Here is a 56373-nt window from a genome sequence, read left to right on the forward strand (position 1 = left end):
GAGCCAGGCAACGGCGTACGACACAGGACGAAGGAAGGCCGCCCTAACTCGTCAGTCAACGTTTGCCGAGCGCAGCGGAAAACTCCCCCCTGCCCCTCTGGGGTAGGGGGGCTGGGGGGGTGGGGCCAACCGGGTCAAGCCACCACCTACACTTCCAAAATCACCCCCCCCGCAATCAACCCCGCCCCCGTCCCCACCAGCAGCGCCGTCTCCCCTACCCCCAACCGCCCCGCCCGCAGCGCCTGGTGCAACGTAAGCGGCACACTCGCCGCAATCACATTCCCCAGCGTGGGCAACGTCACCTCCACCCGCTCAGCCGGCCACCCATAGCGCCGCAGCAGGTCCAGCCCCGCCTGGCTGGCCTGGTGCGGAATCACCCGGTCAATCCCCGGCAGCCCCGTACTGAGCCCCGGCCGCAGCCGTTCTAGAAACCCCGGCACCACCCGCGAGGCCAGTTTCAGCACCTGCAGCCCCTGCATATCGAACGTGAAGTCGCGGTGCTCTGCGCGGGGGTTCTGCGGCATCAGCAGCGTGCCGCCGCCGCGAATCCGGGTGTGGTCGGCGCCCTCGGGGTAGGTTTCGATCCGTGCGGCGTGCAGGCCCTGGCCGGGGCGCTCGGCGGGGCCCAGCAGCACAGCGGCGGCGCCGTCGCCAATCAGCAGGGTGCTTTCAGGCTGCGCGGGGTTCAGGCCCAGGCTGCCCCCCTCGCTGGACACGATCAGGACGTGGCGCGCCTGCTGCGTATGAATCAGCAGGGCGGCGTGCTGCAGGGCCACCAGAAAGCTCAGGCAGGTGCCGTGCAGGCTGTAGGTGGCGGCCCCGCGCAGGCCCAGTTCGCGGGCGAACAGGGCGGCGCCGTCAGGAATGGGCTGCAACTGGCTGCCGCTGGCATTCAGCAACACGTCCACTTGCTCAGGGGGCAGGCCCGCCTGGGCCAGGGCCTCGCGGGCGGCCTGGGCGCCCAGGCTCAGGGCCGTTTCGCCCTCTGAAAGCCAGCGGCGCTCGCGCACGCCGCTGCGCTTCTGGGCAAGTTCAGCGGGCACGCCGCACAGGGCCGCCACCTCGGCAGTGCTCACCACCCGCGCGGGCAGGGCCTGGGCGGTGGACAGAATGCGGACGCCCAACGGCGGCGCCGGACGGAACAGGGCGCTCATGGGGTGACCTCCGGGGCCAGGGGCCGGGCGCGGCTCACCCGGCGGCGCTTGGTGCCGGGGGCCAGAGGGGGCAGGGGAACGGTGCTCAGCGTCACCTGGGCGGGGTCGGCGCCGCTGCGGCGCAGGGCGGCGCGCACCTCGGCCAGGGCCCGCGTGTCCAGGTCGGGGGTGCAGGGGTTCAGCGCCAGCGTCAGGGCGGCCGCGCCCGTCTGCTCGGCGCGGTAGTCGCGCAGGCCCGGCACGGCCGAGAGCGCGCCGCGCAGAAAGTCGGGCCAGATGGTGACCGGTTCGCCACCGGGCCCCGGCAACTGCAGGGCGTCGTCCTGGCGGCCCACAATCGCCGCCACCCGGCGCGCGGCGCGGCCACAGGGGCAGGGCTCGGGGTGCAGGCGCAGCAGGTCGTCCAGGCGGTGGCACACGAACGGCTGCACCCGGCGGCGCAGGTCGGTGATCACTGGCCGCACCAGCCCGCCGCCCACCGCCTCCAGGTCAAAGTGCACATGCGCTTCGGTGAGGTGCAGCTCGCCGTGCTCGCAGGGCAGGGCCAGCAGCCCCTCGGTGGCCTGATACACCTGCACCACCGGGCCCCAGGCGCGCAGGTGCGCGGCGTCATCGGGGTCCAGCACCTCGGCCACGCTGACCACCCGCTCGGCCTGCACCCCGGCCCCCTGGTCCTGCACGGCGCGCAGCACGGCGGGCGGGCCCACGATCAGGGTGGGGCGGTAGGCGGTCAGCTCGCGGGCCAGGTCGGCCACGGGCCGCAGCAGGTCAAAGAAGCGGAAGTCCAGCCAGCGGCTGCCCACGCTGCGGTACAGCGGGCTGTCGGCGCGCAGGAAAAAGGCCACGCGGTGGCGCTGGGTCAGGCCGCGCCAGCCGCCGGGCAGCAGCGCGCGCAGCACCGTGCCGGCCCAGCGCGCCTGCTCGGCCTCGCCCACCAGGAACACGCCCTGCGTGCCGCTGGTGCCGGTAGACAGACCCACCGTGACCGGGCCGCGCGGGGTGGGCAGCCGGGGCGTGAAATCGCGCGTCTGCTCGGCCCGCCGGGCGGCAGTCAGGGCCTGGGCCAGCGTGACGCCCGCTGTGTTCAGGGTGTCGAAGGTGGCGAGCATCTGGGCCTTGGTCGTAGGCGGCAGTTCGGCCCAGCGCGAGAGCGGCAGCCCCGCCGCCCGGAAGCGCGCCGCCACGGCCGGGCTGTGGGCCGCCACCCAACGCAGGTGCTCGTGGGCCAGCCGCCGCTGGTGGGCCTCCAGCGCCGGGCGCGAGCGGAAGGTCAGCCGCGCGTCGTCCAGCGCCGCGTGCAGGATGGGCAGCGCCTTCACCGCCAGGCCTCCGGGGCGTCGTGGCTCACATGGACCCGGGCGTGGGGACGGGCCTGCAGGAACGCGCGCAGCTGGGCGCCGCTGGCGGCCTCCTGCGTCGGGTCGAAAAACGCCGCGCGGGCCAGCGGGTGGGGTGGGCGGGCCTCGCGAGCGGCGCGCACGCTCCAGGCGGCGTCGGCGGCCAGCACGCTCAGGCCCTGGGCCTCGGGGACCAGCAGGCCCACCATGCCGGGGGCGTGCCCAGGCAGCGGCACCGCCCACACCGAGCTGTCCCCGAAGACGTCGGCCACCTGGGCAAAAGGGGCCAGATCGGGGGGCGCCGCCTGGAACGGCAACCAGCGGGCACGGGCCTCGAAATCGGCGGGCAGGGCCTCGGGCAGAAAGGCCCGGCGCACGGCCTTCAGGCCGCGCAGCGCCCGCAGCGTTTCGTAGGCGGCGCGGTCCAGATGAAACGTGGCGTGCGGAAAGTCGCGCAGCCCCCCCACATGGTCGGCGTGCAGGTGCGACACGATGATGTGCCGTACGTCCTGCGGCGCAAAGCCCATCACCGCCAGCTGGGCGCGGGCGGTGGCCTGGGGGTGCAGACGAACCGGGGTGACCAGGCCGTACAACACGCCCGGCCAGCGCCGCATGGCCCGCACCACGCTCTCGCCGTAGCCGGTATCGAACAGCACCGGGCCGTGGACGGGGTGCAGCAGCAGCGAGAACCCCGCCGGGTACGCCTGCAATCGCCAGGGGGCCCCGCGCTCGGTGAGGGCCGCGAGGTTCAGGCAGTCGCCCGCCTGCAGAGGAATCACCCGCACGGCGCTCACCGCTGCCCCCGGATGTGGGCAAAGACCTCGGCCAGGCCGTCGTCCGGGGCCACCACCGGGGCGTAGCCCAGGCGCTCGCAGGCCCGGGTCAGGTCCAGGGTCATGGGGCGGGTCAGCAGGCGCACGCCGCTGGCGGTCAGCGGGGGTTCGGGCTGGGCGGGGTGCCACCGCGCACCCAGTTCCAGCAGGGAGGCCGCGCCTTCCAGCAAGCGCGCGGGCACCACACGCCCCGGGCGGGGCGCCCCCAGCGCGTCGGCCAGCCGGTCCACGGTGGCCCAGAGCGGGATGGGCTGGCCGTCGGTCACGTTGTAGACACCGGGGGCCGGGCGGGTCAGGGCCAGGCTCACCGCGTGCGCCGCGTTGCGCACCTGGGTCAGCTCGGTCCACACCTCGTCCCGGGTCAGGCGGGGCAGCCGCCCACTCTGCAGGGCGTGGGCCAGCCGGGGCACGAGGCTGGTGTCCCCCACTCCGTACAGCCCGCGCGGGCGCAGGATGGTGGCGTCTGGCAGCGCCGCGCGCACGGCCTCCTCGGCCTCGAATTTGCTGCGGGCATACAGGCTGTCAAAGCGCGGGCCCACGGGCGTGTCCTCGCGCACCGCCTGCGTCTGCCCGGTGGCGTTGTACACGCTGGGCGTGCTGACGTGCACGAGGCGCACCCCAGCGGCGGCGCAGGCGCGGGCCAGTTCGCCGCTGGGGCGGATGTTGTCCGCTTCAAAGTCGGCCCAGCGGCCCCACAGCGTGGCGCGGGCCGCCGCGTGAACCACGGCGTCCACACCGCGCAGGAGCCCGGCCCAGTCGGCCGCGCGCAGGTCGGCGGGCACAAAGGCCACCCCGGCGCGTTCCAGCGCGGCCCCGCGCGCCACGTCCCGGCCCAGGCCGCGCACCTCGTGGCCCTCAGCCCTCAGCTCGCGCGCCACCACGCCGCCCAGAAAGCCCGTTGCGCCGGTCACAAGCACTCGCATCTGGCCTTAGAGTATGGGGCCCGCGTGACCGGGCCGGGCGCAGATCGGAACGCGGTTGAAGGGCGCCTTTGACACCGCAGGCCAGATAAGGGAGCGGGTGGAGCGGCACAATGCCCATATGTGGGGGGCCCTCCCCACCCTCTCCTGGGCCCCATGACGCCCGTTGCCTTTGCCGCCGGCCAGCGTTGGCTGTCTTGCACCCACCCCACGAACCCACCCGCACGGTCCTGATTCTGCGCCACGACGACAGAATCCCTGCTCGAAACGGGCCACATTCCTCAGCGTGCGGCAGACCTCAGCGTGACCCGGCCCAGGGTCAGGTTCACCTCAAAGCCCACCGGCAGGCGCGTCACCTCGCAGTTGCCGAGGCCCTGGGGCGCCCGCACGCCCCGGTAGGCCGGGCCCCCGCAGCTTTCGGCGCTGCCCACCTCCACGAACGGCCGCCCGGGGTCGCTGCTCCAGGCCTGCTGGGCGGCGGCCCGCACCGCCTGGGCATAAGCGCGGGCCGCCTGGGCCTGGGCCGCCCGGCCTTGCCGGGCCTGCCACTCCGCCGCTGCCAGCAGCCCCAGCACGGCCACCAGCGCCAGGGGCCGCCACACGGCGCGCTTCATTCCGGCCGCGTGATGCGGTACTGCCGCTCGCCCTGCACCGTGACCGTGACCGTGACCCGGCCGCCGTCCACCGTCACGGTGCAGTCTTCGGCCCCGCGTGGCAACGGTTCAGCGAGGGCCTGGGTACAGGGCTGGGTGTAGCCCAGCTGCTTTGAGGGCTGGGTCACCAGCACGGCGTCGGCCACCCGCACCGCGTAGTCGCGCACCGCACGCCCCTGCCAGGACAGCGTGGCGACCATCAGGCCAATCAGGGCAAAGAAGCCCACCAGAATGCCCAGAAAGGTCCGCTGGGTGCGGGCGCGCATCTCGGGGGTCACCTCGCGCAGTTCGCCGTGGCCGCCCAGACCGGCTGGGGGGGTGGGCGGCGGCGGAGACGGGGCGGGACGGCGGCGCTTGCTCACAGCGGCCAGCCTAGCGCGCCCGCCCTGGCCAGAAGCCTCACGGTACACTGCACCCCATGAGCAAGGTCATCATCATCGGAGCCGGCGGCGTGGCCAACGTCACCGCCAAAAAGTGTGCCCAGAACGACAGCGTGTTCACCGAGGTGCTGATCGCCACCCGCACGGTGAGCAAGGCCGACAAGATCGTGGCGGAAATCAAGGAGCATTTCCCCCAGAGCAAGACGGTCTTTACTACCGCCACCGTGGACGCCGACAACGTGCCGGAACTGGCCGAGCTGATCCGGGCCTTTGGCCCCAAAATGGTCATCAACCTCGCGCTGCCCTACCAGGACCTCACCATCATGGACGCCTGCCTGGAAACCGGCGTGCACTACCTGGACACTGCCAACTACGAGCCCAAGGACGTGGCGAAGTTCGAATATTCCTGGCAGTGGGCCTACCAGGACCGCTTCAAGGAAAAAGGCCTGATGGCGCTGCTGGGCTGCGGCTTTGACCCCGGCGCCACCCAGGCCTTTACCGCCTACCACGCCAAGCACCACTTCTCCGAAATTCACTACCTGGACATCGTGGACTGCAACAACGGCAACCACGGCAAGGCGTTTGCCACCAACTTCAACCCGGAAATCAACATCCGCGAAATCACCGCCAACGGCCGCTACTGGGAAAACGGGCAGTGGGTAGAGACCCAGCCGCTGGAAATCAGCCAGGACATCTACTACCCCAAAGTCGCCACCCGCAAGAGCTTTGTGCTGTACCACGAGGAACTCGAGTCGCTGGTCAAGCACTTTCCCACCATCAAGCGCGCCCGCTTCTGGATGACCTTTGGCGAGGCGTACATCAAGCATCTGTCCGTGCTTGAGGGCATCGGCATGACGTCCATCGAGCCCATCAACTTCCGGGGCCAGCAGATCGCCCCGATTGAGTTCCTGAAGGCGGTGCTGCCCGCGCCCGAATCGCTGGCGGCGGGCTACAGCGGCCAGACCTGCATTGGCGTGCAGGCCAAGGGCATTGGCAAGGACGGCCAGCCCAAGGTGCATTTCATCTACAACGTCAAGGACCACGCCGAGTGCTACCGCGAGGTGCAGGCCCAGGGCGTGTCGTACACCACTGGCGTGCCCGCCATGATCGGCGCCATGCTGATGCTGCAGGGCGAGTGGATGAGGGAAGGCGTGTGGAACGTGGAGCAGCTGGACCCCGATCCCTTCTTCGACGCCATGAACCAGTGGGGCCTGCCCATTGACGAACTGACCGGCATCGAACTGGTCAAGGACTGAGAGCGGGAACCACATGACCTGAAGGTGAACCCTTCAGGTCATGTGGGGCGAGAGGAGCGAGTGCCCGCGACAGACAGCGGTTGGCGTGGCGTTGACTTGAATCTCAGCACGCGCCAAGGCCGGTCAAAGCCCGCCCCCCCAGGAGATGTCCATGCACTTTCTGCTGTTTTACCGAGATCTGGTGCCCGATTACCTGACCCGGCGCGAGCCGCTGCGCGCCGCCCACCTCGCCCATGCCCGCGCCGCCGAGGCGCGGGGCGAACTGGTGCTGGCCGGCGCCCTGGCCGACCCTGCCGACGGCGCCGTACTGCTGTTTCAGGGCCAGGGGCCAGAAGCGGCGCAGACCTTCGCCCAGACCGATCCCTATGTGGTCAGCGGCCTGGTGGGCCACTGGGAAGTGCGGCGCTGGATGACCGTGGTAGGCCAGGACGCCGCCCACCCGGTGTAAGCAGCGGAAAGGGTAGGTAGCGGGGCCGCTGAAGCGATATCAGCGGCCCCACTCTTCTGGTTATGCCCATGCTCTATGACAACGCCGAGGTTCGCCCCTGCATGCCCGTTCCACCGCTTCACACCCTGCCGCCCCTACGCAGAATGAACTCGTGGATGGACAGCCTTGCGAACAGGTTTAACCGTTCCGCTGGCGTGGCGCAATGCACACGCCCTTTGCCCCTCTCCCTTACCAGAGAACTCGCAAGAGACGTGTGGGTGAAGCGGCCCACCCGACCTTTTCGTCAAGGCCACCCAGCTGAAACCTGCCCCCTCACTGGATAACACCAATTCACTGGGAGACCACGGCAGCGCTCCCTTCTCCACTCGCCAGGGCCCGGAATTCAGCCAGCCGGGGATGCTCGGGGTAGGCCTGGGCAAACTGGGCCACAAGATGTCCCATGTTCGCGCCCAGGCGCTCGCGGCGGTACACCGTCAGCAGGGCAGGGACCATGCCCTCCAGGGCGGCGTCCACCTGCGCCTGCACGCCCCGGCTCCAGTCCGAATCTACGCCTGGCAGAAACGCGCCGCGCAGGCCCCCAAAGGCCCGCACCGGGTCCAGGCTGGCCGCGCCGCGCAGCACCTCGGCCACGTCCAGCAGCCAGTGATAGGCAGGGCCCAGCCGGTAGCGCTTGGCGTGGTGCGCGCCCTCGCTGACGATGCTCTGCGGCCCCAGCGCCTGACGGCAGCGGTAAATGTCCTGCTTGACGGCGCTGCTGGCGGCGGCGGGCGCCCGGTCCGGGTAGAGGTGCAGCTGCAGGGTGGCCCGGTCCAGGGGTCCACACAGGCCCAGACAGGCCAGCAGCGCCGCCGGGGCCCGCACCGGCTGACCGGCGAAGCACACCTGCGCGCCGCCCAGGGTCTGCACCTGCACGGTGGGCGGCGGCGCTGGGGGCTGCGCGTGGGTGCGGGCGGCGTCCAGATAAGCGCGCAGGGCGGCAGACGGGGGCTGGTCCGCCAGGGCCGCCGCCACCTCGTCCACCACGGCGCGCACCGGCAGCAGCAGGGGACTGCGCAGCGCCGCGTCCAGGGCCTGCCGAGCAAGGTCCGGCGCGTCTGGAGTGCCGGCCGCCACACGGCACAGCGTCGCCAGCGTCTGCGCTTCACCCAGGGTCTGTCCCCGGGCCCGAAAGGCGGCCAGCGCCGCTTGCAGCGCCTCGGTGGCGGCTGGCCCCTCGCCCAGGTCGGCCAGCAGGGCGCCGCGCTGCCACAGGGCTTCGGCGCCTGGGGGCAACAGGGCCAGCGCCCTCAGGGCCCGGCTCCACTGCCCGGCGCGGCGGTCCAGGGCCACGCGGCGCAGGCCTACCCAGCGCGCCCAGCGGCTTTCGGGCGGGGTGAGGGGGCCCAGGGTGGCGGCCACCCGGTCCACAAACACCTGCTCGGCGGCGTGGTCGCCCGTCCAGGCGGCCACATCGGCGCGCACGGCCCACACGAACCGCTGCGCCTGCACCTGCTCGGTGCTCAGCAGCTGGCTGGCGCGGTCCAGGTGGCCCTGCGCCTCGGTCAGGCGACCCGCCACCGCCTGGGTCCAGCCCAGGGTGGCCAGGGCCGTGGCCCGTTCGGCGGGGTCGGGATATTCGGGCAGCACGCTCAGGGCGATCTGCAGCGCCCCCTCGGCACGGGCCAACTGGCCCTGGCGCGCGCAGGCCCAGGCCATCGTGACCAGCGGTCCGGCGGCGCGGCGCTCCAGGCCCAGGGCCAGCAGGTCGCGGGCGGCGGCCTCGGCCCGCTCGGCGGCGCGGGCCCACCAGCCCTCTTCCAGGTCCAGCGTGGCCAGCACCTGCTGCGCCTCGGCCGCCCAGTCTGAGCTGAGGCCCGCACGGTGCCCCTCCAGGTGCGCGCGGGCCTGGGCCCAGCGCCCCACTTCCAGCAAAACCGCTCCGTAACCGACGGTGGCGCGCATCTCGCCGGCCAGATGGGGCCGCAGCAGGTGAAGTTCGGCTTCGGGATACGCCCCCAGCGCCAGTTCCGCCGTGCCCAGCACCGCCAGTTCAGCCGGCGAGAGGTCCAGGCGACCCCGCAGTTCGGTGAGCACCAGACCAAACCGACCCCCCTCCAGTGCCCCCAATCCCCTTACCGCCGCCATAACCTGACCATAACCGATGGGCGGCTATGCTGCCCCCAGCGTTGTCCTGCTGCGTTCTCCTGTCGGCCCTGGCCCACTTCCCTTTTTCCCCCAGAGACGTGATTCATGACCCCACGGCCTGCCCCCCGCGTTTTCCCACCCGCCACCCAGCTGTACCACGAAGCCGTGGTTCAGGCCCGCGCCGGGCACCTGGCCCAGGCGTGCGCGCTGCTGGCCCGCGCCTACACCCTGACCCCGCCCCAGGCCCTCAGCCCCGGCGAGGGGTTGGCGTTGCTGCCGCTGCAGGATGATCTGGTGTTTCTGGGCCAGTTCCTGCCCTGCCTGCGCCCCACCCTGGCCCTGGTGCAGACGGTGGGCCGCTGCACGCCGCCGACCGCGATTACCCACGCCAGTTAAGGCTCAGACCTCCGCGTCGGCAAACGGGCCTCATATTGCGAAGGCAGCCGCCCTGCGACGAGGACGGCTGCCTTCCTACCCTTCAGGCTCAGAGGTCTTGCAGCGCCCGCAAGCCGTCGGCCAGGGGGCGCTGCCCGTCGACCACGACGCGCCAGACCTCGACCACGTCAGCCAGGGCAGGGTCATTGTGGTTGCCAGTGGGCAGGACCCCGAAGTCTTTCCAGGCGCGCCGCGCGGTGGTCAGGTGGTCCGGGCCGCCGCGCGCCAGGGCCACCAGCATGGGCAACAGGGGCAGCACCGGCCCCCAGATTTTCACCCCGTTCTCCTCGCGGCCCAGCCGGGCAATCTGGTAGGCCACGTTGCCGCCGACACTGAGGCCAATGGTGGGGACCCGCAGCCCCAGGCGGGTGAGATGAGCGACCAGCGGCGCCGGAACAGCCTGTCCGCGCCAGGAGGCCCGGTTGGAAACCCGCAGGATCAGGTCAAGTGCGGGGAGAAATTCCAACACGGGCTGAGGCATCAGCGCGGCGTACACAGCCGCCTGGGGATGCCAGCGCCCCACCAAGGCCGCCAGCCCTTCAGGATCTGCGTAGGGAATGGTCCGCGCGTCCTCAAAGACCGCTCGAAAGCGCTGCTCTGCTTCGTGCAGCGGCAACCGGAGCTTGTCCAGAGGGGTCATGGCCAGTTCCAGATCGAGGGCAGCCAAGAGGGCGCGGTTAAAAAGGTCTTCGGCTTGTGCCTGGGTGCCGCCTGCCAATTCTTGAACCGCAACCCCGTATTCGCCGAGCAGCAGCCGGGCGCGGCCGCGCACCCAGCGGCCAAAGAGCTGATCGCTGTCAAAGATGTCACGCAGGACGGACTGTTCTGAAATCGCAAGCACTTCCCGGAGCACCTGCTCGCGCTGCGCCAAGGCTTTGCCTGCGGGCGGCAGACTTTCGGCGGCGGCAAAGAGGTGCCCGGCCTCAAGTTGCCACACCTGCTGCGCTGGGCCGTCACGTCTGATTTGTTCGTCAGCAGCCAACCGGCCATAGAGGGCCTGAACCCATTGAGTGTGGGCCCAAAGCAAGGCGTTATCAGGCTGAGCGTTAAGGGCGGGGCGCAGGCTCTCTAAGGCCGAATCGAAGGCACCAAGATTCATCAAGCCATTCGCCAGGTTAATCGCCGACATCCTGACCTGCATTGGACTTACTCAGGAGTTGCACCTTGTATAGCGGAGTGAATAGCCGTGCTGGTGGAGAAATTCCTTGTTTTTGAGGAAGGTTCGGAGCAGGCGGTTCAAATACACGCTCGGCATCACCGTCATCAGGGCCAGAGCCGCACACGCTTCCAGGGTCATGCCACTCTCCCGGTGCAGGATGGCCAGCGTCCAGGCGAGGCACACCAGCAGCACCCAGCGGTCCAGGCCGATGGCAGTTCGCAACGCGAACTGCGCTAGACCGAACTGATGCTTGCCCGCCTTGAAAAACGATTCCTCGCTCCACCGCGCCTTCCCTTCGGCCACGACCTCATCGCCTTCCAGCAACTCGGAGGAAACCGCATGGAACACTCGGTCGCCACGGTCGACACGTCCGAGAACCAGCGTGTCATGCGGCCAGTTCCTTAGCTCGACATCACCTCCATGCGGACCATCAGCCACGGTCACCTCGCCAGGATGCAGTGTCCTGCGGGTCGAGCGCACACCGACCACGAACTCAAACCCCAGCTGCCTGACTTCATCCAGGAAAACAGCGGCTTCGAAGCCGCTGTCCGCCAGGACACGCACCCGAAACCGATGTTTGATCGAATCGGGCACGGTCCGGAGCAGTTCTCGGACCAGCGTGACCGGAGTCGCCGTCCCTTTGCCCTTGTATACGCGATACCCAACGGGGAACTTGACCGCACCGTATTCGGCGAACAATACGACCAGATGGATACCGTGAACGTCGTTGTAGACGCGAACGAAGGGCAGCGTGCTGCCCTTCTTTTCGATGCTGGTCAGGTCGACACTCAGCCGGAGGAGGGGCCGGTGTTTGCGGCGAGCAGACAGGAGCAAGGTATCCCACTGGGCACTTTGCAGCACCGCCCAGCCCTGCGCCGTGTCCCAGGTGTACTCGTTCAAGAGGCGGCTGAGCGCACTCTTGCTGACCAGTTCTGCACGGTGGAGTGCCGTTTTGGTGGCCGTGTCGAGAAACAGAGCGAGCGCAGCCCCGAGGCTGCGCTACTGGTAGCAGGTGGTGGGGATGGCCAGAAATGCATCTGCCAGAATGCGAACGCGCTCCCCCGGAATCTGTGACGTAGACACTCCCAGAGTCTCCCGGCTGGGAGCGCTCTCCTGCTGTTATGCAGGTGCAACTCCTGAGTTGACACCATGACGGCCCAGAGCACCCCACACCTCATTTCATATTTTCTGGCAGCTGTGGCCACACAAACTGGAGACCTCTCTGCTGCCTGTGTCCACCTTTTGAAGGCTTATCTCTCCACCCCTCCCTCCACCTTTTCCGCTGAGGACTGCTGCCTGCTGGCCTCAATCGCAGATGATCTGGTGTTTACTGGACAGTTCCTTCCTGATCTTGGGAACACGCTCGAACTGGTGAGGGTTCTTGCAGGGCCCAGACAGGCGGCTTGAACCCCCCCTACTCCCACCGCTCCAGCCGACCCCACCCCAGGCGCAAACTGAGCCACGTGCCCAGCACGGTCACCAAGGCCAGCCCCAGCAGGCCCAGCCCCCCTTCCAGCGTCCCCAACGCGGCGTAGCCAGGAAACAGGTCTGGGCGCAGCACACTGGCGGCAGCCGGGCGGGCCAGCAGCAGGAGGCACACCACCGAGTACAACAGACTCAGGCCCATGAAGGCCAGTCCGCCGGGGCTGACGCCGATTTCGGCGGGGTTGTCGGCGTCGAACTTGGGGGCCGCCGCGCCCAGCCCCACGCCCAGCGCCGTGATCACAAAGGCGTTGCTGACACTGACGAGGGCGCTGAGCACAAACAGCGTGGGCCCCAGGCCCATGGCCGCCGCGCTGGCCAGCCCCATCACCAGCCCCAGAACCAGCGTGACCGGCAGCACGCCCAGGAACTTGCTGAGAACAATCTGACGCGGTGAAATGGGCGCGGTGCGCAGCAGCCAGTACGCGCGGCCTTCCGTGGAAACGGCGGGAAAGGCCAGGCGCACCGCCACCCCAGCGATGATGAACCCCTGAAAGGCCAGCTGGATATACCCCAGAATGCCCCGGAACTGCGGCACCGGAATGGGCACCGCCCGCACACTCACCAGATACACGCCCGCCAGCGCCACCACCACCAGCAGCTGGCTCCACTGGGTGGGGTCGCGCAGGGTCACGCGCAGGTCCTTGCTGGCGAGGCTGCCGCCACGGCCAAGCCCGGCCAGCAGCCGTTCAGTGGCGCCGGCGCGGCGGGGGCGGGGGTCCAGCTTGGGGGTGCTGGAATCCAGCGCGCGTGCCCAGCCCTCCTGGTAGGCGCGCGCGGCCAGCCACGTGGCGGCCACCAGCAGCGCGGCCGTCAGCCCGGCCAGCGGCAGCAGGGGCAGGGCCAGGGTGCCGTGCGCGGCCTGCCAGATACCCTGCGCGGCCCAGGAGGGCGGCAGCAGGGGACTGCCCGGCCCACCAAACTCGCGCAGCAGGGCTTCGACTTTCGTGGGGTCCTGCAGTTTCTGCACCAGCACTTCTGGCCGCAGGGCGCGGATGGCGTACACCAGCGCCGCGCTGATCAGCACGCCCAGCCCGGTGCTGATTTCCCGCACGCGCCCGGCTGGGGCCACCCGCATGAGCAGCACGGCCAGCAGGGCGCCCAGGCCCACGGGCGCGGCAAAGACCAGCGTGGCCGCCCCCACCATCACCGGGTAGGCCCACCAGGGCGCATGGAAGAACACCGCCACCGTGATCAGCAGCGGCAGGGTGAGAAAGAGGGGCGCCAGCGCGGCATTCAGGAAGGTTTCCGTGACCTTCAGGGCGAAAACGCGCACGGCAGAAAGCGGCTGTGCCAGCAGGAAGTTCAGGTCGTCACTGAGGTACAGCGTGCTGATCGCGGCGGTGGTGGCGCTGAAGGTCACGCCGCTGGACAGGGTGATCAGGCCGATTTCCAGCACCCGCGCGAACACGTTCAGGCCAATGTCGCCGTACCGGCCCAGAAACGTCAGCGCGCGCCAGCTGCCGTACACCTCGGCCGTGAGGAGCAACAGGGCCAGCAGGCCCACCAGGGCGTAGCCCCACTTTGGGGCGCGCTGCACGGTGCGCCGCAGGGCCCGCAGCTTCAGGCCCCACAAGCTGGGCGAAGCGGGCGGGCGCGGGCGGAGAACAGGGCGCGTGGTCACCGCTGGGCCTCTGCGGCGCGCCGGGCTTCGGCCTGTTCTTCTTCCAGCAGCCGGAAGAAAATGCGCTCCAGGCTGTCGCCATGAACGCCGCCCGCCTCGGTGCCCGTGCGGGCCCGCAGATCATCCATGGTGCCCTGCCCCAGCACCCGGCCCCGGTCCAGCACGACCAGCCGGTCACAGACCGCCTCGGCCAGCGGCAACGAGTGGGTCGTGAGCAGCACCGTGCGGCCCCGGTCCGCGTGGGCACGGAACAGCCCGCGCACCTGCCGCGCCGCATGGGGATCCAGGCCCACCATGGGTTCATCCACGATCAGCACCGGAGGGTCGGGCAGCAACGCGGCAATGATGGCCACCTTCTGCCGCATGCCGTGCGAGTACGTTTCAACCGGTTCATTGCCGAAATCCGTCAGGCGGAAAAAGTCCAGCCAGTGGTCAATGCCCGCTTCGGTGTTTGGCACGCGGTAGAGCTGGCCCACAAAGCGCAGCAGTTCCCGGGCGCTGAGCTTGCCGTACAGGTAAGGCCGGTCCGGGATGTACCCGAAGGCGGCTTTGGCCTGCAGAGGTTCTTTCCAGACATCGAACCCCGCCACCCGCACGGTGCCGCTGGTGGGGCGCGTGAGGCCCACCAGCGCGCGAATGGTGGTGGTCTTGCCCGCCCCGTTGCTGCCCAGCAGGCCGAACACCGCGCCCGGCTGCACCGTGAAGCTGAGGTTGCTGACCGCTTCGTGCCGTCCGTAGCGCTTGGTGTACCCCTGAACCTCGATTCCCCGCTGCCCGTCGGTCATGCCGGGCAGCGTAGGCGCTCGGGTCTGACGGAAGGGTGACAGCCCGGTGCAGCGGCAACCAACCGGGCGATCCCCGTGGCCGCGCCCTCTCCATCACGGCCCACCCTTGCGGGGGTGCGGCCGCCGTTCACGGCCGCTCACACGGACTCCGGCTGATCCGTTGCAGCCCCTGCGCTTCGCTGCGGTGTTTCCACTCCGTCACCGCTGTTCCTGCTCTGCGGCGCCGCTCTGCGCGTCCCTCCGGTTGGGTGAACCCGTTGTTCCACAACGGATGAACCGGAAGCCTGATCACACCCGAAGGCCCAACTCCTGTGGCCCCTGGTGGCGGGCGCCGGCGGACACGGCCGGCCCCTTGTGACCTCACAAGGGTTCTGCTTCCGCCAGCCGATAGAAACCCAGGGCAACAATGCGGCGGGCCGCAGCCGCTACCCTGGCAGGGCGAATGACGTCGCCTGCCATCCACGTGCTGCCCGAGCATGTCGCCCGCCTGATCGCGGCCGGCGAGGTGGTGTCGCGCCCGCTGGACGTGGTGCGCGAACTGGTGGACAACGCCCTGGACGCTGGGGCCACCCGCATTGAGGTGGAACTTGATGGCGGCGGCCTGACCCTGGTGCGCGTGCGTGACAACGGCGGCGGAATCCCGGCGGCGTCGGTGGGACTCGCGCCGCTGCGGCACGCCACGAGCAAGCTGTCTCCCGACACTGGACCGGCGCTGCAGGTCACCACCCTGGGCTTCCGGGGCGAGGCGCTGTGGGCGGCGGCGCAGGCCGGGGACCTGCATCTGGTCACGCGGCCCGCCGCGCAGGTGGGCGCCTGTGAGGTGCTCGCCTGCGGCGACGAGGTGCAGGTCAGCCGCACCTCTGCCCCGGCCGGCACCACGGTAACGGTGCGGCGCCTGTTTGCGCGTCTGCCTGCCCGGCTGCGCACGCAGGCGCCACCCGCCACGGAAGCGCGGGAGGTCACCGCCCTGCTGGGGCGCTACGTGCTGCACTGGCCGGGCCTGCACTGGCGGCTGAGTGTGGACGGTGAGGTGCGGCTCTCGCACGCGCCCAGCGACCACCGCGGCGCCGTGGCCAGCGTGTACGGCCCCCTGAATGCCAACCGGGTCCTGCCGGTGACGCACGGGGCGGTGTGCGGCGTGGTGTCCCGCCCGGAACTCACGCGGCCCCGGCGTGACCGCATGCACTTCAGCGTGAATGGCCGCCCCGTGCTGGCCCCACCAGAGCTGGAACGCGCGGTCATTGAGGCCTATGCCGAGCTGCTGCCCGCTGGCGCAGCCCCCCTGTGCGTGCTGGACCTGAGCCTTCCCCCTGAGGGTTACAACCCCAACGTGCACCCGGCCAAGCAGGTGGTGGCCCTGGCCGACCTGGGCAGTGTGGCCGCGCAGGTGCGCGCCGCTGTGGCAGCGGCCCTGAGCGGTCATCCGCTTGTACGTGCCGCCCCGGCCCCACTTTCCCCGGCGGCCACGCCCACCCCACCCACACATGACCATTTTCCGGCCCTGACCCTGCTGGGCGTGTACCAGGAGCTGTATCTGCTGGCGCAGGGTGAGGGCGACCTGTGGATCGTGGATGCCCACGCCGCGCATGAACGCGCCCTGTACGAGCATTTGCGCCGTGACCTTGCCGCCGCGCCCCCGGTGGAACTGCCGGAACCTGAACTGCTGCACCTCACCCCGGAGCAACTGGCCCGGCTGCACGAACGCGCCCCGGAATTACAGGCCTGGGGGCTGACCATTGAGGACTTCGGCGCGGGCCTCGCGCGGCTGCGCACCCTGCCCGCCACGCTGGCCACGCTCGCTGTGCCCCGCCTGCACGAGCAGATTGTTGAAGCGGCGCTGGGCACCAGCCCCGACCCGCAGCGGGACGTGCTCGCCCGCCTGGCCTGCGCCCCGGCCCTGAAAGCCGGCATGCTGGACCGCGCCCGGGGTGAAGCGGTGCTGGCGGCCCTGGCCGCGTGCGAGCAGCCCTGGGCCTGCCCACACGGCCGCCCCACCGCCGTGCGCCTGCCCGAGCGTGACCTCGCGCATACCTTTGGGCGGCGCGGCGTGCGCGACATTCCCCGGGGCCGAGACGCCGCGCCGCAGAAGGGGTAGGGCGGGTCCCCTCTTCTTTGGGCAAAGTTGGGTGCGCTTGGCCCACCCTCACGGTGCATCTGCTCTGCTTCAAGCGACCAGACGGGCGTGCCTCCTGCCTGTGCGGGACGTCGGCTTTGCCGGCCAGGACAGGCGGACCCCGTTACGCCACCCACGAGCCGCGTCCAGGCTCAGGACCTCGACGTTGGTCTGGAGGGCAACCGAGCGACGCGCGTCTCGAACACAGGATGTTGAACTGTTCGTGGCGGTGGCCTTAGCGCGTGCTCAGGGCGCTGCGCTGGCCGCTGAACAGGGCGGGAAAGGTGGCTTTGGCCGCGCGGGTGATCACCGGCTGCACCCAGTAGGGCAACCGGGCGGCGGCATTCGTCACCTCAAAGCGCCCATCTTTCGAGACGGTCATCACCCCGGTCCACCCCTGGCGCAGCGTGAGGTTGTAGTAGGTGTTCAGCCCGGCGCAGCGTCCCTTGAGGGTCACGGTGCGGTCGCTGTACATCCACTGACCACGCCGGGTGGGCGTGGTGGGGTGGTCAGCCTGCAAGACGGTGGCCAGCCGACCACTGGCCGCGTGGTAGGCCAGCAGGGTTTCGGCGGTGTAGGTGCGCGCGCCGGCGGGGCTGACCTTGACGCCCGGGCAGATGTCGATTGGGCGCACGGGCGGCTGGAAACTCTCGGGGATGGCGACATTGAAGCGCGTGCCGGAGACAGCGCCGGCCCCCAGCAGCCAGCCTTCGCTCAGGTTGGTGAGGAGAATGCGCACGTCCCCGGCCCCCACCTGTGTCAGGGCGGCCGGGTTGCGGATTTCACCGCCAATTCCTACCGCCACGGCGGCGGCAGGTGAGGACAGGAGGCCAAGCAGAAGAGCAGCGGGCGCGGCGCGGTTCATACCGTGCAGGATGGGTGGCGCGGGTCAATGGCATGTCGGCCGAAGTGAAGTTCGTTACAGGGTGTCTAGGCCTTGCTGACAGGGCAGAGGGACCTTGGCCTGCTCCTGCTCACCGGTCCAGACCTTTGTGGTGAACCCATCCGCCATCTGGCGATGCCGCGGGTGGGCAAGGCAGTGGCAGCATGGGCGGCAGTGTGCCGTCAGGGTTCTGCCTGCGGCCACTGGAGGACGCTGCATGCTGCACATTTCTGTTCTGGGCCGCCCGGCGGCCGACAATGCCCTGCTCGTGACGGCCGAGTCGGGGCAGGGCCGCACCCGGCTGCTGCTGGACTGCGGCGCGGGCACCGCCGACACGCTGCCGCTGGGCGTGGTGCAGGACATCCGGCACCTGTGCCTGTCGCACCTGCACATGGACCACATCAGTGGCTTTGACGCCTTTTTTCGCGCCACCTTCGACCGCCCAGGAGAGAACCACATCTGGGGCCCGCCGGGCAGCGCGCGGATCCTGCAGCACCGGTTTCAGGGCTTCTGGTGGAACCACGCCCCGGAACTCCGGGGCACGTGGCTGGTGCATGAGGTGTGGCCGGAGCGTGTGGAGACGGTGCGGTTTGAGGCGCATGAGGCGTTCGCCGTGCCGCACCCCATGGGGCACGCGCCGCAGACCGGCCTCCTCCTGACCACGCCGGAGCTGTCGGTCTGGGCGCTTACGCTGTCACACCACGGCGCCAGCCTGGGCTTCCGGCTGCAGGAGCCGGAGCGGGTGAATATTGACGCCTCACGCCTGCGCGCCCTGGGCCTGACTGGTGGGCCGTGGCTGGCGGCGCTGAAGGCCAGCGCCACGGGCATGCTGGACACCCCGGCCGGACCGCGGGACGCCGATGAGTTGCGTGCGACCCTGCTGCGCCGCGAACCCGGCCAGAGCGCCGCCTACCTGACAGATTTTCTGCTGGATGACGAGGCGGTCACGCAGCTGACCCCCTGGCTGGCCGGGGTGGACACGCTGTACGCCGAAGCGCAGTACCTACCGGAGGACGCCGCGCTGGCCGCGCGGCACCACCACACCACGGTGGATCAGGTGGCGCAGCTGGCGGCGGGCAGTGGGGTGGGCCGACTGCGCCTGCTGCACCTGTCGCGCCGGTACCCGGCCGACCGCTGGCCGGAGTTTCTGGAGGTGGCGCGCCAGCAGTTTGCGCCCACGGCATTCCCGGACGAGTGGGCTTGACCCCGCGCTAGCCCGCACCTCAGGTCAGCCGCTGAAGTTCCCGCGCCGCCTGCCGCAGGTAATAGGGCACGTAGTTCGGCCGCGTGCCGGGCACCGTGCCCGTCCAGGTGCGGAACGTGGCGTCATAGACGGCGGCGCGGTGCAGCAGGGCCAGGGGCAGCGCCCGCCAGAGCAGCGGCGCCGCGTCGGCGGCGTCCAGGGCGCGCAGGTACGCGGCGCCCATCCGTGCGGCGGCGTCCGGGTGGGCCTGCCACACCGGCAAGGCCGCGCGGCTGGGATGCAGGGCGAAGGCCAGAAACCAGCCGGCATCCATGAACGGGTGGGTGGCGCTGGCCGCTTCACTCCAGTCGAACCAAACGCTGCCGCGCGCCGCGCTGTGCAGGGCGTTACGGGGATGGGCGTCCCCATGGGCGGGTAAATCCGGCAGGCCGTGCAGTTGCAGGTCACGCAGGGCCGCCCGGAGGCGGGGCCGCGCGGCGGTCAGGGCGTCAGCCACGGCCGGTTCCAGATTCCAGCCGCGCAGCGCTGCTCGGTCACCCAGGAGGGCGTCCACCTGCTCGGTCATCTGCTGCAGGGGCAGGGCGGGAGCGCCGGCCGCAGCCAGGGCCCCGGCGTCAGCGGTGCGCTGAAACCGGGCGAGTCTCGTCAGGGCCTCCGTCCAGGCGTCCAGTGCCGCTGCGCCGTCCAGCAGGGCGCCGCCGTCCTGGGTCAGCAGGGCGCCGCGGGCCGGGTCGGCCGCCAGCACGGGGGGCAGCAGCTCGGGGTGCCGGGCCCACAGGTGCGTGGTCAGGGCTGCTTCCCGGCCACTGTCACTGACCTTCAGCCACGCGCGGCCCTGTGAGGTGGCGAGGAGGTGGGTGGCGCTCAGGTCACTGGCGAACTGCAGGTGAGGGGCGCCGTCCAGGGCGACCCCCGTCCCCTGCAGCAACTGACCGGCCAGCTGATTGACGGTCGCGGGCCAGCCGGGGCGCTGCCAGCGGCGAACATTGGGAATGGGCGGCGGCCGCTCGGCACGCCACCCTCCCCCACCCGTGGGTGTCCCCTCGCCCAGCGCCTGCACATGAACCAGGCCGGCCTGCCCGAACAGGTGACCGCCGTCATGCAGCAGCCACACCGGGCCCAAGGCGGCGCTCAGCGCCTCTTCCAGCGGCTGCTCGGCGCTCAGCAGCACCTGCGGCCAGCCGCCCTCCGGCGTGCGCCAGACCAGGAGCGCCTGCGCGTGCCACAGGGCCACCGCCCGCGCTTCAGGGGCCATGCGTCACGCGCTGCTCGGTGGTGGTCGTGTACACGCTCCGCCCCAGGTAAATGGCGGGCGGCGCGGTCAGCAGGCCCTGATCGTCGTAGGCGTCCGGGTCGTAGTACACAGCCTGCACCTCACCCACGATCAGGTCGTGGTCGCCGGTGGGCAGCACCTGCGTGACCCGGCAGGTGTAGTGCAGGTAAGCGTCCCGCAGGGCCAGCGGCTGCTCCGCCAACGATTCCAGGGCCAGCAGCGCGTGTTTGTCGTGGCCGTCATGCAGGCTGTAAATGCCAGTGCCCTGCACGGCCCCCGCCTGCGCCAGCGGCAGGAAATTCACGCCGAAGGTGCCGCTGGCCAGGATCAGCGGGTGGGTGGCCCGTTCACGGCCCACCGCCACCCCGTACAGCGGGGGCTGGGCGCTCAGGGCGGTGTGCCAGCCGGCGGCCATCACGTTACGTGTCTCGCCGTGCCGGGCCGTCACCAGCGCCACAGTGCCGGGGTAGTAGCCAAAAAAACGGTCGGTGACCTGACGCAGCATGACGGCGAGGATAGCGGCCCGCCGCCCCCCCGGCGCGGGTGGCCGCCGGGCTGCGCCGCGTTGCCCGCGCCCCGTATCCTGTGCCCCATGTCTGTTGTCACCCGCATTGCCCCCAGCCCCACGGGCGACCCGCACGTGGGCACCGCCTACATTGGCCTGTTCAACCACACCCTGGCCCGTCAGCAGGGCGGCACCTTCATCCTGCGCATCGAGGACACGGACCGCAACCGCTACGTGCCAGACAGCGAAAAACGCATCTTCCAGATGATGCAGTGGCTGGGCCTGACGCCCGACGAGTCGCCGCTGCAGGGCGGCCAGAATGGCCCGTACCGCCAGTCGGAGCGCTTTGACCTGTACGGCCAGTACGCCCGCCAGCTGGTGCAGAGCGGCCACGCCTACTACGCCTTTGAAACCCCCGAGGAACTGGCGGCCCTGCGCGAAGCGGCGCAGGCCGAGGGGCGCGTGATCGCCGTGCCCAGCCGCGGCCTGGACCCGGCGGCGGCCCAGGCCCGCGCAGACGCCGGTGAAGCCGCCGTGATTCGCCTGAAGGTGCCGCGCGAGGGCGAAACGGTGGTGAATGACCAGCTGCGCGACCCCATTCACTTTCAGAACCGGGAAATTGACGACAAGGTGCTGCTCAAGGCCGACGGCTTTCCCACCTACCACCTCGCCAACGTGGTGGATGACCGTCTGATGGGCGTGACCCACGTGGTGCGCGCCGAGGAATGGATTACCTCCACGCCGATTCACGTGCTGCTGTACCAGGCGTTTGGCTGGCCGGAGCCCGTGTGGGCGCATATGCCGCTGCTGCGCAACGCCGACAAGTCCAAGATCAGCAAGCGCAAGAACCCCACCAGCGTCGAGTGGTACCAGCAGCAGGGCTTTCTCCCCGAAGCGATGCTGAACTTCCTGGCCACCATGGGCTGGACCCACCCGGACGGCCTGGAGGTGTTTGACCTCGCCGAGTTCCAGCGCGTGTTCCGCCTGGAGGACGTGACGCTGGGCGGCCCCGTGTTCAGCCTGGACAAGCTGCGCTGGTACAACGGCAAGTACCTGCGCGAGGTGCTGGGTGAGGACGAGGTGGCCCGGCGCCTGCACGCGCATCTGGCCGGGCAGAAGGTAGAGCTGCCCCTGGACGACTACTTCCGCGCCGTGACCCGCCTGATGATTCCCCGGATGGAGGTGTTCAGCGAGTTTCTGGACAAAACCCCGTACTTCTGGCGCGAGGAGTACCCGGTCACCGAGAAGGCCCAGGCGGCCATTGATGGGGCCAAGACCCTGCTGCCCGACCTGGCCGCGCGGCTGAAGAACCTGCCCAGCTTCGATGCCGTCAGCATCAAGGCCGCATTTGCCGCCTACGCCGAGGAGCAGGGCCTGAAACTGGGCAAGGTGATGCCCCCGGTGCGCGCAGCCGTGGCCGGCACCATGGAAAGCCCCGACCTGCCCGAGTTGCTGGCCACCCTGGGCCGCGAGCGCGTGGTGGCGCGGGTGGAGCGCGCGGCGCGGTAAGGACCGGATTGACCGCAAAACAAAGCCAGGGCGAATCATGATCCGTCACCCTGTCTTTGTTTTGCCCCAGCCGTCACAGCGGTATTCCGTTACGTTGAGGGGAGGGAAGGACCCCCTCAACTCCACTCCAACCGCTGTCTGTCGCGGTCACTCGCTCCGCTCGCCCCACATCACCTGAAGGTAAACCCTTCAGATGATGTGGTTACCGCTATCAGTCCTGCTCGAACACCCAGGTCTGGTCGTCGGCCTGCAGGGTCAGAGTCTTGCCAGTCACGGTCAGGGCGGGACCAGCCTCCAGCAGCGCCACCAGCGGCAGGGTCTGCTCTTCCGGGCACATCATGCGGGTGCTGGTCACGCCGCCTTTGACGCTCAGGCGGCCGGCCGCCACAGCAGCGGCAGCGCCAAAGGAATTGCAGCCGTCCACCCCGCCCACACGGCCATTTTCAAAGGTCAGCACCACGGGGCGGGCGGTCTGCGGGGCGGGCTGGCCCCCCAGGGTTTTCAGGCGGTAGGTGCCGCTGGGCAGCGGGGTGGCCACAGGCGGGTTCACGGGGGCCAGGGCGCTGCCGCCGGTTATGCGGGTCAGGGTCAGGGTGCCCGCCTGACCAGTCAGGGTCAGGGTGGCGCCGCTCAGGGCCGGGGTCAGGGGGCCACGCAGCACGGCGCTCAGGGCCTGCTCGGCCTCGGCCTGGGGGGCTGGGCACAGCAGCCGCGTGCCCGCCACCCCCATGAACTGAAACTCACCACCCGGCAGGCGGGTGCCCGGGGCGCGCAGGCTGTTGCAGCCCACCACGCCGCCCAGGCTCAGGGCCGGGCCCTTGACGGTCACGCTCAGCACGCCGCGCAGGGGCAGGGCGCGCGAGCCCAGCTTCAGGCCACTCGCCACATAGGTGCCGTCCAGAGAGGCAGGCTGCGCCGGATTTCCAGAAGAAGGGGTGTTCACAGCGCCTCCAGCGGTAAAGGTCAGGCGGCCCGCTCCGGCCACCAGGGTCAGGGTGTTGCCTTTCTGCTCAAAACGGGTGGTGCGCGCCAGAAGCCCCAGATAGTCCTCACGCAGACTCAGGGCCGCGTCGGGGCAATTCATGCTGCTGCCCCCCGAGAGGCCGCGCAGCAGCAGCGCCTGCCCGTTCAGGGTGCCGGTGCCCGTCAGAGGGCTGCACCCAGTCGAACCGCTGACCTTCAGGGCCCCGCCGCTGGCGTCCAGCCGCAGGGTGGGGCGGGCCAGGGCTGGCCCCGGGGTGATGGGCGCGCGGCCGGGCAACTGCACACTCTGCAGGGTCCAGGTGGTGCCCACAGGGGCCGCCGGGGACGGCGCACTCAGGGCGGCCAGGGTCAGGCTGGAGAGCAGGGCGTTCATGAGAGGGTTGTACACCGCGAAACTGATGACCGTGTGATGACCTGCGCCCAGTTGCCGCGTCCGGACACCCCCGGCCCGCCGCGCCGCGCCAGCCCGTAGAATGCGGCAAACGCTCGTTAGGCTCCTGCCCAGAGCCGTTCAGATTGACCCCCCGCCTGCCCCCAGGCGCCCCAGGAGGACTGTATGGAAGACCGCCGTATTCGGGTACTGATTGCCAAGCCGGGCATGGACGGCCATGACCGGGGCGCCAAAGTCGTGGCGCGCGCCCTGCGCGACGCGGGCATGGAAGTGATCTACACCGGGCTGCGCCAGACCGCGGAGATGATCGTGAACGCGGCGGTGCAGGAGGACGTGGACGCCATTGGGCTCTCGGTGCTGTCCGGCGCGCACATGCATTATTTCCGCGAGGTGATGGGCCTGCTGCGCGAGCGCGGCGCCGACGACATCATCGTGTTTGGCGGCGGCATCATCCCGGACCAGGACCTGCCCAAGCTGCAGGAGCTGGGGGTGGGGCGCGTGTTCACGCCCGGCGCCAGCACCGAGGACGCCGCCGCGTACCTGCGCGGCGCGGTGCAGGCCCGCTGGCAGGCGCAGGGCGAGGCGTGAGCCGGCGCGGCCCCGCCCATGGCTGAGGCCGCCCCGGCCGCCGAGGCCCGGCCCGCCCTGGGCGCGGGGCGCGTGGCCCCGCTGTACGCGGCGCAGGCGCTGGCCACCGGCGCCACCACCGTCAGCACCGTGCTGTCCAGCCTGATCATCAGTGGGCTGGGCGCCGAGCATCTGGCCGGGCTGCCCGCCACCCTGATCAGCGCGTCTGGGGCAGTCTCGGCGGGGTTTTTCGGGGCCTGGATGCTGCGCCGGGGCCGGCGCAGCGGCCTGAGCGCCGCCTTCGCGCTGGGCATGCTGGGCGCTGTGACCGGGTTCGTGGGGGCGCGGCTGGGGCTGCTGCCGCTGTTTCTGCTGGGGGCCGCCCTGATGGGCGCGGCGCAGGGCGGCTACCAGCAGGCCCGCTACGCCGCCGCCGAGAGCGTGCCCGAACCCCAGCGCGGCGCGGCCCTGGGGCGGCTGATGCTCATGAGTGTGGCAGGCTCGTTTCTGATCACCGGCGCGGCGCGGCCCATAGAGGCGCTGGGCGCGGCCCTGGGCACCAGCCCGGAGGTGGCGGGCTGGCTGGTGGCCAGTGCACTGCTGGGCGCAGCCGCCCTGCTGTTGCGGGCGTGGCGCCCCCTGCGCGCGCCCACGCAGGCGTCCAGCCCCCGGCTGGGGCTGCAGGCGGCGTTTGCCATTCCAGGTGTGAAATCCACGGCGCTGGCCCTGGCCACCGCGCAGGGCCTGATGGTCACCCTGATGAGCCTGACCCCGCTGCGCGCCCACCACATGGGCATTGAGCACGCGGGCGTGGCCGCCCTGATCAGCGGGCACATTCTGGGCATGTTCGGCTTTGGCTGGCTGACTGGCCCGCTGATTGACCGCCTGGGGCTGCGCTTTGGGTACGTGAGCGGCGCGGCGCTGCTGGCGGCGGCGGCCCTCACGGCCCCGCTGCACGGCACCCCCTGGCTGGCGCTCAGCCTGTTTCTGCTGGGCCTGGGCTGGAACCTTGCGTTCGTGACCGGCAGCAAGGCCCTGACCCGCTTTCCTGCGGCCCAGGGCGTCACCGATGGGCTGGGCTACGTGGCGGCGGGCACCGGGACCCTGCTGGGCGGCGTGGTGATTGCCCAGCTGGGCTTTCCAGCACTCGCGCTGGGCTGCGCTGTGCTCTCGGGCCTGCTGCTGGTGAGCGCGTGGAGGGTGTCAGCAGGAAGTGGAGAGTAGGAAGTGGGAGGGGGCCATGCGCGGCCACCCTCCCACTCGCTTTTTGAGAGCACAAGCCTCCTCGGCACTGGCGTACCGATGCCCTCCCCTGCTTCCCACTCACCACTCCCTACACCCCGCCTTTATGGATTTGGCCCACTGACGAACGTGTCGTCACCCGGGCTCACGGTGCTGCGCCCGCCCTGCTGGTCGTAGCGCACGCCACTGTTCATGCGGCCCACCGCCGCCGCCAGGGCATTGGCCGCACTGACGGCGCCGTTGGGGGCAAATGAGCGGGTCCACATGTACCAGCGCGGCGCCACCCCGTGCTTGCGGGCCAGGCCGCTGGCGGGATTCAGATCAAACACGTACTCGGGGAAAATCTCGGTGCGGCTGATGAACTTGGCCATCGCCAGATTGTTGTCACCGCCCAGGTCGTTCAGGCGGCTGGACTTGATCCATTCCACCGCCACGCCGCTGTTTTTCAGGGCCTGGGCAATGCGGGCGCTGCGGGCGGCGGGGGTGGCGTCTGGGCTCAGGAAGCTGTAGCTGTGGCCGCCCCCGGGACTGGCCGGGGACCAGTAAGGATCGGCCAGAATGATCCGGCTGGGGCGTTTGCCCGCTGGCAGCGCGGGGTCGGCCGCTGCCCGGTCAGCGAGTGCCAGGGCCATCTGGGCGCCCAGCGAGTGCCCCATCACCCGCACCCCCTCGGCGCCGCTGTAGGTCCAGGCCGAGAGCGCGCTTTTGTAGGCCGCGTAGAACAGCTGGCCCGCGCTGACCGTGGGCATCCCTGCCTGCGTGTAGCTGCCGTCGGGCTGGCGGTAGCGCATGCGGATGTCCTGGGTGCGGCCCAGGGCGTCGCGGTAGGTGTACGCGGCGGTCCAGATTTTGGCCTGGGCATGGTACGGCACGCCCGCCGTGCCTTCGTCGTCGGCCAGCTGGGTCCAGTGGTACAGGGCCACGTTCCACCCGGCGGCAATCCAGGCGTCGGCCACGCTCTGGTTCGCCTCGCTGAAATAAAACGAGTCGCGTTTGCCCGCCTTGGTGCTGCCGTCCTGCCAGCCGTGGACGAAGATCATGACCGGGCGCGCCGGGTCGTAATACCCGGGGATGGCGGCGCCGTCGGCCCGCGCCTTGCAGCCCACGCCGCCTGGGGCACCCGTTTCGGCGCGCGAGTACCAGTAGAGCCCGGTGTCCAGCCCCGAAGCGCCGTAGGGCAGCGCCAGTTGCGTGGGGCAGGCGGCGGCCTGGGCCCCCAGCGCCGGGGCAGGCGCGGGGCTGAGGGCCAGCAGCGCCTCACTGAAGCCTTCTGGCAGCGCGCTGGCCTGGGCGCTGGGGGCCGGGCGGGGGGCGCCGCAGGCGGCGAGCAGACCGCACAGCAGCAGGGCACAGGCAGATCGGGCGGGACGTACAGGCATGACAACCTCCAGGCAGACGGCTTGCGAACTGTGGTGTGGGGTGAGGGCCAGCGGGACGCGGGGCGCCAGAGCGCCAAGTGGGCACAGGAACAGAGAGCCGGAAAGTGGGTTTGAGCGCCGACGGCGGAGAAGACCCCGCGCTGCATAGTCCAGCCAGGACGCTCAGGACCTGGGCGGCCGGGCGTTCGGCGGCGAAACGTGGCCGGAAGCGGGGTCAGTCCGGCCGGAAGGTGGATTGTGGGTTACGGGCATCAGGCTACCCGACCCGGCCCCCGGCTGCCTAGAGTCTGCAGTTCAAAATTCGCCGTTTTTTCTGCCGTGGGCGTGGAATAACGGCAGACGCTGCGTTGCGCCCGTTGCCCTGGCCCCCCTCAACCCATCTGCAGGTGCCACCACGCCTGAAAGGCCTGCGGCAGCAGCGGCGGGGCAAACGCGTAGCCCTGGGCCGCGCCGCCGCCCAGCCCCAGCAGCGCTTGGCGGTGCGCCTGGGTTTCAACCCCCTCGGCCACCACATGCAGCCCCAGTTCGGCCGTGAGGTTCAGCAGCGCCGTGATCACCGCCTGGGCCGCCGGTTCGCCGGGCACGTCACGCACAAAGGCCTGATCCAGCTTCAGGGTGTCAATGGGCAGGTGGCGCAGCACCGCGAGGCTGCTCTGGCCAGTGCCAAAGTCGTCCAGGCTGATGCGCACGCCCAGCGCCCGCAACGCCGAGAGCCGCTGCCCGGCTTCGCGCAGGTCCGTGACCGCCACCTGTTCCGTCACTTCCAGGCTCAGGGCGTGGGGGGGCAGGTCAAAGTCGGCCAGGGCCGCTTCCACAGTGGCCGTAAAGGCGGGGTCGGCCAGTTGCACCGGCGACACATTCACGGCCACCGACAGCAGCCCCAGCCCCTCGGTGCGCCACACCTGCGCTTGGCGGCAGGCCTCGCGCAGCACCCACTCGCCCAGCGGCCGGATCAGGCCGTTGTCCTCGGCCACCCCGATAAACTGCGCCGGGCTGACCAGGCCCACGCCCGGCCGCTCCCAGCGCACCAGGGCCTCGGCGCCCACCGGGCGGCCGGTTTTCAGGTCGCACACCGGTTGGTACGCCACCCGGAACTCCTGCCGGGCCAGCGCGCGGCGCAGGGCCTGGTCCAGGTCCAGCCGCTCCGTGACCTCGCGCTCAAAGGCGGGCAGGTAGCGCACCAGGTGGCGCTGGGTGCGCTTGGCCACATACATCGCCGTGTCGGCCCGGCGCAGCAGGGTGGAGGCGTCGTGGCCGTCGGCCGGGTAGCTCACGAGCCCCCCCGACACGCGCAGGGTCATGGCCCGGCCGTCCAACCACAGCGGCGCGCCCAATTCGTGCAGCACCCGCTGGGCGCGCTCCCACGTGCTAGCCGCGCCCCCCGCCGTGGGGAACAGCACAATAAACTCGTCGCCGCCGAAGCGGGCAGCGTCGTCGCCCACCAGCGCCTGCAGGCGCGCGGCCACCTGCCGCAGCAGGGTGTCGCCCGCGTCGTGGCCCAGGGTGTCGTTCACGCGCTTGAAGTCGTCAAGGTCGGTGAACAGTAGGCCGAACGGCTGCTGGGCCTGCAGCAGCGCGCCCAGCCGGGCCTGCAGGCCAGCGCGGTTGGCCAGCCCGGTCAGCGGGTCGTGCACCGCCTGGTGACGCAGGGCCACCTGCACCGCCTGCAGTTCGCGGGTGCGGGCGCGCTCGCGCTCGGCGGCCAACTGGGCCTTGAGCAGCTGCGCGCGCTGCTCACCGGCGGCGTCCAGCTGCGCGCGGTCCAGGGTGCGCGCCTCTTCAAGGTGACGCAGGGCCTCGTCCAACTGGCCCTGCGCCCGGTGGGCCGCTGCCAGCGCCGCGTGGGCGTCGGCGGCCTCGCGCGGCAGGTTAAACGCCTGGGCCAGTTCCAGCGCAGCGCACAAAAAAGGCTGGGCCGCCGCCGGGTCGCCGCATTCGGCGTGGGCGCGCCCCAGCGACAGCTTTAAGCGGAACTGCGCCAGCACCGGCAGTTCGGCCGATACCTTCAGCTGCAGCTGGCGCGCGCGCGCCAGCACCTCGCCGGGGCGCCCCAGGGCACACAGGCTGCCAAACAGCCCGCCCAGCACCAGCGCCTCAAAGGCGTACAGGCCATGCTCGCGCACCTGCAGCAGGGCCCGCTCGTAGACGGCCAGCGCCGCCCGGTGCTGCCCAGAGCGGGTGTGCACCACCCCCAGGGCATGCTGGGCCTGCACCTCATACTCGGGCCGCTCGGTTTCGCGCGCCAGGGCCACGGCCTCACGGGCGTAGCGCAGTGCCAGATCACGCTCGAAGGCGTCGGCGTGCAAGCCGCCCAGATTGACCAGGGCGCGCAGTTGCCCCGGCACGTCGCCGCGCGCGCGGGTGCGCTCCAGGTTGGTCAGGTGCAGCTGCACCGCGCGCCCAAAATCCCCCAGATCGGTCAGCACGAGCGCGGTGGCATTCAGGGCGCGGCACGCCAGCGCGTCGTCGCCCAGGGTCTGGGCGCGCGCGGCGGCCGTGTTCAGCAGCCGCAGCGCGCTGTGCGGCTCCTTGTTCTCGTACTGCGCCACCCCCATCAGAAACAGGGCGCGGGCGGCCGTGTGGCTGCGCGCGCCCTCGCCCACCTGGGTCAGGGCGCGCTGCGCCAGGGCGTAGGCCAGTTCAGGGCGCACGTTGCGCAGTTCTTCGGCTTCGTCCAGCAGGGCACCCAGCAGTCCAGAGACATCATCCGTGGGGGGCGCGGGCCGGGTCATGGTGGGTGCGGCCAGTGTACGCCCGCCCCGCCGCCCACCGCCAGCCACCCCCCAACGGACGAAGCCCCCGGGGAAAAACCCGGGGGCACACTGTGGCGGAACGGGAGGGATTCGAACCCTCGATAAGCTTGCACCTATACACGCTTTCCAGGCGTGCTCCTTCAACCACTCGGACACCGTTCCAGCGCAGAGCAGCCTAGCGGGTCGGGGGCGGAAAATCAATGCGGGGACCAGCGCGCGCTGGCCGGCCCATCTGTGGAGTCGGTTCAATCCGGGCAATCACCTATCATGCCTGCTGTGAGCCTGCTTGCCGTGCTGACGGTTTTGCTTTCCTACCTGCTGGGCGCCATTCCGGCGGCGGCCTGGGTGGCGCGTGCGCGCGGGGTGGATATCCGCAAGGTGGGCAGCGGCAACAGCGGGGCCACCAACGTGCAGCGGGCCCTGGGCAACGGCCCGGGGCTGGCGGTGGCTGTTTTCGACATCCTCAAAGGCGCGCTGGCGGTGGGGCTGGCGGGTCTGCTGGACCTGGGGCAGCCGGTCATGGCCGCGTGCGGCGTGGCCGCCGTTCTGGGGCACAACTTCAGCCCCTTTCTGGGCTTCCGGGGGGGCAAGGGTGTGGCGACCTCGTTTGGCACCATGACGGCCCTGCTGCCTGTGGCCGGGCTAGGCGCCGCCCTGCTGTTCCTGCTGAGTGTGTGGCTGACCCGCTTTGTGTCGCTGGGCAGCATACTGGGCGCCGTGACGGCCGCCTTCGTGTGTTTCGTGGCTGGGCCTCTGTGGCTGGGGCTGGTCATCACCGGCCTGAGCGCCCTGCTGATCTGGCAGCACCGCGACAACGTGCGCCGGTTGCAAGCCGGCACCGAGCGGCGCTTTGGGGAGAAGACAGCCGGGGCCAAGAACTAACGACTCTGGCCAACTGCTATACCTGACTACCAGTCAAAACTCGTGAGGGAATGGAAAAGTCGGCTCGTGTAGCGTGCTTTCTGCGATGAAGACACGACCGAGCCGACACCCACACGATACCTTGCAGACCGCAAGGCGGTCTGCTTTTCCTCTCGATGCGCGCCACCTCGAGGTGCTGGCGGCGCTGATCCTGGCGATGATTCAGGCGCGCAGTGTCGTGCTGTACACCTTGAAGACGCATGTGCACCTCCCCGGCTCGCTGGAGACGCGATACCAGCGACTGCGGCGCTTTGTCCGGTTTGACTTCCCCGAGCATCTGTTTGCGCGCTTCGCCCTGTCCTTCCTGCCCGCCGGTGAGCTGCACCTGATCTTGGACCGCACCCATTGGAAGCTCGGTAAGCAGGATGTCAATATCCTGCTGCTCTCTGCTGTGTGGGACAGCTTTAGTCTGCCATTGATGTGGACGCTGCTCCCCCACGGGGGAAGCAGTTCGCAACAGGTGCGCGAAGCGCTCCTGACCCGGTTCCTTCCGTGTTGCCCGGACCGGTCCATTGGGAGCCTGCTGGCAGACCGGGCGTTCATCGGCAAAACATGGTTCACCTTTCTCGATCAGCACGGCATTGCCCCCTGTATCCGCCTGCCGGCCACCGCCACCATCGGGACCGGCAGACTGCCGGTCTGGGCCTGTTTCAAAAAGCTCCAGGCGGGCGAGCTTCGCCGCTGGCACCGTCCTGTGGTGGTCTACGGCGTCTCGCTGCGCCTGTGCGCCACCAAGAATGCCGCTGGCGACGTCCTCTACCTCGCGTACCGTGGCCATGCGTCCATCAACCTGCGCCGGTATGCCCAGCGCTGGCAGGCGGAACACCTCCACTCCGCCCTCAAAACCAGAGGCTTCAACTTGGAGGATACGGGGCTGACGCAGGCAGAGCGCGTGTCGACCCTGCTTACCTGCGTGTCGGCTGCCTTCATCTGGGCCTGTGTGACGGGCCAGCTCCTGGCCAGCAAGCAGCCCGTGCAACGCAAGACACACGGACACCGTGCGGTGTCCGTGTTCCGATTGGGCCTCGATCATCTTCAGGATCTCCTGCTCCACCCCTCGCCTTCGTCCTGGCGGGCCTTATATGCCCTCATGCCGAGTTTTGACGGGTAGTCAGGATTGCATCACCTGTACCGAGCATGAAGAATCAGCAGACATGACGCCCGTGTTTACGCCACCTGAAACTTGGCGGGGAGGGTTCCTCGAGTTGGCGCTCGAACTTGGGCCCACCGATGATGCTCAGCTTCAGAAGGCATTTGAAGTGATCTGGATCCACCCAAACGTGCAGGGCGTGTATGTTGACCGCAACACGGAACCGGAAAACCAACTTCTTTTTGCCCCAAGCCAGGTTACACCACGATCTCAAGGCACATATGGCGTGATAAGTCTGCCGTCCGGAGTGATATTGCCCTTTACAGTTCTGGTTGTACGTGGGGATGGAGAGGATTGGTTGGACATTGATATTCCGATGGGTGCCGTCCAACATGCTGTGGGTGATGATGAGCTAGCATTTTACTCAAACGGAAACGTGTCGGATGCGTCACCTGTTGCTTGCGTACGAGAGCTAGAGGACTTTCTAGCCGAGTTGGCATCAGTGGTGTTCACGCACGTTAAGTACAGATTGGGGTTGATAGGTTGGGAGGTTTCTGGCACGCAGGATGCACAAGAGATACGAGAGCAAGGCATTCCCACTGTGCGGCACGTAGGGTATGTCCTACCTGAAGAAAGCACGCTACGGTATTACCCAAGAACTGCCTATCCGCACCTCTGACAACACTCGCGATTTTTGTTCGGTACTTTTAACAGTCTTTAGCTATTACGTAGCCCTTCAAGTGTAAGCAAAACGGGGACCTCACGGTGTCCGTGTCTCGACTGGGCCTGAATTGTCTTTGTCCTTGTGGGCCGTGTGAACTCTCATGCCGAGTTTTGACGGGTAGTCAGCTGCTATACACACTTTCAAGTCCCACAACACTTGAAGGGAAGCGACGTCCACCATCCTGTCGGCCAGCAATAACTATGTCTTTGTATTTTTAACACCGACAGCGGAGCAACACCATTCTGCTCACCAACTAAGCAGAGACAGTGTAATGGTGGCTAAATAATATGTCCGACGGCTGCGTAAGTAATTGGGCATTTTGGTAATGAAGTTTATATTATTTTTATCTTGCATTAAAAGTATTGGGATGGTAACAGCATTTAGTGTTCTCCACTCATTCAAATTAACATCATAGATGGGCAATGTATCACCTTGTGAAAACAGAAGAAACTTTGCTCCCTCACTCCAAAGAACTCCCTCCAGTATTGAGGTTCCATCATCACAAGGCCTCTGAACAGTGTGGGTTATAGGCTCAGGTGGTGACCAAGTCCGAGACCATGAGTCAGGAAATACAGCGCGAAAGAGGTTCAGGTCGACCGCTTCTACCGTGGTCGTTGATGGGTCGCAGCCAAAATTATCTAATCTATTAAGGAAGAGTAGGTTATCTTTTATTGTAACCGCCTCACCGGTAATATCAGCAACGGCTCCAGAAACTGGGTTGATCATCCGATCACGCGCGCCGACAACAGTTGTGACTGCTCCATTCTCAGTAGATTTATCCGACATATAGATGAAAGGGGCACGCCCCACAGCTTCAATGACTTTGTAAGCGCACGTAGCTTGGCAAGGCGGCAGCTTGAATGTCCTCTGCATGCCACTCCTCTTGTCAACAAGGACACCAAGGCCGGCAGCCTCAGCAAGCAGCCAGGAAGCCGACTCAGACAAATCCCAGGTGAATCCATTTGGCGCCTTGTGCAGAACAGTAGAGCGGCTCACTGCTGAACTTGTCAGATCGTATTGCAACAAGCGCTCCTGATCGGCCACTAGGACTCTATGACCGTAGATGGAAAGGACGTTCCCAGGCAGCTGAACGCGTTGCAGAAAACGGCGGTTATTGCCATCGTACGTATTGATCTCGCTGATTTCCTCTTTCTTTAGCACCGTGGAAACGAAGCCATTCTGGACAATTAACGCCGCTGGAGACCTATCACGGACGTCATAAGGAAGTCGAGCCAGCAAGTTTTGAGTCGCACTCGCCATAGAAAGCGGCGACAGAACAACTACGGCGAATATTGTCCTTTGCCAGAAACGCGAGAACATACCTCAACATACATTGTACTTACTTTTCTGACTATCGAAAGAGCGAAGGAAGATAATGCCAGGAAGAGGTGCTTTTGTCATGCTCACTTGGCAGGGCGCTGCCGGGCACATCCTGCCCTGCGTGCGCTATGCTGCCCCCACCACACAACATGGGAGCCCGACAGGCGGTGTTCGGGCGCGCAGGGGGAAGGATGTCGGCCAGGATTCGCGTGTACGGCAAGGAAGCGGTGTTTACCCAGGGCCAGTGGGCCTGCGACGACGAAAGCCTGCAGGCCATGCTGCAGGCCCTGGCCGATCCACGGGCCATGACCGAGGAACAGGAGCGCGAGCACGCCCTGTACGCCGCCGGGCGCTTTGGCGGCCTGATCGCCACCCCCTACGGCTGGGAGGCGGCCCCCCACCCCGAAGCGGAGATTCGCATGGAGGACTTTGCCCCCGCCCGGCAGCCGGAGCGCGCCGGCTGGCTGAGTTTCCTGCGCAAGAAACGGTAGCGGGCGCTCAGGACTTTCACCGCTGATGCCCAGCTTAGACAGGCTGGCCGGAGAAAAATGGCGCGCAGACAGCACGGGGCTGGGGTCGGGGCGCCAGCGCCCTTGACCCCCACCCCCCCAGCCCCTACCCTGGACCCCATGAAGGCCCACACGACCACCATGACCCCCTAGGGGTGGCAGTCGTTGGAGACCGCCGCCTGCGAGACACGCACGGCGGATTTCTTTTTGAAGGGGTGCATATGCGCGTAGCGATTGTTGGGGCGACCGGAGCGGTGGGGCACGAGCTTCTCAAGGTGCTGGAGGGCAGCACGCTGCAGTTTGACGAGCTGCTGCTGTACGCCTCGCCGCGCAGCGCCGGCAGCACCCTGCCGTTCAGGGGACAGGACCTGACTGTGCAGGTCACGCCGGACGGCGCCATTGACGCCGACGTGATTCTGGCCTCGGCGGGTGGCAGCATCAGCAAGGAAAAGGCCCCCGCCTGGGTGGCGGGCGGCGCCGTGGTGATCGACAACTCCAGCGCCTTCCGCTACGACGCGGACGTGCCGCTCGTGGTGCCGGAAGTGAACGGCGCGGCCGCGCTGGAGCACAAGGGCATCATTGCCAACCCCAACTGCACCACCGCCATTGCCGTGGTGGCGGTGGCCCCCATTCACCGCGCCTACGGCGTGCGGCGCATGATTGTCAGCACCTACCAGGCCACCAGCGGCGCCGGGGCCAAGGGCATGGACGAACTGCTAAACCAAACCCACAAGGTGCTGCACGGCCAGGAGGCCAGTGCCGAGGTTTTTGCCCACCCCATTCCCTTTAACGTGATCCCCCATATCGACGCCTTCCAGGACAACGGCTACACCAAGGAAGAGATGAAGGTGGCCTGGGAGACCCGCAAGATCATTGGGGACGATTCACTGAAGATCTCGTGTACAGCGGTGCGTATTCCCACGCTGCGCACGCACAGCGAGGCCATCACGCTGGAACTGGAGCGGCCCGCCACGCCCGACGAGGTGCGGGCGCTCCTGGCAGAGGCCGCGGGCGTGGAGGTGCGCGACAACCCGGCGGAGAAGCTCTACCCCATGCCCCTGACCGCCAGCGGCAAGTACGACGTGGAGGTGGGCCGCATCCGCGCGTCACTGGTGTTCGACGGGGGCATAGAGCTGTTTGTGGCGGGCGACCAGCTGCTCAAGGGCGCGGCCCTGAACGCCGTGCAGATCGCCGAGTACCTGCAGCAGCATGGCGCGCTGAAGGCCAAGCAGCGCGCCTAATACGGCTTCCGAAAAATCCCGTCAGGTATGACGGAATTTTTTCGACCGGACTGATCCAGCTGCGCAGCAGAGGGAGAAGGAAAAAGGACGGATTTCCGGAAATTGGGCTGGCACAGCGCCGAAGGCGGGGAACATCCAGTTCTTTTCTGGATGTTACGGAAATGGACGGCAGTCCGTATAAAAGCGCCCCAGGCAGCAGAAGGGCCCCCGCCGCGTGGTGGGGGCCCTTCTGCTGGTGACGCGGCCGTGAAGGGCGCTTGACGGGCTGTATGGCCCTCCCCTACCCTGGGCGCCATGAGCGCGCAGATGTTCCCCCAGACCCCGGTGCCCGTGCGCACCGGCCGTGTTGGTGCGGGCCTGCCCGTGCTCCCGCCACCCTCCGGGGTGTGACACCTGCCACCTGCCGGTTGGCCCCGCCCGTGGCGTGGGCCCTGTTGTCACACCGTTGATTCTGTTGGCCGCGCTGCGTGCGCAGCGGGCGTGGCCAGCCCCGAAGGGAGAGCCCCATGAAACTGAGTTCCAGTCTGCTGCGCACGCAGCGCGAAGTGCCCGAAGGCGCCGAAACCCAGGGCATCCAGCACCTGCTGCGCGCCGGCTATGTCCGCCGGATCGGCAGTGGCCTGTACGCCCACCTGCCCCTCATGACCCGCACCATGCACAAACTGGAAGCCCTGATCCGCGAGGAACTGGAGGGCGTGTCGCAGGAGGTGAGCCTGCCGGTGCTGCAACCCCAGCACCTGTGGGATGAATCCGGGCGCTGGGCAGCCTACACGCAGGCCGAGGGCATCATGTTCACCGTGACCGACCGCGCCGGCCGGGCGCACGCCCTGGGCCCCACCCACGAGGAGGTGGCGGTGGACGTGGTGCGCGGGCTGGTGCGCAGTTACCGTGACCTGCCCCTGAGCGTGTACCAGATCGGCCGGAAGTTCCGGGACGAGCTGCGGCCCCGCTTTGGGCTGCTGCGCACGCGCGAATTCACCATGAAAGACGCCTACTCGTTTCATGCCGACGAAGCCAGCCTGCGCGAGCACTTTGAGGCCATGAGCGGCGTGTACGCGCGGCTGCTGACGCGCCTGGGCGTGGCGTGGCGGGCGGTGCAGGCCGACAGCGGCAACATCGGCGGGGCCGAGAGCCGGGAATTCATGGTGCTGAGCGAGGTGGGCGAGGACGAGGTGCTGTACACCGAAGATGGCCGCTACGCCGCCAACGCCGAGCGGGCGGTGTCCCGCGCCGCGCCGGTTGGGGCCAGCCCGTTTGCCGCCTTGGCCCGCCACCACACGCCCGGCACGGTCACGGTGGCCTCGGCCTGTGCCGCGCTGGGCTGCGGGCCCGGCCACATGCTGAAAAACGTGCTGTACGACGCCGTGAGTCTTCAGGCAGGCCAGCGGGTGCTGACGCCAGTGCTTGTTAGCCTGCGCGGGGACCACAGCGTGAACCCGGTGAAGCTGTGGAACGCGGTGCAGGCCCGCGTGGCCGGCGACCTGACCGCGCTGGAGGTGGCACAGCCGGATGGATGGGCCGCCGAGGCGCTGCCGCTGGGCTCTCTGGCCCCGGACCTGCCCGACCACGTGATTGCCCGGCGGGAGGGGCTGCACCCGGCCTTCCTGCGCCTGTGTGATCCGGCGGGCGCCGAGCTGCGCGATTTCGCCACAGGCGCCGGCCAGACCGACTGGCACGTGACCGGCGCGAACTGGGCCACCGCCGATGCCACAGGCCAGTTCGCCCTGCCCGAGGTGGTCGAGCTGCGGCAGGCCCAGGCCGGCGACGCGGCGGTGCATGAGGCGTCGCAGCGGCTCCACTCGGCCCGGGGGATTGAGGTGGGGCACGTGTTTCAGCTGGGCACGCGCTACGCCCAGGCCATGGGCGCGACCTTTACCGGGGCCGACGGCCGCGAACGGCCGTTTCAGATGGGCTGCTACGGCATTGGCGTGACGCGGCTGGTGCAGGCGGTAGCGGAGCAGTGTTCGGATGCCCGCGGCCTGATCTGGCCGGCGGCCATTGCGCCCTACCTTGTGCACCTGACGGTGGTGGACGGCAAGAACAGTGCCCAGCGGGCCGCCGCCGACACGCTGTACGCCGCGCTGGGGGCGGCGGGCCTGGACCCCCTGCTGGACGACCGTGACGAGCGCGCCGGGGTCAAGTTCGCCGACGCTGACCTGATTGGCCTGCCGTACCGCGTGACGGTGGGGCGGGGGGTGGCTGAGGGGAAGGTGGAGGTGAAGGTGCGGCGCAGTGGGGTGGTGGCGGTGGTGCCGGTGGAGGGGGTGGTGGGGTGGATGCGGGCGCAGGGTTGAAGGGAATTGAGTTTGCCTGCGTTAGCCCCACCCCCCAGCCCCCTACCCCAGACTCGCAGAGCTGCGTAGCAGAGGGGCAGGGGGAGCAGACGTTGGCACTGGGCAACGTTGACTAACGGTGTGGGGCGGCCCAGCTTCGTCCCGCTACGTACGCCGTGGCCTTGCTCCGCCCATCGCCTCACGCCCGCGCGCTGCGCGCACGACGGCTTCCGTTGCTCACCCCGTGAAGGCGCATGGCAGGGACGCTGAGGGCAAGAGGTTCTACTTTTGAAAAGCAGTAAGAGCCATAGCCGATTTTGCCTTTCAAGGTAGAACCTTCTGGGCCGCACCAAGACGACTTGCCCCGTACCGCCCAGGTCCAGACGAGGCCGTCGTGCCCGAAGGGCGCGGGCCATTGCGGTGGGGCGAAGGATGGCGTCAAAGCCGGACACGTCACTTGGTTGAGCGACCCCAGCCAACTTCAGTAGAAACTCTTGCCCAGCGCAGCGCCGCTCCCCCCTGCCCCTCCGGGGATGGGGGGCTGGGGGGGTGGGGCTAACCGGGCCAAGCCACCGCCCCCCCAAGAGAAACAACGACCGCCCCCACCTCCACCCAAGGAGCGACGCCCCCCACCCCCTGTTCCGTCATGCTGAACCCATGCGGCCCCCCCCTCCCCCCCGCACCCTGACCTCCCGTTCCGGCCTCCTCCCTGCCGCCGGCCTGACCACCCTGCTCCTCGCCGGCCTCTGGGTGCAGGAAGTGGCCGACCTGCTGATCTTCGGGGGCCGCCTGGACCGCTACGGCATCGAGCCGCGCGAGCCCGGCGCCCTGTGGCACATCCTGACGGCGCCCTTTCTCCACGCCGGCTTTGGGCACCTGCTGGCGAACACCGTGCCGCTGGCTGCCCTGAGCTTCATGAGCGCCCTGCGCGGGCCCTGGCGCTTTCTGGCGGCGCTGCTGATGATCGTGCTGGTGGGCGGCGGGCTGGTGTGGCTGCTGGGGCGCGGGGGCAGCCTGCACCTGGGCGCCAGCGAACTGGTCTTTGGCCTGCTGGCCTACCTGCTGGGCGTGGGCTGGTGGGAACGCACGCCGCTGGCCATTGGCGTGGCCGTGGTGGCCTTCTTGCTATACGGCGGGATGCTGTGGGGCGTGCTGCCGTCCAACCCGGCCGTGTCCTGGGAAGCGCACCTGTTCGGGTTCGTGGGCGGGCTGGTAGCAGCGGCCCTGCTGCACCGGCGCCGGCCAAGTGTGGCCCCTGGCCTGCCACCCCGGTAGGCCGCCCGGGGCGCTACAGCTCTACAGGCCCGCGCGGCGTGTGCAGTACCGCGCGCAGTTCAGGCTGGGGGGCCTCGTAGACCTCCACTTCGCCGGCAAAGGCCAGGGCCCGCAGGTGCCCGCGCAGCGCGTCCGGGTCGGGGGTGCCCAGCTGCAGGTGGGCGAGGCGCACCCCCACATCCGGCAGGCGGGTGGGGGGCGGCGGGGTCTCCCAGTGAATCTGAGAGGGCACCACGCCGCCGCCCGGCAGCCCGCCGTCTTCAGGCACGGTCAGGGTCCAGCGGTGCTCGCCGCGCGACAGGGCCAGCACGTCCCCGCCCACGGGCCGCGCCGGAACGGCCGCCACCCAGTGAATCAGGGCCGGGCCGTGTGACAGCCGTTCCTGCATCGCTGGGGTATCCAGGGCAAACCAGCGCGGGCGCCCGGGGGCCGGGGCCTGCGGGTTTACGGCAATCACCTCTAAGTAGGCGTCCGGGCCCAGCGACAGCAGGAGGTTGTGGGTGCCAAACTGCGGGTGTTCGCCGCCGGGCTGCATGGGCACCCGCAACCGGCCTTCCAGCCACGCGCGGCCCTCGTCCAGGGTGCGCGCCGCCACCACGAGGTGATCCAGGCGGGCGCTCATGTCAGGCCCCCCGGGGGCGGCTCATGCCCACCGGGTCGCCCAGCACGATGGCCGCCGCCTTCTCGCCGCTTTCCATGGCGCCCTGAATGCTGCTCATGGCCGTGACCTCGCCCGCCAGCAGCACCCCACTCAGGCGGGTGGCGTGGCCGGCCAGCGTGGCGGCGTATTCGGGCGGCTGCGGGTACTGGGCGTGGTGAATGCGCTCCACCAGCAGCGTGCGCAGCGAACGAACCGCCGCCTCGCCGTACCACGTCGCCAGTTCGGCGCGTACCTGCGCGTCCAGCGCGTCATCGCCCGCAGCCGGCAGGCCCAGCACGGTGACGGTCAGGAGGTGCTGGCCTTCGGGCGCGCGGCCCGGGACGGCGTTGGACAGCCAGTGGGCATTCTGAATCAGGCCGCTGCCCGCGTTCAGCAATAGGCGCCGCTCGCGGTCCAGCGCGGCGGGGGCGGCGTAGTGCAGGTAGGTGCCGCTCAGGTGCCCGCGCGCCGTGGCCTCGCCGGTCAGGCGGGCGGCGGTGTCGGGGTCGGTGGCCACGATCACCTGCCGGGCGTCCAGTTCGCCGGCGCTGGTGCCCACCGTGACGTGCCCGCCCTGGGGGCTCAGCCACTGCACCTCGACATCCAGGGTGACCTTCAGGCCCTGGGCCAGTTGCGCGGCAATGGCGCCCATGCCGGCGGCGGGCAGGGCCGCGCCGCCGTCCATCAGCATGCGGAAGTAATACCGAAAGAGCCGGGCACTGGTGCCCAGATCCCGCTGCAGAAAGATGCCGCCGAAAAAGGGGCGGAAGAAATGATCCAGGGCGGCCTCACTGAAGCCGAAGCGGCGCAGATACCCCTCGGTGGGTTCGTCGGGGCCGCGCAGCAGGTCCCAGGGGGCCGGGGCGCGCAGCCGCAGGGCCAGGGCCGCCACGCGGGCCTTGTCCCGGGTGCCCAGCGCGCGGGTCAGCAGGGTGCTGCCCAGCGCGCCAGGGTCCCCCAGCGGCCAGCCCACCACGTCTGCCTGCGCGCCCCGGCGAATCACAGCGGCGGGGGGCAGCGGCACCAGATGCAGCGCGCCTAGGTCCAGCCAGCGCCGCACGGCCGGGTAGGCCGGAAACAGCACCTGATACCCGGCGTCCAGCGTGAAGCCCGCCACCTGCCGCGAATGCACCCGCCCCCCAGCGTGGGGCGCGGCGTCCAGCACCCGCACGCGCTTGCCTGCGCGGTCCAGGGCCCGCGCGGCCGTGAGACCCGACAGCCCCGCGCCAATAACCAGAACGTCATACATGCCCCTTTAGGCTACAGGGCCAGAGGGGGCCGGCCCCCGCCGTCTTCAGGCGGTCTTAACAGGGCTGGACTTGGAAGTAGGCGTGGCGACCAGGGTGATCCACCCGCAACTCCCCGAGGCCTCCGAAGAAGTGGCCGAAAAAGGCCGGCGCGGGGGCGGCCGTGAAGAGCGCTTGAAGCCGGAACGGGGGCGGGGTTCCGACCACCTTCTGCCCAACCCACCGCCCAGCGGCCCCCTGCTGTTCGCACCAGGAGCGGGCGGATCAGGAGGGGGGCAGGCCCTGCTGCTCGGTCAGGCGGATCAGCCACATGAAAAGCTGCACAAAGGCCAGGGCGAGCGCGGGGAGGCCCGCCACCATCATGATCCAGCCAGACAGCTGCTGGTTTTGCAGTGGGGTGAGGTTCCACAGGCACAGGGCGTTGATATAGGGCGTGTACAGCACCTTCGGCGCGTACAGCCACACGCTCGCCACCGCCATCATGGGCAGCGCGGCCAGCAGACCAAACCACCCGCGCGACCCGATGTCGGCGGGCTGCACACTGGGCAGTGGCCGGAGCACCACGCCCCAGACCAGCAGACTGGTCAGCAGGTACAGCGTGGGCAGCAGCGTGGCCGCCGTGTTGGATACCACGCTGGCATTGAAGCCGGCCGGCACGTTCCAGAACACGATCACCGCCGTCCACAGCGCCAGCGCCACCCAGGGGTCCAGCAGCACCCCCAGCACGCGGCCCAGCACCGAGCGCGCCTTGATCGCCAGCGGCGGCAGGCCCAGCACCAGCAGCGGCGGCACCACCTCGGCCAGCACCATCAGGCGGCCCATGTACAGCGCCATGCTGCCCTGGGTCAGCCCGGCGGCGCGGGTCTGGGTGGTCAGCACCAAGGCCACGAGTCCCAGGGCAAACAGCCCAGCGCGCCACAGCGGCCACGGGGTGCCAGTCCGGCGCGCCCGCACGAAGCCAGCGGCGTAGGCGGCCCCCACCAGCAAGATGGGCAGCAGGGTCCAGTCCGGGCGGGGCAGCAGCAAGTCGGCAACGGTGGGGTTCAGGCTCATGGGGTCTCCAGCACGTATTGCAAATCGGCCTTCACACGCTCCACCTGGGGCAGCTGCGTGTAGTCCCACAGCACCCGCAGGTGGCCCCGGGCGTCAATGAGGTAGGTGGCCGTGGTGTGGTTGATCTGGTAGGCCGCGCCCTGCACCTCGGCCTTCTGGTAGGCCACGCCGTAGGCCCGCGCCACCTGGGTCAGCGCTGGTTCGGGAACGCGCACGCCCGTGCCGCTGCCGAAGTAGCTCACGTAGTCGTTCAGCCGGGCCGGGGTGTCGCGCGCCGGGTCCACGCTGACCAGCACGATCTGCAGCTTGGCCTGCAGCTCAGCGGGCAGCAGGGCGCGCGCCTTGTTCAGGTACGACAGGCTCAGGGGGCAGATGCTGGCACAGTGGGTGAAGCCGAAAAACAGCGCGGTGGCCTGCCCGCCCGCCCCAGGGGTGAAGGCGAAGGGCCGCGCCGCCCCGCCCTGCACCGCCACGCCCTGAAACGGCGCCGCCTGGGTCCCGGCCGGGTAGGCCGTGCCGTAAAAGGGGTACGGACTGCGCAGGCGCGCCGCGCCCCAGGCCAGCCCCAGCAGCAGCGCCACCGCCGCCAGCGCCAGCCCCGCCGACACGTACCAGGGCCGCGTGGCCGGCCCGGCCGGGTCTGCTGGGTGGGCCGGGGCGGTCATCAGGGCTTCACCACCGGGGCCTGCAGGGTGTGGGTGCCGCCCGCGTCGTCGGTGAGGGTCAGGGCCACGGGCTCGCCCTCGCGCAGCGGCGCACGCAGGCCCATCAGCATGATGTGGTCGCCGGTGTCGCTCAGGACCAGCTCGCCGCCCGCCGGGACCGTCAGGGCGTCGGTCATCTGCATGCCGGTGCGGCCCTGGGCGTCGGTGCGGGTCACCATCAGCATGGCGTGGTCGGCTGCTGGCGACTCTACGCCGGTCAGGCGCAGGGGGCGCCCGCCGGGGTTGCGTAGGGTGCCAAACACGCTGGTTTCCTCCACGCCGGGGGGCACCGCCACCACGCGCGCCGCCTCCACCGTGAGCGTGGCGGTGGGGCCCGCCTGGGCCTGGGGCGCCGGGCGGCAGGCGGTCAGCAGCGCCAGCAACAAGATAAAGAGACGGGCGGGAACAGGCATAGCACTCCTTCCAGGTCGCGGCCGACCTGCGGGTCAGTTTAGGGTGGGCCGCCGGGCCGCTTTGTCCCCGGGGCGCCTGTGCGCCTCAGGGGAACGGGAACACCGGGCCTGTGGAACCCTTTCCAAAAAGAGGGTATGCTGGGCAACAAATCATGCGCAAACCCACCATTCAGGATGTGGCCCGGCAGGCCGGGGTCGGGGTCGGCACCGTGTCACGGGTGCTGAACAACCATGTGGCGGTCAAGGGCGCCACCCGCGAACTCGTGCTCAAGGCCATTGCCGATCTGGAATATACCCCCAACCCGCATGCCCGGCGCATTGCGGGCGGCAAAAGCTACACCATCAGCGTGCTGCTGCCGGTGCTGACCACCGAGTTCTACGTGCGGCTGCTGGACGGCCTGGAAACCGCCTTTCAGGAGGCCCGCTACGACGTGGCGATTTTCCCTCTGCTGGACCGCTCGCGCCTGGAGCGCTACCTGGGCTCGCACACCCTGGCCTACCAGGCCGACGGGCTGGTGATGGCCACCTACAACCTCACGCAGATGTTCCACGAGCGCCGCCTGCGCACCCAGCAGCCCACCGTGCTGGTGGACGCCTACGCCGAGCATGTGGATTCCTCGTTTATGGACAACGTGGCGGGCGGGCGCATGGCCGGGGAATACGCCGTGACCCTGCCCGGCGACCTGTACGCGGTGTGGGTGGAAACCGAACTGGACCAGCTGTTCACCACCCGCGTCTTTGAAGACCGCCGCAACGGCTTTCTGGGGGCGCTGCAGGCCGCCGGGCAGACCGTGACGGCCGAATACACCTCCAGCTTCGATTCGCTGGCGGCGCGCAACACGGCTTCCGCGCTGCTGGACCAGGCCCAGGCGGGGGGGCTGCCCTGCACCATCTTCGCCTCGGCGGACATGTTGGCCGGGGCCCTACTGGACGAACTGCGCCTGCGCGGCCTGAAGGCCGGCGAGGACGTCCGCGTGATCGGCTTTGACGACCAGCCCTGGGCCGAGGCGCGCGGCCTGACCACCCTGCACCAGCCGGTAGAAAGCATGGGCTACGAAGCCGCCCAGCTCCTCCTGACCCGCCTGAACGGCTACAAGGGCCCCGCCCGGGCGCGCCGTTTTGAGCCCCGCCTGGTGGTGCGCAGCAGCGCGTAAGGGGTGATGGTGGACAGGTGATGGTTGATGGAAAAAGCCGTTCTCCATCAACCATCAACCTTCTCCCCTCTACACCCTGGCGCGGAGGCCCAGCAGCAGCCCTGCCGTGAAGGCGCCGGCAAACGGCAGGTTGGCGGTCAGTACGCGCATCAGCCACGCGCCGCCCTGTTCCTGGCCCTGCCTGAGCCACGGTTCGGTGAGGGCCTGAAGGCGCAGCCAGTTCACGCTGATCAGGTCGAGGTAGGCCAGCAGTTGCAGCACCACAAACAGCGTGCCCAGCACGATCAGGGCCACGCGGCCAATGTGGCGCAGGGCCACGCCGGTGGCAAAGCCCAGCAGAGCGCCCACGCTCAGGTCGGGCAGCAGGGGCCGCAGGGCGTCGGCCAGGGAGGCGGCGGGCGGGGCGGCAGACAGAACTTCGGGACGAACAGGGCTCAACGTGCGCGCATGCTAGAGCAGTTCGCGCCCTGCTGCCACGGCGAGCGCCGCCCGCGCTGCAAGGCCACTGGGGCCAGAGGCCAGGGCACGCTATGGTGTAGCCACTGTGGACCCCGCCGAGTCATTTCCACCCGACCTGATCTCCCCTGACCTGTACGCGCGGCTGTGCGCGGGCGAGGAAGCGGCGTGGTTCGATTTTGTGCAGGAGTACGAGGGGCGCATGTACGGCTACCTGTACCGCCTCGAGGGCAACAGCGAAGACGCCCTGGACCTGACCCAGGAGGTCTTTTACCGCGCGTGGCGCTCGATTCGGACCTTCCGGGTGGGCGAGCGGGTGCTGCCGTGGCTGTATCAGGTGGCGCGCAACACCCAGATTGAGTCGCACCGCCGCAAGCAGTTGCAGCGCTTCTCGCTGGAACAGGCCCGCGAAGACGTGGGCTTTGAGGTCACCAGCGAGAAACGCTCGCCCGTGCAGGCCGCCGAAAGTGCCGACGCCCAGGACCGGGTGCAGCGCGCCCTGCTGCGCCTGCCCGCCGAATACCGCGAGGCCGTGGTGCTGCGCTTTGTGGAAGACCTGAGCTACGACGAGATTGCCCAGATTCAGGGCGTGGCGGTGGGCACCGCCAAAAGCCGCGTGTTCCGCGCCAAGGAGCAACTGGCCGGGCTGCTTTCGGGCGTGGCCGACGTGCATTGAGGGGGGTGGGGGCGCTGGGCCATGAGCCATGAGGCAGCCCCTGGGGGCCCGCTCACGGCTTGGGGGGCTGGGGAAGACAGAGCGTCATCCATTGGGGGGGTGAGGTCGGCAAAGACCCTTCCGATTCTCCTCTGCAAGTCCCCGCGTCGCTGAGGGTCCACAAACAAGACGCCCCCCTTCTGACCGGGGCTGTAAAGCTGGCAGCGCCGCCGGAAGGCCCAGAACGGTGAAATGGGTTCAGCGGACCAGCCCCGGCCCTCATCCCCTTACAGGCGGGCGAACACCTGGGTCCAGTAGCGGCCATACGTGGTGCCGGGGCGGTTGACATAGCTCAGGCCAATGCGGGTGAAGTCGCCCATGATGTTGCGGCAGTGCCCGGGGCTTTTCAGCCAGCCCTGCACCACCTCGGCCGGGGTCTGCTGCCCGGCGGCGATGTTCTCGGCGACCGAAAGGGGATTCATGCCCGCCGCCTGCACCCGGCGCATGGGCGTGCTGCCGTCAAAGCCGCTGGTGTGGTCAAAGTAGCCGTACAGCGCCATCCCCGCCGACTGGGCCTGGGCGGCCACCGTCAGGGTGGGATCCAGCCGCAGGGGGGGCAGGGCGGCGGCGCCCGTGCGGTTGGTGGCGCAGTTGTAGCCCTGGGCACGGGCCTGATTGGTCAGGCGCAGCACCTCAGCGTCAAACGCGGCGCTGCCGGTCCAGGGGGCCACTGTAATGGTCAGGCGCTTTTCCACGGTGCGGCCGTCGCTGGTGGTGGCGCGCACCACCGCCGCGTGGGTGCCGTTTGGCACCCGGCTGGCCCCGGTGCCCACCTCGCGCCCGGCCAGCAGCAGGGTGGGGCGGGCGGGCGTGTACAGCACGCTGCCCTCGGCGCTCAGGCGCACCTCGCCGGGGGTGGGCTGCAGCACGGTCAGCGCGGGGCGCTCGGCGCCAGCACTGTTCACCGGCAACTGGGCCTCGGCGCGGCTGACCACGCGGCCCTGGGGGTCCAGCAGCTGCGCCTGCAGCGTGTAGGTGCCGGGGCGGTAGTACACGTTCTCGGCGCTTAGGCCGCTGGCCTGATTGCCATCCCCAAAGACCCACTGCACCACGTACCCGGCCGGGGCACTGGCTTCAAACGACACCCGCAGCGGCGCCTGGCGCTCCGGGCTGACCCGGTAGCCAATACGGAACTCCGGCGACGCCTGGGCCCCCCCAGGCCACACGGCGGCGCCCAGGCTCAGCAGGCCAACGGTCAAGACCAGATGAGGAATTCGCGTGGCTCGGCTCACCCCAGAAGAGTAGATCGTGGCTGGGGCGCGCGCTGTAAGCGACTTGGGATTATCAGTCGGCGGTCAGGTGGCGCGGCGCCGGGGCGGGGCAATGGGCCCGGCGCTGGGCGTGCCGAAGCTCAGGGTCATGATCAGGCCGCCGTCCGGCGCGTGGGTGATGTGGATGTCGCCGCCGTGCGCGCGGGCGTAGCGCCGCACCAGGGCCAGTCCCAGGCCCTGCCCGGGTTTCAGGCCCTGGGGCCCCCGCTCGTAGGGCACAAACACGCGGGCGCGCTGCTCGGCATTCATGCCAGGGCCGTGGTCGCGCACCTGAAGGCGGGGCCCCTGGGTGCCCGGGGAACCGGGCGGCTCCAGGGTGATCTCGACGGGCCCACCGGTGTACTTCAGGGCGTTTTCCACCAGATTTTCCAGCATCTGGCGGGTGCGCGCCGGGTCCACGGCCCAGACCACGGGCTCTGCGGGGGCACGGACCTGCACCCGCGCCGAGGCGAACGGGGCGGCCAGTTCGCGCAGGTCCACCGGCTCGGGGCGCAGCACCACGTCCAGGTACAGGTCGTTCAGGCGGGTCAGGTCGGCGCGGCTGGCCAGCTGGGCGGCGCTGTCTTCAATCATGCCCAGCAGGCGCTGGCGCTGTTCGGGGGCCTGGGCGCCGCGCAGCAGGTCGCTGGCCAGCATCAGGGCCTGCAGGGGCCGGCGCAGTTCGTGGCTGGCGAGGCTCAGGGCTTCCTGCAGCCGGCGTTCGCGGGCCTCGGCGGCGCGGCGCTCGGCCCGCCACAGCAGCAGGGCGCGGGTGGTGAGCAGCATACTCACCACCCCGGAAAACAGCGCCGCCAGCACCAGCGCCCAGCGCAGGCTGGTCAGGGCCCGCACATAGCGCTCGCCCAGGGTCCGGCTGTACTCGGCAGCGGCGCTGCCCAGGGCCAGGCTTTCGGTCACGGCCTGGGCCGCGCCGGCGTCGGTGTCCTGGGCCAGGGCGCGGGCCACCCGGTCCAGCCGGGCCGGACCCAGGGCCTCGACCTCGCGCAGAAGCACGAACTGCCGGGGATTGCCCGCACTGGACAGCGCGATCTCGCGCAGCAGGCGGCGGCGCGCCGGGCTGACCGCCGGGTCCAGGCGCGCCACCCGGTACTGCAGCACGTCCTGCACCAGCCCCTGATAGACGTGTGGTGTCCAGCCGGTGCCGCCCCGGGTCAGGGCGTCATAGGCCGGGCGCGTGACCAGAATGAGCAGCACCACCGTCAAGAGGGCGGGCAGCAGCCCCAGCAGCAGTTCACGCCACAGGCGCTGGCGCCGGGCCTGCAGCCGCTCGCTGTGGTCTGGCCCCGCGGTCATGGCGCGGGGGCCAGCCGCTCGGCAAACCACACCCACGCGGCCGAGTACGACCCTGTGGAAAACCGGGCGGGCTGGGGGGGCAGCACCACGGTCAGCGGGCCTTTGTGCAAGGGCGAGATGGGCCGGCCGTCGGCGCGGTAGGCCAGCATGATGGGATGGTTCAGGTAATCGGCGGCGCGGATGGTCGCCGCAAAGCCGTTGGTGGCCATCACCCGCAGGTCTCGCCCGCCGAAGCCGCCCCAGGCGGCCAGATCACGCAGCGCCGCGCCCTCGTAGGTGAAGGTCCGGCCCAGTTGCGGCTGTTCGGTGGCGTAGCGGACCACCGACAGGGCGCGCAACTGGCTGAGGGTCAGGGGCAGCGGCCCGCGCGCTGTCTCCAGGGTCAGAACGGTGGCCTCGCCGGGCCGGGGCTTGGGCATGGGCAGCGCGCCGCGCACGTAGGGGAAGGGCGCAGGCCCAGGGGCCGCGTGGCCCGCCGGGGAGCCCAGTGTCCCCAGCAACAGCGCCCCCAGCAGCAGGGCCGCCAGCAGCGCTGGGCGGGCGGCCAGGGGAAAAGCGGAGCGCACGCCGGGCAGTGTACCAGCGGTCACCCGTCCCCCGCCTGCCCCCACGGGGCCCGCTGCCCCAGCCCACCCATGAGAACGGGATAAGCCCAGGGTCAGGGGACGCATCAGGACCCGGTCAGGCCCCCGTCAAGTGGGGGGCGCAGGGTGGGGGGCATGAAAGCCACCCTGTTCCTGTCCTCGGCCCTGGCCCTGCTGGGAGGTGCCGCCTCCGCCGCCCCGCAGCTCAGCGCGCAGAGCATCATCGTGAACCCGGCGCCCACCACGCTGAGCGTGAAAGTCTGGACCGACCGCGACACCTCGGGCAGCGGCACCCCGAACTACGCCCCCGGCGACAAGATCCGCCTGTTCACCCAGGTCAACCAGGACGCCTACGTGTACCTGTTCAACGTGGACCCCCAGGGGCAGGTGGACCTGATTCTGCCCAACCGGTTTCAGGGCGGCGCCAACTTTCTGAAGGCCAACGCGGTCAAGGTGTTCCCGGCGCCCGGCGACCCCTTTACCTTCGATATTGCCGCGCCCTACGGCGTGAACAAGGTGCTGGCCCTGGCCAGCCGCACGCCGCTGAACCTGGACCAGATCGCCACCTTCAAGAGCCAGCAGAACTCCTTTGCCACCGTGAATGTCAGCGGGCAGCAGGGGCTGGCGCAGGCGCTGAGCATCGTGGTGAACCCCGTGCCCGCCAGCAACTGGGTGACCGATACGGCTGTTTATTCGGTGGTGAACCGCGCCCCGGTGGCGGCGCCGCTGCGCACCACCCCGGCCCCCGCCCAGCCGGTGGCCGCCGCGCCCGCTCCGGCCCCCCGCACCGCGCAGGCCCTCTCGGTGCCGGCGAGCCCCTGGAGCAACGTGCGCGAATGGCGCACCACCGTGGACACCCGCGATCTGAAGGGCCAGCACGACGTCTACGCCGCCAAGCTGAAGGCTGAGGGCTACACCCTGATCAAGACCAGCAGCAAGAACAGCGAGATCAAGAGCGAATTCCGCAAGGGCAGTGTCAAAGCTGAACTGACGGTGAAGCGCAAGGGAAACCGCGTCGAGATCAAGATCGAGCGCGAATAAGCAAGCGATATTGACCAGCCTGTCTAGAGAGGACTGCCCGCCCGGGTGGTCCTCTCCTCTTGATTCCTGATCGGTTTCACCCGTTATGATCGCGGAGCACCACAATTCATGCACCCACTCCGCAGCCGTGCGGGGTGTTGCCGTGCTGGAGGTTTCAACTGTGAAACGTTCTGCTGCCGGTCTGTGCGGGGTTCTGTCCTCCGCGCTTTTGCTTTCCGCCTGTTCCCAGGGGCCCACGCCTGCCCAGATTGGAACCGTTTCCAGCTCGGGGAACGTTCAGGCCCAGGCGATCAGCGGCACCAACATCGATGCGTGGCGGCAGCAGGTGATCTACCTTGTCATGCCGGACCGTTTCTTCAATGGAAATACTTCCAATGACACCCTGGGCGCCGCCAACTGCTTTGACCGTGCCAGCGCCACCAAGTTCCACGGCGGCGACCTTGCCGGCCTGCGCGCCAAATTGCCCTACATCCGCGATCTGGGGGCCAGCGCCGTGTGGACCACGCCCGTGTATAAGCAGGTGGGGCTGGTGAACGGCAACTCCTGCGGCTACCACGGCTACTGGCCGGACTACACGAACCCCGACGACACCGCGCTGGACCCCAAATTTGGCACCGGCGCCGAGCTGACCGGGCTGATCAATGACCTGAAGGCGGGCGGGCAGAAGTACATCATGGACATGGTGGTCAACCACGCTGGCTACGGCGCGCGCATCACCACGCAGCAGCCCGGCTGGTTCCACAGCAACTGCACGGGCGACGAGATCGTGTGCCCGCTCGCCGGCCTGCCGGACTTCCGCCAGGAAGACAGCACGGTGGCGACCTACCTCACCAACCTCTCCAAGAACTGGGCGGCCACCTACGCGGTGGACGGCATTCGCATGGACACGGTCAAGCATGTGCCGAACAGCTACTGGCAGAACTCGTGGGTGCCCGGCGTGCTGGCCACGCGCCCGAACACCTTCCTGCTGGGCGAGGCGTTCCTCTCCGGAAGCGCTTCGCAGCTCAAGCCTTTCCTGGACGCGGGCTTTGATTCCACCTTCAACTTCCCGCTGCGGCAGGCGATGGTGGACAGCGTGGGCAAGGGCGGCAGCCTGGACCGCGTGGCCGCCAGTGTGCAGGACACCCTGGGCACCCTGGGCCTGGACCGCACCCTGCTGCAGGTGAACCTGCTGGACAACCACGACGTGCCGCGCTTTGTGAACGAGCCCGGTGTGGGCGTGGCCGAAAGCGAGATTCGCGCGCGGTATCAGAACGCCCTGGGCCTGCTGATGACCCTGCCCGGGATTCCCCAGCTGTACTACGGCAACGAACTGGGCATGTACGGCGGCTCTGACCCCGACAATCGCCGCGACATGCCGAGCTGGGGCTGGACCGACAGCGGGCGCAATGTGGCCCAGGCCAATTTCCTGGCCGGCGGCGGCACCCCCAAGACCACCTACGACCTGACCAAGAAACTGATCGGCATTCGCAAGGCCAATGCCGGCCTGTGGAAGGGCAGCTACGCCGAGCTGTGGCGGCCCAACGGCGGGCAGAACGTGTACGCCTTCTACCGGGGGAGCGGCACCAACCGTGTCATCGTGGTCCTAAATACCTCGGGCAGCAGCGCCAGCGTGAATCTGGACATTCAGGGCAACGCGGGCATCAGTGCCACCGACAAGAGCGCCCTGAACAACGGCACCGTGTTCAACGACCTGCTGGCCGAAGGCGCGCCTGCCAGCGCCACCGTCACCAGCGGCCGTCTGCCGGTCACCCTGGGCGCGGGCAAAATGGCGATCTACCGCGCCGGGGCCTCGGGGAGCGGGGGCGGGGGCACGGCGGTGCCGGTCACCTTCCAGGTCACGGCGAGCACCTACTTCGGCCAGGATGTGTATCTGCTGGGCGACCGGGGCGAACTGGGCGCCTGGAACACCTCCAGCGCCCTGGCGATGACCCCCAGCGGCTGCAGCGGCAGCACCTGCACCTGGAAAACCACCGTCAGCCTGCCGCCCAGCGTGGCTCTGCAGTTCAAGTTCATCAAGAAGCCCGGCGACAGCGGCGCCAGCGTGACCTGGGAGGGCGGCAGCAACCGCACGTATACGGTACCGGCCTCGGGCACGGGCACGGTGAATGGGGGGGGCTGGCAGCCGTAAGAGGGGTGTGGGCCGTAGGATGTGGGGTGTGGGAAAAGATTGAAAAGTCACCCTCCAGCCGTCCGTTTTGATTCTTCCCTTCGAAGAGAGAGGCTGAAGAGAGCGGCCAGGAGGAGGGGCGGCAGCGCGTGGGCCTCCCCTCCCCCGTCCCCCCAGAACAAACGAGCGTTTGGTTCCTGTGCCTCCCGGCTGCTACGCTGGGAGGCATCCATCTTGCGGGGCGTCTGCCCGCAGCCCAAGCCTATGCCTGACCGCCTGCCCTGCCCTCTTCCTGGCACGCGCCGACTGCTCAACCAGCGCCGCGCGCCCTGACGGCGTTTCACGGGCAGGCTGTGCGCGGGGCCCGCCGCGTTCAGGCTGCCCTTTCCGCTGACCTGCTGCCGGTTCATTCCCACCCCCCAGGAGCCCTGCATGACCTCACCCAAATCTGCCCCCGCCCAGCCGGAAGCCAGCGACACCGCCCCCGGCTACCAGGCCGCGCAAGCCGCCTACGACGCCGCGCAGCACGACACCCACATGGTGCAGATCGTGGCGCCAGACGGCCGTGTGGTCCGCCCCGACCTGCTGCCCGCCCCCGAAGTGCGCCTGGAGCTGTACCGCCAGATGCGCCGCGCCCGGCATTTTGATGAACGCGGCTGGGTGCTGTACCGCCAGGGCCGCCTGGGCGTGTTTCCGCCGTTTGGCGGCATGGAAGCCAGCCAGGTGGGCACCGCCGCCGCCCTCACCAAGGACGACTGGCTGTTTCCCACCTACCGCGACACCGGCGCGGCCCTGACCCTGGGCCTGCCCATTGCGCGCACGCTGGCCTACTGGCGCACCAGTCCGCACGGCTGGCACATGCCCGCCGACCTGAAGGTGCTCCCCTTTTACATTCCCATTGCCACCCAGTACCCGCAGGCGGTGGGCGCCGCCCTGGCCGAGCGCCGCAAGGGCACCCGCAACGTGGCGATGGCCTTTATCGGCGACGGCGGCAGCAGCGAGGGCGATTTCCACGAGGCGCTGAACTTTGCCGGCGCCCTGAACGCGCCGTGCGTGTTCATTCTGCAGAACAACGGCTGGGCCATCTCGGTGCCCACGCGCACCCAGACCCGCGCCACGGACCTGTCGCGCCGCGCCGAGGGCTACGGCATTCCCGGCGTGCGGGTGGACGGCAACGACGCCCTGGCCACCTACCATGTCACCGCCCAGGCCGTGGCGCGCGCCCGCAACGGCGAGGGCCCCACCCTGATCGAAACGGTGACCTACCGCGTCAAGCCGCACACGGTGGCCGACGACCCCAGCCGCTACCGCAGCGAGGCCGAACTGGAAGGCTGGGACGCCAAGGACCCGGTGCTGCGGCTGCGCACCCACCTGCTTGCCGAGGGCCTGATGACCGAGGCCAGCGAAGCCGAGCTGCTGGCCGAGGTCGCCGCCGAATTTGAGGCCGCGCTGCAGGAGGCCGACAGTTACCCGGACCCCACACCCGCCGAGATTCTGGACCATGTGTTTGCCGAACCCACCCCGCAGCTGAAAAAGCAGCGCGAGCAGATCCTCGCGGAGGAACAGCAGTGACCGCCACCGCCACCAACACGAAAACCATGACGATGGTCGCGGCCATCAACGACGCCCTGGACCTTGCGCTGGGCGCCGACAGCGCGGTGCATATCTTCGGTGAGGACGTGGGCGTGATGGGCGGGGTGTTCCGCGCCACCGACGGCCTGCAGGCCAAGTACGGCGCCGAGCGCGTGTTCGACACCCCACTGGCCGAGGCCGCCATTGTGGGCATGGGCATTGGCATGGGGCTGGCGGGCCTCAAGCCCATTGCGGAAATTCAGTTTGCGGGCTTCCTGTACCCGGCGCTGGACCAGATCCTGTCGCATGTGGGGCGCTACCGGCACCGCACCCGCAGCCGCTACCACCTGCCGATGGTCATTCGCGCGCCCTATGGCGGCGGCGTGCACACCCCCGAGCAACACGCCGACAGCCCCGAGGCGATTCTGGCCCACACCCCCGGCGTGAAGGTGGTGATTCCCAGCACCCCGGCCGATGCCAAGGGCCTGCTGCTCTCCGCGATTAATGACCCGGACCCGGTGTTCTTCTTCGAGGCGATCAAGCTCTACCGCAGCGTGAAAGAAGAGGTGCCGCTGGGCGATTACCGCGTGCCGCTGGGCAAGGCGCGCGTGGTCACCCAGGGCGACGACGTGACGGTGGTGTGCTACGGCGGCATGGTGGAGGTGGCCCAGAAGGCCGCCGAGGCCGCGCGCACCGCCGGCATTGGCGTGGAGGTCATTGACCTGCGCACCCTGGTCCCCATGGACACCGAGACCGTGCTGGCCAGCGTGGCCAAAACCGGCCGGGTGGTCGTGGTGACCGAAGCCCCGCGCACGGGCGGCTTTCACAGCGAGATCAGCGCCACCATTGCCGAGGAGGCCATTGAGTACCTGCGCGCGCCGATTGTCCGCGTGACCGGCTTTGACGCGCCGTACCCGCCCTTTACCGCCATTGAGGACGTGTACCGCCCCAATCCGGTGCGTGTGGCGAAGGCGATCAAGCAGGTCATGGCGTACTGAGAGCGGGACGTGGGTTGTGGGTTGAACAGCCCACAGCCGCTCGGGCGAGCGACGCAGGGTCGGCTCGCCCTTTGTGTTGCGCCAGAAGGAGGCACTGTTGGCCCTCTGGGCTTGTCGGCGTCCTCCTTCCTCCATCAGTTCAGCACCGCAACCCAAGGCACTTTTCACGCTCAGGGCGGGATCATGAAGGGCGGGGACGATGCAGAGGATGCGTCTGTCTGCCCTGCTGCTGACGGCTGGCCTGCTGGTGGGGGCAGCGGCGTTCGGGGTGGGCCGCCTGCAGGGCGACAAGGTTCTGCCGGACCCCCGGTCCCAGTCGGCGTTCCCCACGGCCCCAGCGCCGCCTTCCCCGGTGGCCCAACCCTCCGAGCCCCCCGCGCCTGATCCCATGCCCGAGCCGGCGCCCGCCCCGGTGCCCAGGCCCGCGCCCCCGGCTGCTCCACCGCTGCCCGCACGCGCCAGCATTCCTGGCATCCGGCATGAATACCAGCGGCTGAACAACTGCGGCCCGGTGACGGTGGGCATGGCGCTCAGCCGCTGGGGCAGCACGCGCACCCAGTACGACATCGCGCCGGTGCTGAAGCCGGGCAGGGCCGATGTGAACGTGTCGCCGGACGAACTGGCCGCCTACGCCCGCGCGCAGGGCATGACCGTGCATCTGGCCCGGGGCGGGGACCGCGCGCTGCTGCGCCGACTACTGGCGGCCGGGTTGCCGGTGATTGTGGAAGCGTGGTTTGTCACGCCGGATTCGGGGGGCATGGGCCATTACCGCCTGCTCACCGGCTACGACGACGCGCGTGGGCAGTTCAGCGCGCTGGACTCCTACCTGGGGCCGTTGAAGATGAACTACGCCAAGTTCGACGAGCTGTGGCGCTCGTTTGGCCGCACCTATCTGGTGGTCGTGCCGCCCGAAAAAGCGGCGGCCCTGCGTGAAGGGCTGGGCGCCCACGCCGACCCCCTGGCCGCCAAAACGGAAACCCTGCGCGTGGCCCAGGCCGAGGCGGACCGCCGGGGCGACGCGGTGGCTTTTCTGAATCTGGGGCAGGCCAAGCTGGACCTGGGCGACGCCAGTGGCGCGGCGCGGGCCTTCGATCAGGCGCTGGCCGCCCGGCCGGACCGGGCCCTGGACCCCACCCGGCCGGGCTGGGTGCAGGGCAGCCCGCCCTGGCGCGCGCTGTGGTACTCGTTTGGCCCCTTTGAGGCGTACGTGCGCACCGGCCAGTACGACGAGGTGCTGCGCCTGACGGCCGCCGTGCTGCGCTCGGTGCCCACCCACGAGGAAGCCCACTACTGGCGGGGCCGCGCCCTGATGGGGCTGGGGCGCACGACCCAGGCCCAGGCCGCCTTCCGGGAGGCCCTGCGCCTGCGACCCGGTTACGGGGCGGCCCGGCAGGCTCTGGGGATGTAAGGCAATTGCCGAAACGGGCTGCCGCCGTGACGGCCTATGTTCGACTGGAGCGGCGCGCAGAGCAGGCGCAGCGGCGCCTCTGCCAGCGTTGAATCGGAAGGGCGCCCAGCGCGGGAAACATGCAGGGCAGAACGTGCGGCTTCAGCGTTGGGCGAGAGGCCGGAGCACCACCACAGCAAAGCGCCCCACCGTTTGGCCGGTGGGGCGCTTCTCTTCACGCTCTTCAGTCTTTGCGGGGCGCGTCAATGACCTTGGTGGTCTTGTTGCCCTTGTCCGCGATCACGGCTTTCTGGGGCTTGGTCGCCTTGCTGCTGGTTGGGGCCGCTGGCACGACCTTCTGCACGCCCAGGTTGGCGGTCTCTTTTTCCACCTGCTTGTTGATAATCACCTGCTGCACGATGCCAATCAGGGTGGACAGGATGATGTAGATGGTCACGCCCGCCGGGAAGGTCAGCGCGAAATACAGGAAGATGATGTAGATAAACGCCTGCTGGCGGAACATCTCCGGGCTCTTGCGTGTCATCACGTACAGCTGGCCGATGTTCACGATGAGGTACACCAGCGCCAGCAGGTAGAAGGGGTCCGGAATGGCGAGGTCCGGCAGCCACAGGAAGCCGCTGTCGAACTCGAAGTTGCGGATGGTGGACCACAGGGCGATCAGGATTGGGAAGGGCACGAAGCTGGAAAAGCAGCCGGCCGGGTTGAAGTTGTAATCGCGGTACAGCTGCGCCATTTCGGCCTGCATGGCGCGCTGCGAGTCCACGTCCTTGCGGTCTTTGTACTTGGCCTGCAATTCGCGCATGCGCGGCTGCATGGCCTGCATCCTGGCCGTGGAGCGGCCCTGCGCCTGCATCAGCGGCCACATGGCGGCGCGCAGCACGATGGTCAGCACCACCAGCACCAGCCCCCAGTTGCCGATCAGTCCGTACAGCCACTCCATGAACTTCACGATGTACAGGCTGATCTGC

At 69.3% G+C, this 56373-nt stretch carries 49 protein-coding genes, 1 tRNA gene and 1 pseudogene (1 of these 51 cut by a window edge); 22 read left to right on the forward strand and 29 right to left on the reverse strand.

Going from position 1 to position 56373, the window contains the following annotated elements:
* Nucleotides 1–146 precede the first annotated feature (146 nt).
* The 6 genes from K7W41_RS07320 to K7W41_RS07345 all read right to left on the reverse strand — a co-directional run bounded on the left by K7W41_RS07320 (nt 147) and on the right by K7W41_RS07345 (nt 5259).
* Nucleotides 147–1154, reverse strand: coding sequence for a 3-oxoacyl-ACP synthase III family protein (locus K7W41_RS07320; protein ID WP_263489632.1), 1008 nt, complete (start codon nt 1152–1154; stop codon nt 147–149).
* Nucleotides 1151–2473 (reverse strand): F390 synthetase-related protein, encoded by a 1323-nt coding sequence (locus K7W41_RS07325; protein ID WP_224606350.1) that lies wholly within the window; start codon nt 2471–2473, stop codon nt 1151–1153. Before K7W41_RS07325 ends, K7W41_RS07320 begins: the two co-directional genes overlap by 4 nt.
* Nucleotides 2470–3276, reverse strand: coding sequence for an MBL fold metallo-hydrolase (locus K7W41_RS07330; protein WP_224606354.1), 807 nt, complete (start codon nt 3274–3276; stop codon nt 2470–2472). The genes K7W41_RS07325 and K7W41_RS07330 overlap by 4 nt, the downstream gene beginning before the upstream one ends.
* Nucleotides 3277–3281: 5 nt before the next feature.
* Nucleotides 3282–4247 carry an NAD-dependent epimerase/dehydratase family protein gene (locus tag K7W41_RS07335; protein WP_224606357.1) on the reverse strand — a complete coding sequence of 322 codons (966 nt, stop codon included), beginning with the start codon at nt 4245–4247 and terminating at the stop codon, nt 3282–3284.
* Between the two features lie 278 nt (nt 4248–4525).
* Nucleotides 4526–4858 carry a hypothetical protein gene (locus K7W41_RS07340; protein WP_224606360.1) on the reverse strand — a complete coding sequence of 111 codons (333 nt, stop codon included), beginning with the start codon at nt 4856–4858 and terminating at the stop codon, nt 4526–4528.
* Nucleotides 4855–5259, reverse strand: a complete 405-nt coding sequence (locus K7W41_RS07345) for a hypothetical protein (protein ID WP_224606363.1) — start codon at nt 5257–5259, stop codon at nt 4855–4857. The genes K7W41_RS07340 and K7W41_RS07345 overlap by 4 nt, the downstream gene beginning before the upstream one ends.
* Before the next feature lie 56 nt (nt 5260–5315).
* Here K7W41_RS07345 and K7W41_RS07350 point away from each other — a divergent pair, with 56 nt between their 5' ends.
* Together K7W41_RS07350 and K7W41_RS07355 are read left to right on the forward strand one after the other, a co-directional pair.
* Nucleotides 5316–6533 (forward strand): saccharopine dehydrogenase family protein, encoded by a 1218-nt coding sequence (locus tag K7W41_RS07350; protein ID WP_224606366.1) that lies wholly within the window; start codon nt 5316–5318, stop codon nt 6531–6533.
* A 151-nt stretch (nt 6534–6684) separates the two neighbouring features.
* Nucleotides 6685–6981: a YciI-like protein gene (locus tag K7W41_RS07355; protein WP_224606367.1), complete on the forward strand. Its 297-nt coding sequence runs from the start codon at nt 6685–6687 to the stop codon at nt 6979–6981.
* A gap of 330 nt (nt 6982–7311) precedes the next feature.
* On the opposite strand, the gene K7W41_RS07360 is transcribed toward K7W41_RS07355, so the two are convergent.
* Nucleotides 7312–9054 carry a hypothetical protein gene (locus K7W41_RS07360; protein ID WP_224606369.1) on the reverse strand — a complete coding sequence of 581 codons (1743 nt, stop codon included), beginning with the start codon at nt 9052–9054 and terminating at the stop codon, nt 7312–7314.
* Between the two features lie 156 nt (nt 9055–9210).
* Here K7W41_RS07360 and K7W41_RS07365 point away from each other — a divergent pair, with 156 nt between their 5' ends.
* Nucleotides 9211–9501: a hypothetical protein gene (locus tag K7W41_RS07365; protein WP_224606371.1), complete on the forward strand. Its 291-nt coding sequence runs from the start codon at nt 9211–9213 to the stop codon at nt 9499–9501.
* 88 nt (nt 9502–9589) lie between these two features.
* On the opposite strand, the gene K7W41_RS07370 is transcribed toward K7W41_RS07365, so the two are convergent.
* The 4 genes and pseudogenes from K7W41_RS07370 to K7W41_RS07385 all read right to left on the reverse strand — a co-directional run bounded on the left by K7W41_RS07370 (nt 9590) and on the right by K7W41_RS07385 (nt 14590).
* A complete protein-coding gene (locus K7W41_RS07370; RefSeq protein WP_224606373.1) occupies nt 9590–10477 on the reverse strand; it encodes a hypothetical protein in 888 nt (295 codons plus the stop codon).
* 213 nt (nt 10478–10690) lie between these two features.
* Nucleotides 10691–11782, reverse strand: a pseudogene (locus K7W41_RS07375) (transposase).
* Between the two features lie 331 nt (nt 11783–12113).
* The gene (locus tag K7W41_RS07380) at nt 12114–13805 is read right to left on the reverse strand and encodes a putative ABC transporter permease subunit (protein WP_224606375.1); all 1692 of its coding nucleotides are present in this window, start codon (nt 13803–13805) and stop codon (nt 12114–12116) included.
* Entirely contained in the window at nt 13802–14590 is a 789-nt protein-coding gene (locus tag K7W41_RS07385) for an ABC transporter ATP-binding protein (protein ID WP_224606377.1), read from the reverse strand. Before K7W41_RS07385 ends, K7W41_RS07380 begins: the two co-directional genes overlap by 4 nt.
* 442 nt (nt 14591–15032) lie before the next feature.
* Here K7W41_RS07385 and mutL point away from each other — a divergent pair, with 442 nt between their 5' ends.
* Nucleotides 15033–16685 (forward strand): DNA mismatch repair endonuclease MutL, encoded by a 1653-nt coding sequence (gene mutL, locus K7W41_RS07390; protein ID WP_224606379.1) that lies wholly within the window; start codon nt 15033–15035, stop codon nt 16683–16685.
* Nucleotides 16686–16938: 253 nt separating this feature from the next.
* Here mutL and K7W41_RS07395 read toward each other — a convergent pair whose 3' ends face one another.
* The gene (locus K7W41_RS07395; protein WP_224606382.1) at nt 16939–17568 is read right to left on the reverse strand and encodes a hypothetical protein; all 630 of its coding nucleotides are present in this window, start codon (nt 17566–17568) and stop codon (nt 16939–16941) included.
* 235 nt (nt 17569–17803) lie between these two features.
* Between K7W41_RS07395 and K7W41_RS07400 the strand changes: the two genes are divergently transcribed.
* A complete protein-coding gene (locus tag K7W41_RS07400) occupies nt 17804–18790 on the forward strand; it encodes an MBL fold metallo-hydrolase (RefSeq protein WP_224606386.1) in 987 nt (328 codons plus the stop codon).
* A gap of 19 nt (nt 18791–18809) precedes the next feature.
* On the opposite strand, the gene K7W41_RS07405 is transcribed toward K7W41_RS07400, so the two are convergent.
* Together K7W41_RS07405 and K7W41_RS07410 are read right to left on the reverse strand one after the other, a co-directional pair.
* A complete protein-coding gene (locus K7W41_RS07405; RefSeq protein ID WP_224606389.1) occupies nt 18810–20045 on the reverse strand; it encodes a phosphotransferase in 1236 nt (411 codons plus the stop codon).
* Nucleotides 20035–20568, reverse strand: coding sequence for a flavin reductase family protein (locus tag K7W41_RS07410; RefSeq protein ID WP_224606392.1), 534 nt, complete (start codon nt 20566–20568; stop codon nt 20035–20037). The genes K7W41_RS07405 and K7W41_RS07410 overlap by 11 nt, the downstream gene beginning before the upstream one ends.
* Before the next feature lie 87 nt (nt 20569–20655).
* Between K7W41_RS07410 and gltX the strand changes: the two genes are divergently transcribed.
* Complete coding sequence (gltX, locus tag K7W41_RS07415; protein ID WP_224606395.1) at nt 20656–22077, forward strand: glutamate--tRNA ligase; 1422 nt, start codon at nt 20656–20658, stop codon at nt 22075–22077.
* A gap of 211 nt (nt 22078–22288) precedes the next feature.
* On the opposite strand, the gene K7W41_RS07420 is transcribed toward gltX, so the two are convergent.
* Nucleotides 22289–23434 carry an META domain-containing protein gene (locus K7W41_RS07420; RefSeq protein WP_224606398.1) on the reverse strand — a complete coding sequence of 382 codons (1146 nt, stop codon included), beginning with the start codon at nt 23432–23434 and terminating at the stop codon, nt 22289–22291.
* 183 nt (nt 23435–23617) lie between these two features.
* Between K7W41_RS07420 and K7W41_RS07425 the strand changes: the two genes are divergently transcribed.
* Nucleotides 23618–24040 (forward strand): cobalamin B12-binding domain-containing protein, encoded by a 423-nt coding sequence (locus K7W41_RS07425; protein WP_224606400.1) that lies wholly within the window; start codon nt 23618–23620, stop codon nt 24038–24040.
* A gap of 18 nt (nt 24041–24058) precedes the next feature.
* The gene (locus K7W41_RS07430; protein ID WP_224606402.1) at nt 24059–25243 is read left to right on the forward strand and encodes an MFS transporter; all 1185 of its coding nucleotides are present in this window, start codon (nt 24059–24061) and stop codon (nt 25241–25243) included.
* A 122-nt stretch (nt 25244–25365) separates the two neighbouring features.
* Here the strand turns inward: K7W41_RS07430 and K7W41_RS07435 are convergent, their stop codons facing one another.
* The 3 genes from K7W41_RS07435 to K7W41_RS07445 form a co-directional block, all read right to left on the reverse strand.
* Entirely contained in the window at nt 25366–26640 is a 1275-nt protein-coding gene (locus tag K7W41_RS07435; protein ID WP_224606403.1) for a hypothetical protein, read from the reverse strand.
* Between the two features lie 371 nt (nt 26641–27011).
* The gene (locus K7W41_RS07440) at nt 27012–29372 is read right to left on the reverse strand and encodes a putative bifunctional diguanylate cyclase/phosphodiesterase (protein ID WP_224606405.1); all 2361 of its coding nucleotides are present in this window, start codon (nt 29370–29372) and stop codon (nt 27012–27014) included.
* A 93-nt stretch (nt 29373–29465) separates the two neighbouring features.
* Nucleotides 29466–29555 (reverse strand) — tRNA-Ser (locus tag K7W41_RS07445).
* A 105-nt stretch (nt 29556–29660) separates the two neighbouring features.
* On the opposite strand from K7W41_RS07445, the gene plsY reads away from it, so the two are divergent.
* The 3 genes from plsY to K7W41_RS07460 all read left to right on the forward strand — a co-directional run bounded on the left by plsY (nt 29661) and on the right by K7W41_RS07460 (nt 32083).
* Nucleotides 29661–30275: a glycerol-3-phosphate 1-O-acyltransferase PlsY gene (gene plsY, locus K7W41_RS07450; RefSeq protein WP_263489633.1), complete on the forward strand. Its 615-nt coding sequence runs from the start codon at nt 29661–29663 to the stop codon at nt 30273–30275.
* Between the two features lie 85 nt (nt 30276–30360).
* Nucleotides 30361–31425 (forward strand): IS4 family transposase, encoded by a 1065-nt coding sequence (locus K7W41_RS07455; RefSeq protein WP_224606409.1) that lies wholly within the window; start codon nt 30361–30363, stop codon nt 31423–31425.
* 43 nt (nt 31426–31468) lie between these two features.
* Nucleotides 31469–32083, forward strand: a complete 615-nt coding sequence (locus tag K7W41_RS07460; RefSeq protein ID WP_224606412.1) for a hypothetical protein — start codon at nt 31469–31471, stop codon at nt 32081–32083.
* Between the two features lie 291 nt (nt 32084–32374).
* Here the strand turns inward: K7W41_RS07460 and K7W41_RS07465 are convergent, their stop codons facing one another.
* Nucleotides 32375–33448 carry a hypothetical protein gene (locus tag K7W41_RS07465; RefSeq protein WP_224606415.1) on the reverse strand — a complete coding sequence of 358 codons (1074 nt, stop codon included), beginning with the start codon at nt 33446–33448 and terminating at the stop codon, nt 32375–32377.
* Nucleotides 33449–33639: 191 nt separating this feature from the next.
* On the opposite strand from K7W41_RS07465, the gene K7W41_RS07470 reads away from it, so the two are divergent.
* The 4 genes from K7W41_RS07470 to K7W41_RS07485 all read left to right on the forward strand — a co-directional run bounded on the left by K7W41_RS07470 (nt 33640) and on the right by K7W41_RS07485 (nt 38746).
* Nucleotides 33640–33939 carry a hypothetical protein gene (locus tag K7W41_RS07470; protein ID WP_224606417.1) on the forward strand — a complete coding sequence of 100 codons (300 nt, stop codon included), beginning with the start codon at nt 33640–33642 and terminating at the stop codon, nt 33937–33939.
* A gap of 239 nt (nt 33940–34178) precedes the next feature.
* Entirely contained in the window at nt 34179–35198 is a 1020-nt protein-coding gene (locus tag K7W41_RS07475) for an aspartate-semialdehyde dehydrogenase (protein WP_224606420.1), read from the forward strand.
* Between the two features lie 506 nt (nt 35199–35704).
* Entirely contained in the window at nt 35705–37492 is a 1788-nt protein-coding gene (locus K7W41_RS07480; protein WP_224606423.1) for a proline--tRNA ligase, read from the forward strand.
* A gap of 636 nt (nt 37493–38128) precedes the next feature.
* Nucleotides 38129–38746, forward strand: a complete 618-nt coding sequence (locus K7W41_RS07485; protein WP_224606426.1) for a rhomboid family intramembrane serine protease — start codon at nt 38129–38131, stop codon at nt 38744–38746.
* Nucleotides 38747–38759: 13 nt separating this feature from the next.
* Here K7W41_RS07485 and K7W41_RS07490 read toward each other — a convergent pair whose 3' ends face one another.
* From K7W41_RS07490 to K7W41_RS07510, 5 genes are all read right to left on the reverse strand, one after another.
* Nucleotides 38760–39368 (reverse strand): VOC family protein, encoded by a 609-nt coding sequence (locus tag K7W41_RS07490; protein WP_224606429.1) that lies wholly within the window; start codon nt 39366–39368, stop codon nt 38760–38762.
* Between the two features lies 1 nt (nt 39369).
* Nucleotides 39370–40635 carry an NAD(P)/FAD-dependent oxidoreductase gene (locus tag K7W41_RS07495; protein WP_224606432.1) on the reverse strand — a complete coding sequence of 422 codons (1266 nt, stop codon included), beginning with the start codon at nt 40633–40635 and terminating at the stop codon, nt 39370–39372.
* 262 nt (nt 40636–40897) lie between these two features.
* A complete protein-coding gene (locus K7W41_RS07500; RefSeq protein WP_224606434.1) occupies nt 40898–41686 on the reverse strand; it encodes a cytochrome c oxidase assembly protein in 789 nt (262 codons plus the stop codon).
* On the reverse strand, nt 41683–42351 hold the full coding sequence (locus tag K7W41_RS07505; RefSeq protein ID WP_224606436.1) for an SCO family protein: 669 nt from the start codon (nt 42349–42351) through the stop codon (nt 41683–41685). Before K7W41_RS07505 ends, K7W41_RS07500 begins: the two co-directional genes overlap by 4 nt.
* On the reverse strand, nt 42351–42803 hold the full coding sequence (locus K7W41_RS07510; protein WP_224606438.1) for a copper chaperone PCu(A)C: 453 nt from the start codon (nt 42801–42803) through the stop codon (nt 42351–42353). Before K7W41_RS07510 ends, K7W41_RS07505 begins: the two co-directional genes overlap by 1 nt.
* Nucleotides 42804–42955: 152 nt before the next feature.
* Between K7W41_RS07510 and K7W41_RS07515 the strand changes: the two genes are divergently transcribed.
* Complete coding sequence (locus K7W41_RS07515) at nt 42956–43957, forward strand: LacI family DNA-binding transcriptional regulator (protein WP_224606440.1); 1002 nt, start codon at nt 42956–42958, stop codon at nt 43955–43957.
* A gap of 69 nt (nt 43958–44026) precedes the next feature.
* Here the strand turns inward: K7W41_RS07515 and K7W41_RS07520 are convergent, their stop codons facing one another.
* Nucleotides 44027–44395 (reverse strand): FUN14 domain-containing protein, encoded by a 369-nt coding sequence (locus K7W41_RS07520; protein WP_224606442.1) that lies wholly within the window; start codon nt 44393–44395, stop codon nt 44027–44029.
* A gap of 106 nt (nt 44396–44501) precedes the next feature.
* Between K7W41_RS07520 and K7W41_RS07525 the strand changes: the two genes are divergently transcribed.
* Complete coding sequence (locus K7W41_RS07525) at nt 44502–45089, forward strand: RNA polymerase sigma factor (RefSeq protein WP_224606444.1); 588 nt, start codon at nt 44502–44504, stop codon at nt 45087–45089.
* A gap of 266 nt (nt 45090–45355) precedes the next feature.
* On the opposite strand, the gene K7W41_RS07530 is transcribed toward K7W41_RS07525, so the two are convergent.
* The 3 genes from K7W41_RS07530 to K7W41_RS07540 all read right to left on the reverse strand — a co-directional run bounded on the left by K7W41_RS07530 (nt 45356) and on the right by K7W41_RS07540 (nt 48258).
* On the reverse strand, nt 45356–46360 hold the full coding sequence (locus K7W41_RS07530) for a CAP domain-containing protein (RefSeq protein WP_224606446.1): 1005 nt from the start codon (nt 46358–46360) through the stop codon (nt 45356–45358).
* A gap of 63 nt (nt 46361–46423) precedes the next feature.
* Nucleotides 46424–47692, reverse strand: coding sequence for a sensor histidine kinase (locus K7W41_RS07535; protein WP_224606448.1), 1269 nt, complete (start codon nt 47690–47692; stop codon nt 46424–46426).
* Nucleotides 47689–48258: a hypothetical protein gene (locus K7W41_RS07540; protein WP_224606451.1), complete on the reverse strand. Its 570-nt coding sequence runs from the start codon at nt 48256–48258 to the stop codon at nt 47689–47691. The genes K7W41_RS07535 and K7W41_RS07540 overlap by 4 nt, the downstream gene beginning before the upstream one ends.
* 153 nt (nt 48259–48411) lie before the next feature.
* Here K7W41_RS07540 and K7W41_RS07545 point away from each other — a divergent pair, with 153 nt between their 5' ends.
* From K7W41_RS07545 to K7W41_RS07565, 5 genes are all read left to right on the forward strand, one after another.
* Nucleotides 48412–49317 carry a DUF4384 domain-containing protein gene (locus K7W41_RS07545; RefSeq protein ID WP_224606454.1) on the forward strand — a complete coding sequence of 302 codons (906 nt, stop codon included), beginning with the start codon at nt 48412–48414 and terminating at the stop codon, nt 49315–49317.
* A 325-nt stretch (nt 49318–49642) separates the two neighbouring features.
* The gene (locus tag K7W41_RS07550; RefSeq protein WP_224606457.1) at nt 49643–51448 is read left to right on the forward strand and encodes an alpha-amylase family glycosyl hydrolase; all 1806 of its coding nucleotides are present in this window, start codon (nt 49643–49645) and stop codon (nt 51446–51448) included.
* Nucleotides 51449–51859: 411 nt separating this feature from the next.
* Complete coding sequence (pdhA, locus tag K7W41_RS07555) at nt 51860–52999, forward strand: pyruvate dehydrogenase (acetyl-transferring) E1 component subunit alpha (protein WP_224606460.1); 1140 nt, start codon at nt 51860–51862, stop codon at nt 52997–52999.
* The gene (locus K7W41_RS07560) at nt 52996–53997 is read left to right on the forward strand and encodes an alpha-ketoacid dehydrogenase subunit beta (protein ID WP_318010900.1); all 1002 of its coding nucleotides are present in this window, start codon (nt 52996–52998) and stop codon (nt 53995–53997) included. Before pdhA ends, K7W41_RS07560 begins: the two co-directional genes overlap by 4 nt.
* Before the next feature lie 208 nt (nt 53998–54205).
* Nucleotides 54206–55405, forward strand: coding sequence for a tetratricopeptide repeat protein (locus K7W41_RS07565; RefSeq protein ID WP_224606463.1), 1200 nt, complete (start codon nt 54206–54208; stop codon nt 55403–55405).
* 223 nt (nt 55406–55628) lie between these two features.
* On the opposite strand, the gene yidC is transcribed toward K7W41_RS07565, so the two are convergent.
* Nucleotides 55629–56373, reverse strand: the 3' end of a protein-coding gene (yidC, locus tag K7W41_RS07570) for a membrane protein insertase YidC (RefSeq protein ID WP_224606466.1). The gene runs 929 nt beyond the window's last position; only the last 745 of its 1674 coding nucleotides appear in the window; its start codon lies beyond the right edge, outside the window — the gene reads right to left on this strand; it ends in the stop codon at nt 55629–55631.

Origin of the sequence: Deinococcus multiflagellatus (assembly GCF_020166415.1) — a bacterium.
Taxonomy (GTDB): Bacteria; Deinococcota; Deinococci; order Deinococcales; family Deinococcaceae; genus Deinococcus; species Deinococcus multiflagellatus.

Coding starts and splice junctions, on each gene's coding strand:
- mutL (WP_224606379.1), top strand. CDS start 15,033: ATGACGTCGCCTGCCATCCACGTGCTGCCCGAGCATGTCGCCCGCCTG.
- K7W41_RS07420 (WP_224606398.1), bottom strand. CDS start 23,434: ATGAACGCCCTGCTCTCCAGCCTGACCCTGGCCGCCCTGAGTGCGCCG.
- plsY (WP_263489633.1), top strand. CDS start 29,661: ATGCCTGCTGTGAGCCTGCTTGCCGTGCTGACGGTTTTGCTTTCCTAC.
- K7W41_RS07350 (WP_224606366.1), top strand. CDS start 5,316: ATGAGCAAGGTCATCATCATCGGAGCCGGCGGCGTGGCCAACGTCACC.
- K7W41_RS07400 (WP_224606386.1), top strand. CDS start 17,804: ATGCTGCACATTTCTGTTCTGGGCCGCCCGGCGGCCGACAATGCCCTG.
- K7W41_RS07510 (WP_224606438.1), bottom strand. CDS start 42,803: ATGCCTGTTCCCGCCCGTCTCTTTATCTTGTTGCTGGCGCTGCTGACC.
- K7W41_RS07355 (WP_224606367.1), top strand. CDS start 6,685: ATGCACTTTCTGCTGTTTTACCGAGATCTGGTGCCCGATTACCTGACC.
- K7W41_RS07470 (WP_224606417.1), top strand. CDS start 33,640: ATGTCGGCCAGGATTCGCGTGTACGGCAAGGAAGCGGTGTTTACCCAG.
- K7W41_RS07335 (WP_224606357.1), bottom strand. CDS start 4,247: ATGCGAGTGCTTGTGACCGGCGCAACGGGCTTTCTGGGCGGCGTGGTG.
- K7W41_RS07440 (WP_224606405.1), bottom strand. CDS start 29,372: ATGACCCGGCCCGCGCCCCCCACGGATGATGTCTCTGGACTGCTGGGT.
- K7W41_RS07460 (WP_224606412.1), top strand. CDS start 31,469: ATGACGCCCGTGTTTACGCCACCTGAAACTTGGCGGGGAGGGTTCCTC.
- K7W41_RS07395 (WP_224606382.1), bottom strand. CDS start 17,568: ATGAACCGCGCCGCGCCCGCTGCTCTTCTGCTTGGCCTCCTGTCCTCA.
- K7W41_RS07410 (WP_224606392.1), bottom strand. CDS start 20,568: ATGCTGCGTCAGGTCACCGACCGTTTTTTTGGCTACTACCCCGGCACT.
- K7W41_RS07365 (WP_224606371.1), top strand. CDS start 9,211: ATGACCCCACGGCCTGCCCCCCGCGTTTTCCCACCCGCCACCCAGCTG.
- K7W41_RS07545 (WP_224606454.1), top strand. CDS start 48,412: ATGAAAGCCACCCTGTTCCTGTCCTCGGCCCTGGCCCTGCTGGGAGGT.
- K7W41_RS07435 (WP_224606403.1), bottom strand. CDS start 26,640: ATGCCTGTACGTCCCGCCCGATCTGCCTGTGCCCTGCTGCTGTGCGGT.
- K7W41_RS07485 (WP_224606426.1), top strand. CDS start 38,129: ATGCGGCCCCCCCCTCCCCCCCGCACCCTGACCTCCCGTTCCGGCCTC.
- K7W41_RS07495 (WP_224606432.1), bottom strand. CDS start 40,635: ATGTATGACGTTCTGGTTATTGGCGCGGGGCTGTCGGGTCTCACGGCC.
- K7W41_RS07320 (WP_263489632.1), bottom strand. CDS start 1,154: ATGAGCGCCCTGTTCCGTCCGGCGCCGCCGTTGGGCGTCCGCATTCTG.
- K7W41_RS07565 (WP_224606463.1), top strand. CDS start 54,206: ATGCGTCTGTCTGCCCTGCTGCTGACGGCTGGCCTGCTGGTGGGGGCA.
- K7W41_RS07430 (WP_224606402.1), top strand. CDS start 24,059: ATGGCTGAGGCCGCCCCGGCCGCCGAGGCCCGGCCCGCCCTGGGCGCG.
- K7W41_RS07535 (WP_224606448.1), bottom strand. CDS start 47,692: ATGACCGCGGGGCCAGACCACAGCGAGCGGCTGCAGGCCCGGCGCCAG.
- K7W41_RS07475 (WP_224606420.1), top strand. CDS start 34,179: ATGCGCGTAGCGATTGTTGGGGCGACCGGAGCGGTGGGGCACGAGCTT.
- K7W41_RS07405 (WP_224606389.1), bottom strand. CDS start 20,045: ATGGCCCCTGAAGCGCGGGCGGTGGCCCTGTGGCACGCGCAGGCGCTC.
- K7W41_RS07515 (WP_224606440.1), top strand. CDS start 42,956: ATGCGCAAACCCACCATTCAGGATGTGGCCCGGCAGGCCGGGGTCGGG.
- K7W41_RS07385 (WP_224606377.1), bottom strand. CDS start 14,590: ATGACCGACGGGCAGCGGGGAATCGAGGTTCAGGGGTACACCAAGCGC.
- K7W41_RS07505 (WP_224606436.1), bottom strand. CDS start 42,351: ATGACCGCCCCGGCCCACCCAGCAGACCCGGCCGGGCCGGCCACGCGG.
- gltX (WP_224606395.1), top strand. CDS start 20,656: ATGTCTGTTGTCACCCGCATTGCCCCCAGCCCCACGGGCGACCCGCAC.
- K7W41_RS07500 (WP_224606434.1), bottom strand. CDS start 41,686: ATGAGCCTGAACCCCACCGTTGCCGACTTGCTGCTGCCCCGCCCGGAC.
- K7W41_RS07490 (WP_224606429.1), bottom strand. CDS start 39,368: ATGAGCGCCCGCCTGGATCACCTCGTGGTGGCGGCGCGCACCCTGGAC.
- K7W41_RS07480 (WP_224606423.1), top strand. CDS start 35,705: ATGAAACTGAGTTCCAGTCTGCTGCGCACGCAGCGCGAAGTGCCCGAA.
- K7W41_RS07455 (WP_224606409.1), top strand. CDS start 30,361: ATGAAGACACGACCGAGCCGACACCCACACGATACCTTGCAGACCGCA.
- pdhA (WP_224606460.1), top strand. CDS start 51,860: ATGACCTCACCCAAATCTGCCCCCGCCCAGCCGGAAGCCAGCGACACC.
- K7W41_RS07340 (WP_224606360.1), bottom strand. CDS start 4,858: ATGAAGCGCGCCGTGTGGCGGCCCCTGGCGCTGGTGGCCGTGCTGGGG.
- K7W41_RS07425 (WP_224606400.1), top strand. CDS start 23,618: ATGGAAGACCGCCGTATTCGGGTACTGATTGCCAAGCCGGGCATGGAC.
- K7W41_RS07465 (WP_224606415.1), bottom strand. CDS start 33,448: ATGTTCTCGCGTTTCTGGCAAAGGACAATATTCGCCGTAGTTGTTCTG.